The 56,183-nt window shown below is 67.2% G+C and carries 56 protein-coding genes and 5 pseudogenes (1 of these 61 running past the window's edge); 30 read left to right on the forward strand and 31 right to left on the reverse strand.

Going from position 1 to position 56,183, the window contains the following annotated elements; translation table 11 throughout:
- Nucleotides 1-869 precede the first annotated feature (869 nt).
- The 3 genes and pseudogenes from G7043_RS39925 to ctaD form a co-directional block, all read right to left on the reverse strand.
- Nucleotides 870-1,364, reverse strand: coding sequence for a methyltransferase family protein (locus G7043_RS39925; protein ID WP_166053927.1), 495 nt, complete (start codon nt 1,362-1,364; stop codon nt 870-872).
- Nucleotides 1,365-1,456: 92 nt separating this feature from the next.
- A pseudogene (locus G7043_RS39930) lies at nt 1,457-1,981 on the reverse strand (transposase family protein); the annotation flags it as partial.
- Nucleotides 1,982-2,066: 85 nt separating this feature from the next.
- A complete protein-coding gene (gene ctaD / locus G7043_RS39935) occupies nt 2,067-3,839 on the reverse strand; it encodes an aa3-type cytochrome oxidase subunit I (RefSeq protein WP_166053928.1) in 1,773 nt (590 codons plus the stop codon).
- Nucleotides 3,840-3,999: 160 nt separating this feature from the next.
- Here ctaD and G7043_RS39940 point away from each other — a divergent pair, with 160 nt between their 5' ends.
- Nucleotides 4,000-5,172 (forward strand): TerC family protein, encoded by a 1,173-nt coding sequence (locus G7043_RS39940; RefSeq protein WP_166053929.1) that lies wholly within the window; start codon nt 4,000-4,002, stop codon nt 5,170-5,172.
- A 40-nt stretch (nt 5,173-5,212) separates the two neighbouring features.
- Nucleotides 5,213-6,601 carry a glucose-6-phosphate dehydrogenase gene (locus tag G7043_RS39945; protein WP_313888312.1) on the forward strand — a complete coding sequence of 463 codons (1,389 nt, stop codon included), beginning with the start codon at nt 5,213-5,215 and terminating at the stop codon, nt 6,599-6,601.
- 118 nt (nt 6,602-6,719) lie between these two features.
- Here the strand turns inward: G7043_RS39945 and G7043_RS39950 are convergent, their stop codons facing one another.
- The 3 genes from G7043_RS39950 to G7043_RS39960 form a co-directional block, all read right to left on the reverse strand.
- Complete coding sequence (locus G7043_RS39950) at nt 6,720-6,995, reverse strand: hypothetical protein (RefSeq protein ID WP_166053931.1); 276 nt, start codon at nt 6,993-6,995, stop codon at nt 6,720-6,722.
- Between the two features lie 71 nt (nt 6,996-7,066).
- Complete coding sequence (locus tag G7043_RS39955; RefSeq protein WP_166053932.1) at nt 7,067-7,468, reverse strand: DUF3040 domain-containing protein; 402 nt, start codon at nt 7,466-7,468, stop codon at nt 7,067-7,069.
- Nucleotides 7,465-8,172 carry a baeRF3 domain-containing protein gene (locus G7043_RS39960; protein ID WP_166053933.1) on the reverse strand — a complete coding sequence of 236 codons (708 nt, stop codon included), beginning with the start codon at nt 8,170-8,172 and terminating at the stop codon, nt 7,465-7,467. Before G7043_RS39960 ends, G7043_RS39955 begins: the two co-directional genes overlap by 4 nt.
- A 1,038-nt stretch (nt 8,173-9,210) precedes the next feature.
- Here G7043_RS39960 and G7043_RS39965 point away from each other — a divergent pair.
- On the forward strand, nt 9,211-10,302 hold the full coding sequence (locus G7043_RS39965) for an NAD(P)/FAD-dependent oxidoreductase (protein WP_313888313.1): 1,092 nt from the start codon (nt 9,211-9,213) through the stop codon (nt 10,300-10,302).
- Entirely contained in the window at nt 10,284-10,442 is a 159-nt protein-coding gene (locus G7043_RS50165; RefSeq protein WP_313888314.1) for a hypothetical protein, read from the forward strand. The genes G7043_RS39965 and G7043_RS50165 overlap by 19 nt, the downstream gene beginning before the upstream one ends.
- A gap of 344 nt (nt 10,443-10,786) precedes the next feature.
- Here the strand turns inward: G7043_RS50165 and G7043_RS39975 are convergent, their stop codons facing one another.
- The 5 genes and pseudogenes from G7043_RS39975 to G7043_RS39995 all read right to left on the reverse strand — a co-directional run bounded on the left by G7043_RS39975 (nt 10,787) and on the right by G7043_RS39995 (nt 16,762).
- Nucleotides 10,787-12,742: an aconitate hydratase gene (locus G7043_RS39975; protein WP_166053934.1), complete on the reverse strand. Its 1,956-nt coding sequence runs from the start codon at nt 12,740-12,742 to the stop codon at nt 10,787-10,789.
- A pseudogene (aceE, locus tag G7043_RS39980) lies at nt 12,739-15,303 on the reverse strand (pyruvate dehydrogenase (acetyl-transferring), homodimeric type); the annotation flags it as partial. The pseudogene aceE and the gene G7043_RS39975, both read right to left, overlap by 4 nt.
- Before the next feature lie 38 nt (nt 15,304-15,341).
- The gene (locus G7043_RS39985; protein WP_166053935.1) at nt 15,342-15,731 is read right to left on the reverse strand and encodes a DUF6292 family protein; all 390 of its coding nucleotides are present in this window, start codon (nt 15,729-15,731) and stop codon (nt 15,342-15,344) included.
- Nucleotides 15,728-16,375 carry a transaldolase family protein gene (locus G7043_RS39990; RefSeq protein WP_166053936.1) on the reverse strand — a complete coding sequence of 216 codons (648 nt, stop codon included), beginning with the start codon at nt 16,373-16,375 and terminating at the stop codon, nt 15,728-15,730. The genes G7043_RS39985 and G7043_RS39990 overlap by 4 nt, the downstream gene beginning before the upstream one ends.
- A gap of 87 nt (nt 16,376-16,462) precedes the next feature.
- Nucleotides 16,463-16,762: a DUF3040 domain-containing protein gene (locus G7043_RS39995; protein WP_166053937.1), complete on the reverse strand. Its 300-nt coding sequence runs from the start codon at nt 16,760-16,762 to the stop codon at nt 16,463-16,465.
- Between the two features lie 89 nt (nt 16,763-16,851).
- On the opposite strand from G7043_RS39995, the gene G7043_RS40000 reads away from it, so the two are divergent.
- From G7043_RS40000 to G7043_RS40040, 9 genes and pseudogenes are all read left to right on the forward strand, one after another.
- Nucleotides 16,852-17,277, forward strand: a complete 426-nt coding sequence (locus G7043_RS40000; protein WP_166053938.1) for a MarR family winged helix-turn-helix transcriptional regulator — start codon at nt 16,852-16,854, stop codon at nt 17,275-17,277.
- 37 nt (nt 17,278-17,314) lie between these two features.
- On the forward strand, nt 17,315-17,680 hold the full coding sequence (locus G7043_RS40005) for a DUF488 domain-containing protein (RefSeq protein WP_166053939.1): 366 nt from the start codon (nt 17,315-17,317) through the stop codon (nt 17,678-17,680).
- Nucleotides 17,677-18,909 carry a PucR family transcriptional regulator gene (locus tag G7043_RS40010; protein WP_166053940.1) on the forward strand — a complete coding sequence of 411 codons (1,233 nt, stop codon included), beginning with the start codon at nt 17,677-17,679 and terminating at the stop codon, nt 18,907-18,909. Before G7043_RS40005 ends, G7043_RS40010 begins: the two co-directional genes overlap by 4 nt.
- 446 nt (nt 18,910-19,355) lie before the next feature.
- On the forward strand, nt 19,356-19,913 hold the full coding sequence (locus G7043_RS40015) for a baeRF3 domain-containing protein (protein WP_166053941.1): 558 nt from the start codon (nt 19,356-19,358) through the stop codon (nt 19,911-19,913).
- 7 nt (nt 19,914-19,920) lie between these two features.
- Nucleotides 19,921-20,091 (forward strand): annotated as a pseudogene (locus tag G7043_RS48905) (TraR/DksA family transcriptional regulator); the annotation flags it as partial.
- Nucleotides 20,092-20,125: 34 nt separating this feature from the next.
- Entirely contained in the window at nt 20,126-20,635 is a 510-nt protein-coding gene (locus G7043_RS40025; protein WP_242643275.1) for a hypothetical protein, read from the forward strand.
- Between the two features lie 100 nt (nt 20,636-20,735).
- Nucleotides 20,736-20,990 (forward strand): DUF3040 domain-containing protein, encoded by a 255-nt coding sequence (locus G7043_RS40030; protein ID WP_166053944.1) that lies wholly within the window; start codon nt 20,736-20,738, stop codon nt 20,988-20,990.
- Nucleotides 20,987-21,862 (forward strand): slipin family protein, encoded by an 876-nt coding sequence (locus tag G7043_RS40035; protein ID WP_166053945.1) that lies wholly within the window; start codon nt 20,987-20,989, stop codon nt 21,860-21,862. Before G7043_RS40030 ends, G7043_RS40035 begins: the two co-directional genes overlap by 4 nt.
- Nucleotides 21,863-21,936: 74 nt before the next feature.
- A complete protein-coding gene (locus G7043_RS40040) occupies nt 21,937-22,779 on the forward strand; it encodes a universal stress protein (protein ID WP_166053946.1) in 843 nt (280 codons plus the stop codon).
- Nucleotides 22,780-22,938: 159 nt separating this feature from the next.
- On the opposite strand, the gene G7043_RS40045 is transcribed toward G7043_RS40040, so the two are convergent.
- Entirely contained in the window at nt 22,939-23,766 is an 828-nt protein-coding gene (locus tag G7043_RS40045) for an AraC family transcriptional regulator (RefSeq protein ID WP_242643209.1), read from the reverse strand.
- Nucleotides 23,767-23,804: 38 nt separating this feature from the next.
- Here G7043_RS40045 and G7043_RS40050 point away from each other — a divergent pair, with 38 nt between their 5' ends.
- From G7043_RS40050 to G7043_RS40060, 3 genes are read left to right on the forward strand one after another with little or no spacing between them, the layout of a single operon-like run.
- A complete protein-coding gene (locus tag G7043_RS40050) occupies nt 23,805-24,032 on the forward strand; it encodes a Na+/H+ antiporter subunit E (RefSeq protein ID WP_166053948.1) in 228 nt (75 codons plus the stop codon).
- 6 nt (nt 24,033-24,038) lie between these two features.
- Nucleotides 24,039-24,308 carry a monovalent cation/H+ antiporter complex subunit F gene (locus tag G7043_RS40055; RefSeq protein ID WP_166053949.1) on the forward strand — a complete coding sequence of 90 codons (270 nt, stop codon included), beginning with the start codon at nt 24,039-24,041 and terminating at the stop codon, nt 24,306-24,308.
- The gene (locus tag G7043_RS40060) at nt 24,305-24,622 is read left to right on the forward strand and encodes a monovalent cation/H(+) antiporter subunit G (RefSeq protein WP_166053950.1); all 318 of its coding nucleotides are present in this window, start codon (nt 24,305-24,307) and stop codon (nt 24,620-24,622) included. The genes G7043_RS40055 and G7043_RS40060 overlap by 4 nt, the downstream gene beginning before the upstream one ends.
- Here G7043_RS40060 and G7043_RS40065 read toward each other — a convergent pair.
- Nucleotides 24,619-25,134, reverse strand: coding sequence for a MarR family winged helix-turn-helix transcriptional regulator (locus tag G7043_RS40065; RefSeq protein WP_313888315.1), 516 nt, complete (start codon nt 25,132-25,134; stop codon nt 24,619-24,621). The two genes, G7043_RS40060 and G7043_RS40065, sit on opposite strands and share 4 nt — an antisense overlap.
- A gap of 75 nt (nt 25,135-25,209) precedes the next feature.
- Here G7043_RS40065 and G7043_RS40070 point away from each other — a divergent pair, with 75 nt between their 5' ends.
- From G7043_RS40070 to G7043_RS40115, 9 genes are all read left to right on the forward strand, one after another.
- Complete coding sequence (locus G7043_RS40070; protein ID WP_166053951.1) at nt 25,210-25,836, forward strand: NADPH-dependent F420 reductase; 627 nt, start codon at nt 25,210-25,212, stop codon at nt 25,834-25,836.
- A gap of 33 nt (nt 25,837-25,869) precedes the next feature.
- The gene (locus G7043_RS40075; RefSeq protein WP_166053952.1) at nt 25,870-26,376 is read left to right on the forward strand and encodes a VOC family protein; all 507 of its coding nucleotides are present in this window, start codon (nt 25,870-25,872) and stop codon (nt 26,374-26,376) included.
- Nucleotides 26,377-26,433: 57 nt separating this feature from the next.
- Nucleotides 26,434-27,336 carry a universal stress protein gene (locus tag G7043_RS40080; RefSeq protein WP_166053953.1) on the forward strand — a complete coding sequence of 301 codons (903 nt, stop codon included), beginning with the start codon at nt 26,434-26,436 and terminating at the stop codon, nt 27,334-27,336.
- A 39-nt stretch (nt 27,337-27,375) separates the two neighbouring features.
- A complete protein-coding gene (locus G7043_RS40085) occupies nt 27,376-27,750 on the forward strand; it encodes a hypothetical protein (RefSeq protein WP_166053954.1) in 375 nt (124 codons plus the stop codon).
- Between the two features lie 28 nt (nt 27,751-27,778).
- The gene (locus tag G7043_RS40090; RefSeq protein ID WP_207312378.1) at nt 27,779-28,153 is read left to right on the forward strand and encodes a cellulase family glycosylhydrolase; all 375 of its coding nucleotides are present in this window, start codon (nt 27,779-27,781) and stop codon (nt 28,151-28,153) included.
- Between the two features lie 372 nt (nt 28,154-28,525).
- Nucleotides 28,526-29,146 carry a (2Fe-2S)-binding protein gene (locus G7043_RS40100; RefSeq protein ID WP_166053955.1) on the forward strand — a complete coding sequence of 207 codons (621 nt, stop codon included), beginning with the start codon at nt 28,526-28,528 and terminating at the stop codon, nt 29,144-29,146.
- Nucleotides 29,147-29,155: 9 nt separating this feature from the next.
- A complete protein-coding gene (locus tag G7043_RS40105; RefSeq protein ID WP_166053957.1) occupies nt 29,156-30,136 on the forward strand; it encodes an FAD binding domain-containing protein in 981 nt (326 codons plus the stop codon).
- Complete coding sequence (locus tag G7043_RS40110; RefSeq protein ID WP_166053958.1) at nt 30,133-32,322, forward strand: xanthine dehydrogenase family protein molybdopterin-binding subunit; 2,190 nt, start codon at nt 30,133-30,135, stop codon at nt 32,320-32,322. Before G7043_RS40105 ends, G7043_RS40110 begins: the two co-directional genes overlap by 4 nt.
- Before the next feature lie 130 nt (nt 32,323-32,452).
- Nucleotides 32,453-33,568 (forward strand): XdhC family protein, encoded by a 1,116-nt coding sequence (locus tag G7043_RS40115; protein ID WP_166054154.1) that lies wholly within the window; start codon nt 32,453-32,455, stop codon nt 33,566-33,568.
- Here G7043_RS40115 and G7043_RS40120 read toward each other — a convergent pair.
- The 3 genes from G7043_RS40120 to G7043_RS40130 form a co-directional block, all read right to left on the reverse strand.
- Entirely contained in the window at nt 33,515-34,435 is a 921-nt protein-coding gene (locus G7043_RS40120; RefSeq protein ID WP_166053959.1) for a helix-turn-helix domain-containing protein, read from the reverse strand. The two genes, G7043_RS40115 and G7043_RS40120, sit on opposite strands and share 54 nt — an antisense overlap.
- A 334-nt stretch (nt 34,436-34,769) precedes the next feature.
- Nucleotides 34,770-35,690: an alpha/beta fold hydrolase gene (locus G7043_RS40125; protein WP_166053960.1), complete on the reverse strand. Its 921-nt coding sequence runs from the start codon at nt 35,688-35,690 to the stop codon at nt 34,770-34,772.
- The gene (locus G7043_RS40130; RefSeq protein ID WP_166053961.1) at nt 35,687-37,285 is read right to left on the reverse strand and encodes a phytoene desaturase family protein; all 1,599 of its coding nucleotides are present in this window, start codon (nt 37,283-37,285) and stop codon (nt 35,687-35,689) included. The genes G7043_RS40125 and G7043_RS40130 overlap by 4 nt, the downstream gene beginning before the upstream one ends.
- A gap of 561 nt (nt 37,286-37,846) precedes the next feature.
- Between G7043_RS40130 and G7043_RS40135 the strand changes: the two genes are divergently transcribed.
- Together G7043_RS40135 and G7043_RS47840 are read left to right on the forward strand one after the other, a co-directional pair.
- Nucleotides 37,847-38,572, forward strand: a complete 726-nt coding sequence (locus tag G7043_RS40135) for a GH12 family glycosyl hydrolase domain-containing protein (protein ID WP_166053962.1) — start codon at nt 37,847-37,849, stop codon at nt 38,570-38,572.
- Nucleotides 38,573-38,913: 341 nt separating this feature from the next.
- Nucleotides 38,914-39,272: pseudogene (locus G7043_RS47840) on the forward strand (transposase); the annotation flags it as partial.
- A 144-nt stretch (nt 39,273-39,416) separates the two neighbouring features.
- Here the strand turns inward: G7043_RS47840 and G7043_RS40145 are convergent.
- The 5 genes from G7043_RS40145 to G7043_RS40165 form a co-directional block, all read right to left on the reverse strand.
- Nucleotides 39,417-40,097: a haloacid dehalogenase type II gene (locus G7043_RS40145; RefSeq protein ID WP_166053963.1), complete on the reverse strand. Its 681-nt coding sequence runs from the start codon at nt 40,095-40,097 to the stop codon at nt 39,417-39,419.
- A gap of 68 nt (nt 40,098-40,165) precedes the next feature.
- Nucleotides 40,166-41,302, reverse strand: a complete 1,137-nt coding sequence (gene solA, locus G7043_RS40150; RefSeq protein WP_166053964.1) for an N-methyl-L-tryptophan oxidase — start codon at nt 41,300-41,302, stop codon at nt 40,166-40,168.
- A 66-nt stretch (nt 41,303-41,368) separates the two neighbouring features.
- Nucleotides 41,369-42,424 (reverse strand): tartrate dehydrogenase, encoded by a 1,056-nt coding sequence (locus G7043_RS40155; RefSeq protein WP_166053965.1) that lies wholly within the window; start codon nt 42,422-42,424, stop codon nt 41,369-41,371.
- Nucleotides 42,425-42,497: 73 nt separating this feature from the next.
- Entirely contained in the window at nt 42,498-43,382 is an 885-nt protein-coding gene (locus tag G7043_RS40160) for a LysR family transcriptional regulator (RefSeq protein ID WP_166053966.1), read from the reverse strand.
- A 637-nt stretch (nt 43,383-44,019) separates the two neighbouring features.
- Entirely contained in the window at nt 44,020-45,270 is a 1,251-nt protein-coding gene (locus G7043_RS40165; RefSeq protein ID WP_207312379.1) for a DUF4303 domain-containing protein, read from the reverse strand.
- 462 nt (nt 45,271-45,732) lie between these two features.
- Here G7043_RS40165 and G7043_RS40170 point away from each other — a divergent pair, with 462 nt between their 5' ends.
- Nucleotides 45,733-46,701: a hypothetical protein gene (locus G7043_RS40170; RefSeq protein ID WP_166053967.1), complete on the forward strand. Its 969-nt coding sequence runs from the start codon at nt 45,733-45,735 to the stop codon at nt 46,699-46,701.
- A 141-nt stretch (nt 46,702-46,842) separates the two neighbouring features.
- Here G7043_RS40170 and G7043_RS50170 read toward each other — a convergent pair whose 3' ends face one another.
- From G7043_RS50170 to G7043_RS40195, 5 genes are all read right to left on the reverse strand, one after another.
- Nucleotides 46,843-47,325 carry a DDE-type integrase/transposase/recombinase gene (locus G7043_RS50170; RefSeq protein WP_313888339.1) on the reverse strand — a complete coding sequence of 161 codons (483 nt, stop codon included), beginning with the start codon at nt 47,323-47,325 and terminating at the stop codon, nt 46,843-46,845.
- Between the two features lie 9 nt (nt 47,326-47,334).
- Nucleotides 47,335-47,700: an IS3 family transposase gene (locus G7043_RS48920; protein ID WP_166053969.1), complete on the reverse strand. Its 366-nt coding sequence runs from the start codon at nt 47,698-47,700 to the stop codon at nt 47,335-47,337.
- 320 nt (nt 47,701-48,020) lie between these two features.
- Complete coding sequence (locus G7043_RS40185; protein ID WP_166053970.1) at nt 48,021-48,752, reverse strand: MerR family transcriptional regulator; 732 nt, start codon at nt 48,750-48,752, stop codon at nt 48,021-48,023.
- Nucleotides 48,753-49,042: 290 nt separating this feature from the next.
- The gene (locus G7043_RS40190; protein ID WP_166053971.1) at nt 49,043-49,858 is read right to left on the reverse strand and encodes a hypothetical protein; all 816 of its coding nucleotides are present in this window, start codon (nt 49,856-49,858) and stop codon (nt 49,043-49,045) included.
- 174 nt (nt 49,859-50,032) lie between these two features.
- Nucleotides 50,033-50,689 (reverse strand): tyrosine-type recombinase/integrase, encoded by a 657-nt coding sequence (locus tag G7043_RS40195; protein ID WP_242643210.1) that lies wholly within the window; start codon nt 50,687-50,689, stop codon nt 50,033-50,035.
- Nucleotides 50,690-51,324: 635 nt separating this feature from the next.
- Here G7043_RS40195 and G7043_RS40200 point away from each other — a divergent pair.
- A complete protein-coding gene (locus tag G7043_RS40200; protein WP_313888317.1) occupies nt 51,325-52,098 on the forward strand; it encodes a class I SAM-dependent methyltransferase in 774 nt (257 codons plus the stop codon).
- 60 nt (nt 52,099-52,158) lie between these two features.
- Here the strand turns inward: G7043_RS40200 and G7043_RS40205 are convergent, their stop codons facing one another.
- Nucleotides 52,159-52,650 (reverse strand): hypothetical protein, encoded by a 492-nt coding sequence (locus G7043_RS40205; protein WP_166053972.1) that lies wholly within the window; start codon nt 52,648-52,650, stop codon nt 52,159-52,161.
- A gap of 157 nt (nt 52,651-52,807) precedes the next feature.
- Nucleotides 52,808-53,332 (reverse strand): hypothetical protein, encoded by a 525-nt coding sequence (locus tag G7043_RS40210; RefSeq protein WP_166053973.1) that lies wholly within the window; start codon nt 53,330-53,332, stop codon nt 52,808-52,810.
- 92 nt (nt 53,333-53,424) lie between these two features.
- Here G7043_RS40210 and G7043_RS40215 point away from each other — a divergent pair, with 92 nt between their 5' ends.
- Nucleotides 53,425-53,754: a hypothetical protein gene (locus tag G7043_RS40215; RefSeq protein ID WP_166053974.1), complete on the forward strand. Its 330-nt coding sequence runs from the start codon at nt 53,425-53,427 to the stop codon at nt 53,752-53,754.
- Between the two features lie 216 nt (nt 53,755-53,970).
- On the opposite strand, the gene G7043_RS40220 is transcribed toward G7043_RS40215, so the two are convergent.
- From G7043_RS40220 to G7043_RS40230, 3 genes and pseudogenes are all read right to left on the reverse strand, one after another.
- Nucleotides 53,971-55,212 carry a PQQ-dependent sugar dehydrogenase gene (locus tag G7043_RS40220; protein ID WP_166053975.1) on the reverse strand — a complete coding sequence of 414 codons (1,242 nt, stop codon included), beginning with the start codon at nt 55,210-55,212 and terminating at the stop codon, nt 53,971-53,973.
- Nucleotides 55,213-55,421: 209 nt separating this feature from the next.
- Nucleotides 55,422-55,979, reverse strand: a pseudogene (locus G7043_RS40225) (methyltransferase domain-containing protein); the annotation flags it as partial.
- Nucleotides 55,980-56,029: 50 nt separating this feature from the next.
- Nucleotides 56,030-56,183 carry the 3' end of an extracellular catalytic domain type 1 short-chain-length polyhydroxyalkanoate depolymerase gene (locus G7043_RS40230; protein WP_166053977.1) on the reverse strand. The gene runs 1,118 nt beyond the window's last position, so only the last 154 of its 1,272 coding nucleotides appear in the window; the start codon falls outside the window, past its right edge; it ends in the stop codon at nt 56,030-56,032.

Genomic DNA, 56,183 nt, shown 5'->3' on the forward strand with positions numbered 1-56,183 from the left:
TGTTCCTCGGCGGGGCAGACCCGTCGGACCCGGTGGTCGACGGCGCGGGACGGCTGCAGGGCCTGCTGGTGGAGTGGTTCACCGCGATTGGGCCGGTGCCGTTCGTCGTCGTGCTGATCCTGCTCACAGCCGGTGGAGTCCTGCTGGTCCGCCGGCGCGCTCGGGCGCGGTGATCAGCCCACGGACGCTCTCCCGGCGCTGCGGAGGTTGCCCAGAATGGAAGCCGTGTCCTATCTGCTGAGTGCGGCCAGCAGCAAGGCTGTGGACGAACCGCGGCGGTCCCTTGCGAACTCCCTACGATCCACGTGACGTGCCGCCGTCTCGTTTGGTCGGGGCAAAGATTGCTGTGTGCGTGAAGAACAACGCCGTCGATCGTGAGATCTCGTCGAAAGGGCCTCGCAAGATCGCACTGTGCGGATTTCCGGCGGACTGTCGACGGCGGACGCGAACCGGTCGGGCGAGCGTCCGCGCCAAACCACCACGGGGAGATCCGGGTACGGGCCGGAAGGAACGGCGGTCGGTGCCCGGCCGCGCACGGTGAAGGAACGTTGGATGCGCTCACACGCCGTGGCGGGTGAGGAGTGGCGCCTGGACGTGTTGTGGTTGGCCGGTGTGCACAACTTGCTGAGCTGCACGTCGGTGGGCGACTGATAGGACCTGCGGCTGCACAATCCTCGTCGCATCGGGTGCGGAAGCCCGGATCCTGGTGCCCTCGCTGACCTACCTCTGCACAACGGCGTCCCAGATACCCCTATGCGGGGCCACCGGCGCATGACGGCGACGCTCTCCGTCATCCTCAGGGAAGAGATGCGGTGATGAACCTGACGACTCCCCGATGACGGCATCAGTCCAAAGTCGGCCTGTGCAGATCAGCTGTGGCGCCACGGGCGCAGCCGCGGCCACCAACCGGGCACTGCGGCTCGGTAGGTGTCGTACTGGGCACCGAAGTCGCGGCGCAGCACGGGTTCCTCGTGCCAGTGGACCATCGCGGCGAACGCCAGGCTCACGACTGCGGCGTAGGGCAGCAGTATCCACTGTCCGAACAGGAGTGCCTGTCCGAGGATCAGCGAGAGCACTGCGAGGTACATCGGGTTGCGCACGTGTCGGTACAGCCCACCGACCACCAGCCGGTCGGGCGGGGCCACCGGTGCGGGCGTGCCGAAGCCCTCGGTGACGAACCTGGCGAAGGCGGAGATCAGCACGGCAAGTGCGATCACCAGCACGACCACGCCGAGAATCCGCAAGGGCAGCCAGAACGGTTGCATCTGCCAGCGGGTGAGCAGCCAGGGGATGAGGCCGGCAACGCCACCCGGTGCCAGCACGAAGAACGCGGTGGAGCCGAGTGCTGCGTTCCTGGTCTGCATGGCGCAAAGGCATACCTGCCGAGAACCATAAGCGGTAGCTCTTGTCCGCGTTCTGGCACGGTTTCTCACCCGGATGGACTACCTGGCGACGTGGCCGCGTCGCGACCGGGCAGGACGACGACACGTCGGCCGGTCTCGGCATCGATGATGATCGTGGCGCAGCGCTGGCGGCGGCGCAGGGCGAAGTCGTCCACGCCGATCACCCGCGGAATCGTCAACCGGGGCAGCGGCAGGCACCGCAGACGGCGCACCGCGGTGCTACGGGACACGGGCACAGCGAGCAAGCCGGCCAGGCGTGCCGCCGCCCGACCACATAACTCCCGCGCCACAAGGGAAATCTGCCGGACAAGCCGCACCGTGCGGCGCTGATGGCGTTCCAGCAATCCGGGAATCTGTTCCCGGAACGTCTGCCGCGGGCAACCCCGAGCCGGGCAGACCAGCCGCCGTACGCGCAGACGGACGACGACCTGGCGGCCATCGACCGGCACGTCCTTCATCGTCCGCCGGTGATACCCGTGCACCTTCGCTGTCGCTGTGTTGCCGCCCTCCGTCACGTCCTCGACAACCAACGCTGACAGTCCGGAGAACACTGTCCCCACAAGGGAATCGACAGTCATCACCAGATCATGATCGCGAACAGCTACCCGCCGTCACCACCGACTACGAGCCAGAGCCGCTCGTTTGACAGACCCTGCACAACGCCTACTCGGGTTCGTCTGCTCGATGTTTGTCCTCGCGGTGGGTGGAGGCGAGCGTTTGCTCGGTGGGCTCGTCCGGCGGAGTGGAGCCTCGGTGCAGGAGGGAGAAGTGCGCCTCGTCGCGCATGCGGTCGACCATGTGGGGGTAGTGCAGCTCGAACGCGGGGCGTTCGGACCTGATTTTCGGCAGTTCCTTGAAGTTGTGCCGAGGTGGAGGTGACGTGGTTGCCCATTCCAGCGAGTTGCCGAAGCCCCAAGGGTCGTCGCCCGATGCCGGGTCGCCGTAGCGGTAACTGCGGAACACGTTGTAGAGGAAGGGAAGCACCGACAGCCCGAGCACGAACGAGCTGATCGTGGAGATCATGTTCAGCGTCGTGAATCCGTCGGTGGGCAGGTAGTCGGCGTAGCGGCGGGGCATGCCCTGGTTGCCGAGCCAGTGCTGGACGAGGAACGTGCCGTGGAAGCCGAGGAACGTGGTCCAGAAGTGCAGCTTGCCCAGGGGTTCGTTGAGCATCCGGCCGGTCATTTTGGGGAACCAGAAGTAGATGCCGGCGTAGGTGGCGAAGACGATGGTGCCGAACAGCACGTAGTGGAAGTGCGCGACGACGAAGTAGGTGTCGGTGACGTGGAAGTCGATCGGGGGAGAGGCCAGCAGCACTCCGGTCAGCCCTCCCAGGAGGAAGGTGACGAGGAACCCGATGCTGAACAGCATCGGTGTCTCGAACGTGAGCTGGCCCTTCCACATGGTGCCGGCCCAGTTGAAGAACTTGATGCCGGTCGGCACGGAGATCAGGAAGGTGGTCAGTGCGAAGAACGGCAGCAGTACCGCACCAGTGGCGTACATGTGGTGCGCCCACACCACGACCGAGAGCATGGCGATCGCGAACGTGGCGAAGACGAGGCCTTTGTAGCCGAAGAGCGGTTTTCGGCTGAACACCGGCAGGACCTCGGTGACGATGCCGAAGAACGGCAGGGCGACGATGTAGACCTCGGGATGGCCGAAGAACCAGAACAGGTGCTGCCAGAGGATCACGCCGCCGTTGGCCGGGTCGAACACGTGCGCACCGAGGTGTCGATCCGCCGCCAGACCTAGCAGAGCTGCGGTGAGGATCGGGAACGCCAGCAGGATCAGCACCGAGGTGACGAGGATGTTCCAGGTGAAGATCGGCATCCGGAACATCGTCATACCGGGCGCGCGCAGGCAGACCACGGTGGTGATCATGTTGACCGCGCCCAGGATCGTGCCCAGACCGGACACCGCCAGCCCCATGATCCACAGGTCCGCGCCGACACCGGGTGAGTGGATCGCGCTCGACAGCGGCGTGTACCCCGTCCAGCCGAAGTCCGGCGCACCGGCCGGTGTGACGAAGCTGGACAGCACGGTGAGGCCGCCGAACAGGAACAGCCAGTAGGAGAACGCGTTCAACCGCGGAAACGCGACGTCCGGGGAGCCGATCTGCAACGGCAGGACGTAGTTCGCGAACCCGAACAGGATCGGCGTCGCATACAACAGCAACATGATCGTGCCGTGCATGGTGAACAGCTGGTTGTACTGCTCGTTCGACAGGAACTGCATCCCTGGCCGGGCCAGCTCGCCACGAATCAGCAGCGCCATCACGCCGCCGATCATGAAGAAGCTGAACGACGTGACGAGGTACAGGATGCCGATCTGCTTGGGATCGGTGGTCCGGAACAGGCCGAGCAGCACGGCGCCCTTCGGACGCCTGCGGACCGCCCCGGGATGTACGACAACGGCCGTTGGCTTGACTGCGGTCATGACTGCCTCTCAACAGATCGGCTGTCGCGCGCTTAAGACCCATCCTGGACCCACTGGGGAGATTTGCCAAACGCAGCAACGGTGAACCGGAGCGGTTGCGGGTCTCGGCGCGCTGTGGTGGTGTGAGGTAGCAGCGACTTCGCGGAGAGGCGGGCATCGAGTGGATGTACCGCAGATCGTCTGGTGGCTCACGATCGCCGGAATCATGGGCCTGCTGCTGTTCGACTTCATGGTGCACGTGCGCAAAGCCCACGTGCCGACTCTGCGTGAGGCGGGGCTGTGGTCGGCGATCTACGTCGGCATCGCGATCGTCTTCGGCCTCGGCGTGCTGGTCGCCGGCGGAACGACGATGGGGGCGGAGTACTTCGCCGGGTACGTGACGGAGAAGGCGTTGTCCGTCGACAACCTGTTCGTCTTCCTCATCATCATGTCCAGCTTCAAGGTCCCCCGCGCCGACCAGCAGAAAGTACTGCTGTTCGGGATCGTCTTCTCGCTGATCGCTCGGACCGGGTTCATCATGCTGGGCGCCGCCCTCATCAACCTGTTCGCGTGGGTCTTCTACATCTTTGGCGTGATCCTGCTGGTCACGGCGGGCAACCTGCTCAAGCCGTCGGGTGAGGACAGCCACTCGGCCGACAACATCATGATCCGGCTCGCCAGGAAGCTCTTCCACACCACCGACACCTACGACGGCGACAAGCTGTTCACCGTCGACGATGGCCGGCGAGCCATGACGCCGATGCTCCTGGTCATGGTGGCCATCGCGGGTACCGACGTCCTGTTCGCGCTGGATTCCATTCCGGCCATCTTCGGGCTGACGCAGAACGTCTACCTGGTGTTCACCGCCACGGCCTTCTCGCTGATGGGCCTGCGCCAGCTGTACTTCCTGATCGACGGGCTGCTCAACCGACTCGTCTATCTGGCCTATGGGTTGGCCGTGATCCTGGCGTTCATCGGCGTGAAGCTCATCCTGCACGCGTTGCACGAGAACAACCTGCCGTTCATCAACAATGGACAACCGGTCGACGTGGTGGAGATCAGCACAGGGCTTTCCCTGAGTGTGATCATCGGTGTCCTCCTTGTCACCGTCATCGCGTCCATGACCAGCGCTTGGGGCCGGGCGCAGAACGTGATCGCCTCCGCCCGGCGCCACGCGATCGAGTACGTGGACATCGAAACCGACCCCGCACGAGGCGCGGAGGTCTTCGCCGCGTTGCTCGCCGAAGAGGCGACTCTCAAGCAGCTTCCGGAGAAGTACCGGGCCAGGATCCGCGAGGAGGAGAAGTTGATGGCCCTGCTCAAACGGGCTCACGACAAACAGGCCCGGACCTAGCTGTTCGAGATCTTCCGCCGGTCGGCGCCGGTGAGCCGGCGTGCACGCTGGGGATGAGGAGCGGGACATGACTTCGCTGGTGATCTTCGGTGCGACCGGTGACCTCGCCGGCCGGTACCTGCTGCCCTCGTTGGCGCGGTTGACGGCAGCACGTTCGTGGCCACCGGCCTTCCGCGTCCGCGGCGTGGGCAGGGAGCCCCTCGACAACGAGCAGTTCCGCAAGCACGCCGGCGAACGCCTCGACCGGCACGCGGCCGACGTACCGATCGACGCCCGGCACGAGGTGCTCAACCAGATCGACTACGTCGTCGCCGACGTCACAGATCCAGCCGCGGTCGCGGCATCGATCCGCGATCTACCCACTCCCATCGCGTTCTATCTCGCTCTGCCGCCAAGCCTTTTCGCGACAACCGTCACGGCCCTGGCCCAGGCTGGAATCCCGCCCAAGAGCCGCATAGTGCTGGAGAAACCATTCGGCAGCAACGAGAACAGTGCGCAAGAGCTCAACCGACTGCTCGCTGAAGTCGCCACCGAGGACAGCATCTTCCGGGTCGACCACTTCCTCGCCAAGCAGACGGTGCAAAACGTCCTCGGACTCCGCTTCGCCAACCGGATCTTCGAGCCGCTCTGGAACGCGCAGCACGTCCATTCGGTCGACATCGTCTGGGACGAGCCTCTCACGCTGGAGGGGCGGGCCAGCTACTACGACCGTGCCGGCGCCCTGCGTGACATGCTGCAGAACCACCTGCTGCAACTGCTGTGCCTTGTCGCGATGGAACCTCCGCGCACGCTGACCTCGCGAGACCTGCATGACCGCAAGGTGGATGTCCTTCGTGCGGTTCGTGCTCTCACTCCCGAGGAGGTGAGCCGCCACACCACTCGCGCCCGTTACACCGCCGGCCGCATCGGCGATCGGGTGGTTCCCGACTACACCGCTGAGCCTGGGGTCGATCCCACCCGGGAAACCGAAACCTTCGCCGCCATGACCTGCTGGATCGACAACTGGCGCTGGACCGGTGTGCCGTTCAAACTGCGCTCCGGCAAGGCGCTCGGCGCCCGGCGCAGCCACATCGCCGTCCGCTTCCGCGACGTACCGCACCTGGTCTTCGGGCAGCACGAAGAGCCTGCACCCAACGTCCTTCGGTTCATGATCGACCCCGATCGAATCGAGCTGTCGATGAACCTCAACGGCGCCGGCGACCCGTTCGACCTCGAACCGGCCTGCCTCGACACCGACCTGGCCCCGCAGACCCTTCCGGCCTACAGCCGCCTCCTGCTCGACATCTTGGAGGGAGACGCCACGCTGTCGATCCGTGGCGACGAAGCAGAGGAGGCGTGGCGGATCATGGACCCTGTGCTCGCCGCGTGGGCTGCCGGAGCTGCACCTTTGCGCGAGTATCCTGCCGGGTCGCTTGCGAACGACTTCTGAGCAGCGTCTGCTCAGCGGCTTCGGGCCGCAGCGCCTTCTGCGACAACGAAGGGATCGGCGATCGTCACCCGACGAAGCACCGGTCGGCAACGACGGCGCGTGAGAGCCGGAGTCGCCGCTAGCGGTTCCGTGATGCGTCCTTGCTTGGTGCAGGTGAGGTGCAATGCGCGATGATCCCGATGAGGAACATGACAACGCCGAGGATCCAGTACACCGTGCCCGAGAGCAGTCCGATGAGGAGGAACGCGACGCCCGACGCCATGATCACAGCCAGGTACTTGGCCGGTGAGCCAGGTGTCAGACTGAGCGCGATGATCCGTTCTGAATGCCATGGATTGCTGTGCTCGAGCGGCGTCCTGCTGTCAGACAACGGCGTGTTCTTGGTGCTGTCCATTGCAGTGAGTACGTCCTTTCGATTGTGTGGCATGTTCGGATGACGCGCATGCCCGGGGTTTCCAACGGTCGTCAGGTTCGAGTTCGCCAGGTGTGCCAACCGGTGGCCACGGGGACGGCCGCTGTCAGCAGAGCGCCCAGCACGATCACCAGGACGGATGAGACCTGCACGCCTGCGATGATCAGGGTCAACCCGGCCACGTACATGGCGGTCATGACGACGCTCGATTTGATGCTGTGTCGTGTGCCGGCCTCGGCAGTGCCCAGGGCAGCCAGCTTCTGGGCGAGTTCTGGGGATTCGTCGGCGAGGTGTTGCTCGATCTCGGCGAGTTGCCGTTTTTCGAAGTCTTGTATGGCCATGATCCGGTCCGGTCCCTCCTCGAGGTGTGATAGTTCGTTCCTGGAACGGTTGCGACACCGGTGTCCACATGCGACAGCGTCGCGCGTCTTGGTCTCTGACTGCGTGACGGTCACTTCCGCAGCAGTGCGGCGGCCATTGTGTCCTTCGACATGCGTTGCGCGGGGACGGTGAACACCGATCCCGCGTGGTTGAGCACGGCCACCGCGGCGGTGCCGAGCCGCTCGTGCAAAGTTGGCTCGTCGGGCAGGCGGATGGCCACGGGTTCATCCGGATGCTGTCCCCACCACGTGGACTCGGTGGCCACGATGAGGGTCTGGATGTGACCGTGTTCCGCTGCGGTGACGATCTGGGTCGGCTCGTGGAGGGTTCGGCTTGTGCCGCGCAGTGCCTGCACTGCGTCGACCGTGGCGAAGTCGCGTGCTCGCAACTCGGGTTCGACGATCGGCCAGGTGCGACGGTGCATTGTTTCCGGGCTGATCCGGTCCGCGGTGTCCGTGATCGTGGGCGTCATCAGGCTTGGCCAGGAACTGATCCGGCGGTAGGTCGCTTGCAGGTGGGGTTCGCCGACTACCACCAGCGGTGCTTTGGTCTGGCCCGCCGCGTCGCGAATGACGGCCTCGATCAACTCGAAGTGTTGGTGGGCAAGCGGTGTGCGGACGTCGAGAGAGCCGAGTGACGTGAGCTCGTCGAAACCGGAGCGGGTGCCCGCGAACAGGCGGGTCTCGGCCTCTCCCAGTTGGAGCACCAGGAACCTGCCACCCGCGTTGAGGGCGGGCAGTAGCGGTGTGAGGGTGAACCTGTCGCCCACGGTCGCCATCTCTGGAAGCGTTGTCGGAACCCAGTACGTCCGTGTAGCACCGGAGCTTGCGAACAAGGCGATTCCGTTGGCGGGGCGTTCCCACAACCACATGTCTTCCACGAGGTCCCAGGCCCCGCACATGACGGCAGCGATGTCGGTAGTGCTCATCCCGTCGGTCCGCAGAACGTGTTCCGCTCGCCGCACGAGGTTCCAGAAACGAACACGGGCCGGAAGCGCTGAATGGCCGGTACGCCGGGTCGGAAGGAACATCGACACCCGGCGACCGCCGCGATCCGCGGCGAGGCGGGTGAACTCGTCCACGTGCGGCACAGTGCAGCCGGACACAGCCGTTCGCACACCAGCCTCCTACGACTCGGGTTCGCTCATCTACCTCCACAGTGCCTGCAAGCGCGGCGGATGGCAGGAGCGTTCGTCGGTTGATTGAGGCGAGATCAGTTTGCCGACGGTCGGCAAAGTCCGAGCGGCATCGTCCGAGAGCTCGGGCACTCATCCAATGTCGAGCGAGTCTCTCCTGTCAGGTTGCCGGGCATCGGCAACAGAAACCCTCGGAGTCTTCCAGCGACAACCATGACCGTCCGTCCGGCACTGCGGCACGATCGAGTTAGCCGGTTCGTGCAGGGCGAACCGCCGGTGAGGCCGGGCCAGAAGCATCTCTCCCTTGCTTCTGGCCGGGGCTGACCGCCTTCCGCTCGGCGCAGTTCGACGCAGCACTGTCCGGTGCGTGGGTCCAGCACAGCCTCGACGGTCGATGCCCAGACGAGTTCGGAGGCGCCGATGTGTTCGCCGTGTTCGCGGGCGACCGTGAGCGCGGCATCCTGGGCATCGCCGGAGCCGACGAGTACCGCGCCACGAGGATCGCATGTCCATGTCGGACGGTTTCTGCACATTGGAACGCGGCGAGCTCGTGGGAGATTCCGGCAGCCTCCGCCGCCTTGTCGCTGGTGACCGGTCGGCGCGCCGACCAACAAGACCAGTATTTGTTGATGAACTAGCGCCCGTCCTTCCGACGCTTCTCGCACTCACTGGAGTCAACGCATGAACACTCACGTGATCGTCGGCGCGGGCCTGGCCGGCGCCAAGACCGCAGAGGCACTGCGCACCAAGGGCTTTGCTGGGCGGATCGTGCTCGTCGGTGACGAGCCGCATCGGCCGTACGAACGTCCGCCGCTGTCCAAGAACGTGCTGATCGGCAAAGCCGCAGCCGACAGTGCCTACATCCACGACGAAAGCTGGTACACCGCACATGAGGTGGACCTGCGTCTCGGTGTCCCGGTCGCGAGGATTGATCGCGGTGCACATCGGGTCGACCTCGCTGACGGCACGCAGATCAGCTACGACAAGCTGCTGCTGGCCACCGGCGCCCGGCCCCGCACGCTACGGGTACCCGGTGCGACCGCCGAGGGCGTACATCACCTGCGGCGGATCGAGGACTCTCAGCGCCTGCGCGAGACGTTCGTGCCCGGATCGCGCCTGGTGGTCGTCGGCGCCGGCTGGATCGGCCTGGAAGCCACCGCGGCAGCGCGGCAGGCCGGCGTGGAGGTGACCGTGCTCGAATCAGCCGAACTGCCACTGTTGAAGGCGCTGGGCCCCGAGGTGACGCCGGTGTTCGTGGATCTGCATCGCCAACACGGAGTGGACCTGCAGTTCGGGGTCTCCGTCCACGAACTCACCGCCGCCGAAGGCAAGGTCACCAGCGTGCGGCTCGTCGACGGCGCGGTCGTCCCGGCTGACGCCGTGCTTGTTGGTGTCGGTGCCATTCCCAACACCTACCTCGCGGAGAAGAGCGGCCTCGCCGTCGACAACGGGATTCTGGTGGACGCATCGCCGATCCGGACGTCTTCGCGGCCGGTGACGTCGCGAACGCCTGGCTCCCGACGCTGGGTGACCGGATCAGGGTCGAGCACTGGGCCAACGCGCTCAAGCAGCCCGCCGTCGCCGCCGCCGGAATGCTGGGTGAGCACGCCGAGTACGACGAGCTGCCCTACTTCTACACCGACCAGTACGACCTGGGCATGGAGCACATCGGCCACACCTCTGACTACGACTAGGTCGTGTTCCGCGGTGACGTCACCGGCCGGGAGTTCATCGCCTTCTGGCTCAAGGGCGACGTGGTGGTGGCGGACATGAACGTGAACGTCTGGGACGTCACCGACGCCGTCAAGGGCTTGATCCGCTCGGCCGCCCAGATCGATCCGGCGCTGTTGACCGACCCCTCTGTGCCGCTGGAGAGCCTCGTCACGTCACGGGTACAACAGGCAACCTGTTGACCGTCGACGAACTCGCGGTCGCCCTGCGGGTGCCGCGAAGCCGCCTGGCCAAGGTGGTCCAGCGCCCGCAGCGCAACGGCTTCGCGACCACCGTCCGGGGCCGGACGGGAGGCGTGCAGGTCGCCGGATCGATGCGTCGTAGGCCGCGCCATTGGGGACGCCAGCGAACTGGTGACCATCAAGCCGATGCCCGAAGAACGACCTCAGTGGGCCTCGACGGCCAGTGCATCGCCAGCCACGGCTGTAGATTGGCGATCTCTTTCGTTCGCACCCGGTATCGGCCGGTGTCGGGGTGCGCCCGAGTAGTGCTTTCGCATCGCACACCACTGCGCAGACACCGTGACCTATACCCCTGCGGTCGCTTTGACCAGTGGAATCTGTCCGCCGGCGAGCACCATGGCGACCTGTCGAGGGGAGAGGCGGTGGCGGACGAGGAACTGGGCGCCAGTGGTCTCGTTGTGCACCAGGATTTCGTTGCCTGCCTCGGTTTCCACTCGCAGCTCAGGCAGGAACAGCCGATCTCCGGCACTGACCCGGTCGTAGTCCTGCGGGTCGGTGAACTCCAGTGCCAGCACACCGAAGTTGGCGAGGTTCTGCCAGTGGATGCGGGCATAGGACTTCGCGATGACCGCGCGCAGGCCGAGGTAGCGAGGTGCGATCACGGCGTGCTCGCGGGATGAGCCCTGCCCGTAGTTGGCGCCGCCGACGATGATGTGTTGCCTCGCCTCACGTGCCCGCTCGGCGTAGCGTTCGTCGATCTGTGCGAAGGTGAACTCGGCCAGCCTTGCGATGTCGCTGCGGAACGGGAGCACGCGGCTCCCTGCGGGCAGGATCTCGTCGGTGGACACGTTGTCGCCGACCTTGATCATCACTGGGGCGTTCAACACGTCGGGCAGGGGATCGAACTCGGGCAGTGCACCGATGCTGGTCGCCTTCACCAGTTCGATCTGCCTCGCGTCGGCAGGGGAGAGCGGCGGTTCGAACACGGCCTCGGTCACCGTGGACCGGTCGGGCAACGACAGCACCGGGTGGTCGATGCCCAGCAGTTCGGGCAGTGTCCTCGGGTCGGTGATGGTGCCGGTGAGCGCGGCGGCCGCAGCTGTCTCCGGAGAGCACAGCCACACCGAGTCCTCCTTGGTGCCGGACCGGCCGGGGAAGTTGCGCGGCACGGTGCGCAGACTGTTGCGGCCGACTGCCGGCGCCTGGCCCATGCCGATGCATCCCATGCAGCCGGTCTGGTGCAGCCGTGCGCCTGCTTTGATCAGGTCGAGGGTGGCGCCCATGCCGGTGAGATCGGCCAGGATCTGCCGGGAGGTCGGGTTGACGTCCACGGACACCTGGGGATGTGCCTGGCGTCCGGCCAGAATCGCCGCGACCACCGCGAAATCCCGCAATCCGGGGTTGGCGGAGGAGCCTATGACCACCTGATGGACCTCCTTGCCCGCGACCTCGCGCACCGGCACGACGTTGCCCGGTGAGCTGGGTGTGACGATCAGCGGCTCCAGGCGTGCGAGGTCGATCTCGTCCTCGACGTCGTAGCCCGCGTCTGGATCGGCGAGCAGCTCTACGAAGTCGTCGGCTCTTCCTTCGGTGGTGAGGAAGGCCAGCACCTGGTCGTCGGCGGGAAACACGGTCGTGGTGGCGCCGAGTTCCGCGCCCATGTTCGCGATGACGTGCCTGTCCATCGCCGACAGCGCGGCCAGGCCCGGTCCGTGGTACTCGATGATCCGGCCTCTGCCCCCGCTCACTCCGTGGCGGCGCAGCATCTCGAGGATGACGTCCTTCGCCGACACCCACGGTGGCAGCGCGCCGGTCAACCGCACGCCCCACACTTCGGGCATCGTCAGGTTCAGCGGTTGACCGGCCATCGCCATGGCCACCTCCAGGCCACCCACGCCGACCGCGAGCATGCCCAGCGATCCAGCGGCGCAGGTGTGCGAGTCGGAACCGAGCAAGGAGGCACCCGGTACGCCGAATCGCTGCATGTGCACCGGGTGTGCAACACCGTTGCCCGGCTTGGAGAACCAGACGCCGAAACGGTGGCACGCCGAGCGCAGGAACAGGTGGTCGGCCATGTTCCGCTCGTCGGTCTGCAGCAGGTTGTGGTCGACGTACTGCACCGAGGTGTGGGTACGGACCCGGTTCAGTCCGAGCGCTTCGAGTTCGAGCATGACCATGGTCCCAGTGGCGTCCTGGGTCAGCGTCTGGTCGATGCGCAACGCGATCTCCTGGCCCGCTGTCATGGAGCCGCCGACGAGGTGGGAGCCGATCAGTTTCTGGGTGACGTTGAGTCGGGTCACGGATGCCTCCGTTGATCTCTATCTTGGCTGGCTTTCTGGCCGCGGTAGGCCTGTGCCGCCTTGCTCAGCACCGAACCGGGCATTTCGCCGGAAGCGACCAGTCGCTCCAGCACCTGGAGCACGATCGACGGAGCGTCGACCCGGAAGTAGCTGCGCAGGGCACGGCGGGTGTCGGACCGGCCGAACCCGTCGGTGCCGAGTGAGGACCAGTTGCCCCACACGAACGGCGCGATCTGATCGGGCACCGCACGCATCCAGTCCGACACCGCCACCACTGGCCCGGCCTGCTCCATGAGTTGAGAGGTGACGTGGGGAACGCGCCGAGGCCCCTCTGGGTGCGCGAAGTTCCACTCGTCGACCGCGAGGGCTTCACGTCGAAGCTCAGTCCACGACGTCACCGACCACACGTCGGCGCGCACGTCCCAGTCCTCATGCAAGATGCGCTGCGCTTCCAGTGCCCACTGCACGGCGATCCCCGAGGCGAGGAGCTGCGCACGTGGCTCGTCTCCCTGACCGCCGTCGGCGTAGAGGTACATCCCGGCCAGGATGCCGTCGACGTCGACGTTGTCGGGCTACGCGGGCTGGACGGTCGGTTCGTTGTAGACGGTGAGGTAGTAGAAGACGTTCGGGTCCTGGCCTTCTCGGACGTCGCCGTACATCCGCCGCAGACCGTCCCGCACGATGTGGCCGAGCTCGAACGCGAACGCGGCGTCGTACGTGACACACGCCGGGTTAGTCGACGCGAGCAGCAGCGAGTGGCCGTCCCCGTGTTGCAGCCCTTCGCCATTGAGTGTCGTCCGGCCCGCCGTGGCGCCGATGAGAAATCCGCGGGCCATCTGGTCCGCAGCGGCCCACAACCCGTCTCCGGTGCGCTGGAAGCCGAACATGGAGTAGAAGATGTAGACAGGGATCATGGGTTCGCCGTGGGTGGAGTACGAGGTGCCCGCAGCGGTCCACGACGCGACAGAGCCGGCCTCGGTGATGCCCTCGTGCAGGAGGACTCCCTTGGTGTCCTCCTGGTAGCTCAGCATCAGCTCCCGGTCCACCGAGAGGTACTTCTGCCCGTGGGGCGAGTAGATCTTCTTGGACGGGAACAGCGAGTCCAGTCCGAAGGTGCGGGCCTCGTCGGGGATGATCGGCACGAACCGGTGCCCGATCTGCTCGTCCTTCATGAGTTCCTTGAGCAGCCGGACGAACGCCATGGTCGTGGCGACCTCGCGCGTGCCCGAGCCACGTTGCGCGATCTCGTACGCCGCGTCACGGGGGAGGAGTAAGGCTTGGCTGCGTGCCGTGCGGGAAGGCAGGGATCCGCCCAGGGCACGGCGCCGCTCACGCAGGTACTCCAGGTCCTCTGAGTTCTCCCGTGGCCGGTGGTACGGCGGCAGCGTGTCGTCGAGTTCCGAGTCGGGGATGTCGAGATAGAGCCGGTCGCGGAAACCCTTGAGGTCCTCAAGGGTGAGCTTCTTCATCTGGTGAGTGGAGTTGCGGCTCTCGAAGTGCGAGCCGAGTGAGTAGCCCTTGAGGGTTTTGGCCAGAATGACGGTCGGCGTGCCGGTGTGCTCCACCGCGGCGCGGTAAGCGGCGTAGATCTTGCGGTAGTCGTGGCCGCCGCGCTTGAGTCCCCAGATCTGTCCGTCGGACAGGTGGTGGACCATCGCCAGGGCGCGCGGGTCACGGCCGAAGAAGTGATCGCGGACGAAGCCGCCCGATTCCGCTTTGCAAGTCTGGAAATCGCCGTCCGGAGTGGAGTTCATGAGGTTCACCAGGACGCCGTCGCCGTCGGCCGCGAGCAGCGGATCCCATTCACGGCCCCAGATCACCTTGATGACGTTCCAGCCGGCGCCGCGGAAGTACGACTCAAGCTCCTGGATGATCTTTCCATTGCCGCGGACAGGACCGTCGAGGCGCTGCAGGTTGCAGTTGACGACGAAGGTCAGGTTGTCCAGTTCCTCTCTGGCGGCGACACCGATCGCGCCGAGTGACTCGGGTTCGTCGACCTCGCCGTCGCCCAGGAACGCCCACACTCGCTGGTGGCTCGTGTCCGCGATGCCGCGCGCGTGCAGGTAGCGGTTGAACCTGGCCTGGTAGATCGCGTTGAGCGGGCCGAGTCCCATCGACACGGTCGGGAACTGCCAGAAGTCCGGCATCAGCCGCGGATGCGGGTACGCCGGCAGGCCGCCTCCACGCGAGCGGTGGGAGATCTCCTGGCGGAATCCGTCGAGCTGTTCCGCCCTCAGCCTGCCCTCGAGGAATGCGCGGGCGTAGACGCCGGGGGAGGCGTGGCCCTGGAAGTAGATCTGGTCGCCGCCGCCGTCAGCGTCAGGGCCGCGGAAGAAGTGGTTGAACCCGACTTCGTACAGTGCTGCGGTCGAGGCGTAGGTGGAGATGTGACCGCCGACCTCGATGCCACGCCGCTGCGCGCGGTGTACCAGAATCGCGGCGTTCCAACGGTTGTACGCCCGGATCCGGCGTTCGATGTGTTCGTCGCCGGGATACGGCGGTTCGGCGTCCAGCGGGATCGTGTTTACGTAGTCGGTGTTGAGCAGGCTCGACACGCCCATCCTCCACAGTCCGGGCGGCTGGCGCTGACGGATGTCCGTCATGGCCGTTCCCCTCTTTCGGGTCGTGGCACGTTGCCGTGCCGTTCGGCGGTCAGGGTGCGTGTCACAAAGCGCGCCACCTGCGATGGTGAGGGGCGTACCTCAGCCGTCAAGCGGGCCAGCACTCGCGGTTGCTGGGCGGGGGATGCTGGTTCGGTGGCCAGCGCCCACCCGCTGTTGCCTGACCAGGTCAGCATCAGATCGCGGTCGGGGAACGCGGGACTGCGAGCGGTCAAGGCGATGTAGCCGGTCGCGGTGTCGGCGAGTTCGGAGGCGACGCCGTCGGCCGGTTGCCCGACGGCGAGGGCGACCGCTTCGACGTAGCGACGCAGGCTGTGCTCGGCGTACCAGGCGGTGTGGTCGGCTCGATCGGCTACCCACGTCGTCATGGCGTTCTTCCTCTGCTGTGCAAGGCTTTGCCGAGTTCAAGGTCGAGTTGGTACCAGGCGGTGTTGACCACGGCGACGCTGTCGTCTTCGACCTGTTGTGCCTCGTCGTGCTCAGGCAGCACATCGGCGTAGCGAGTCCGCGAGCAGATCTGGGTGGCGTTGACGCTGATGCCCTCGGCCAGACAAGCCGTGATCGCGGACAGCCCTGGCCGCGTCGCGGCGATGCCGACCACCAAGTTCGGCCGGTCCACCAGCCACCACAGGGCTTTCGCCTCGGCGACGATGCGATCGGTGTCGTGGGCGCTGCGCGGGTCCAGGTCGACGCAAATACGACCGTCCACACCGGAGCTTCTCACGTAGACCTCCTGCAGGACATCGCAAGCCCACCGCGCGTCGTAAGCGATCAACGCGCGAAGAGCCTCGTCCGCGCTGACCTCGCGCAGCGCCAGCTCCTGTATCTGCGGCAGGTAGACGTCGCTGTCGACGAGGGTCTTGGCGAAGGCTGCCAGGCTGAGTGTCGCGCCCCTCACGTGACGATCCCGGACCAGAGCGGCGAAGCTGCCGTCGGACAGTTGCCGTCGGCTGAGGTCGTCCAACCAGTTCGAGGATTCGGTGCGCGCGGGAGTTACGTGCTGGCAGCTCATGACACCTCCTTGGTGTGTCCACTCCAGACGAACCCTGGTGCGATCCGTGCCCGGCATCGACGGCGGAGATGCCGGACACGGACGCGGTCATGAGCGGCGACGGCCTCGGTCGATGCGGCGGCGCCGCGCCACCCACGCCCAGCCGGCCACCGCGGCGAACAGCAGCGCGCTGGCCGGCAGCCCTACTGCCAGCATGAACAAGCTCAGAGGAGCGGCCACGGCGATCGTGATCGCGTAGACATACCGGCGAAGGTCGCGGACCAGGCGGCGTTCGGCGGCCTCGAGACCATGAGCGACGTTCGGATCCTCGTCCCAGAACTGGCGCTCGATCTCGTGGAGCGTCTCGCGTTCGCGGTCACTGAGCACGACGCACCTCCTGCGGATCATGGCAGGACCTACCTGAGTATCGTATCACGATATAAACTCGTTGGCGGGTCGGAGAGCCGAAGGTCGGAAAGACGTGGTGTCATAGGATCATGACGACGGAGGGCGAGCCGCTGACCAAGCGGGACTTCGAGGCGCTGGCACGGTTCCGCTTCGGCATCCGCAGCTATCTCCGGTTCAGCGAGGAGACCGTGCGCAGCCACGGGCTCACCCCGCAGCAGTACCAGCTGTTGCTGGCGCTCAAAGGTTTTCCGGAGCGCGACTGGGCCAGCGTGCGCGAGCTCGCGGACCGGCTGCAGCTGCGCCACAACAGCGTCGTCGAACTGATCAACAGAGCCCAGGGCCAGGGCCTCGTGACACGGGCCGCGCATCCGACCGACGCGCGGGCCGTGCGGGTGCTGCTGACCAAACAAGGCGAGAAGGTTCTCTCGCAGTTGAGCGCGCTGCACCGTGACGAACTGCAGCGGATGGGATCGGTTCTCATGCCACCCGTGTGGTCCGAGTTTCCGCCCGCGTGACAAGTATGGTCGAGTCCGGTACAGGTCGGAGGTTCCGATGACGCAGCAGACGGTCCACGTCCGCCGGGTGTACGACGAGGCTGACGCCGGCGAGTCCGTTCGGCTGCTGGTGGACCGGGTGTGGCCTCGCGGCATGCGCAAGGACACCGGCGCCTTCGACGAGTGGGTCAAGGACGTCGCGCCGTCCGCCGAGCTGCGCACCTGGTATGCCCATGAGGTCCGCAGGTTCGCCGAGTTCCGCCGCCGCTACCGCGCGGAGCTCGACACGCCGGTGGGACGGCGCAACGTGCAGGAGCTGCGAGACCGGTCGGAGGGTCGTCCGCTGACCCTGCTCACCGCGACCAGGGACGTCGAGCACAGCCACGCCGCAGTCCTCGCCGAGGTGCTCCGGAGGGCTCGATGACGCCCAAGGCCGGCAGCAGACGCCGCAAGGCGGGCCCGAGCGTGAACGAGCCCGGTGAGGCCTGGCTGACCGGCGTCGCCGAGGACGCCAGCGCGGCGGCGGGCGGCGTGCCGGTCGAGCTGCTGGGTGACTACCTGCCGTTGCTGGCCGACGCCGCCGCGAACGGGCGCAAGCCCCGGCGCTCGGAACTGGAGGCGGTGGAGGCGCTGGGCCGCCGCGCCGCGGAACTGGGTGTCTCGGCCGGCAGCGCCGTGCAGCTGTACCTGTCGGCGTCCTGGCGGCTGTGGCGGGAGCTTCCTGTGGTGGTCCGTTCCAGCGACAGCGAGGTCGTGCGCGCCGCCGCCGAGACCGTGTTGCACGTGGTCGCCGACGCGGTCGCGATCCTGGCCGACGGATACAACTCCGCCCGCCGTCAGATGGTCAGGCGCGAGGAGACGTTGCGGCGGGAACTGATCGACGACCTGCTGCGCGGTGATTCCGACGTCGGTGGGATCGTGGAGCGTGCCGAGCCGTTCGGCCTGGACCTCGCGCGGCCGCATCAGGTCGCGCTGGCCGCACCACATCGGCGGCTCCCCGACGTCGACGCGGCGACCAGTTCGCTGGAGCGGATCGTGCTGGACCGGCTCGGTGACCGTGATGTCCTCGTCGCGACGAAGGACGGACTGGTGGTCGTTCTCGCGCCAGGCGAGTCCGAATCTCCGGGGCGAACGCGGACGGACCTCGGCTCGCTGATGCTCGCCGAGCTCGATCGACTGCCGCGCGGCAGGCCGTGGCAGGTGGCGGTCGGCCGAGCCTACCCAGGCTCGTACGGCATCGCCCGTTCCTACGAGGAGGCGCGCGAGGCGTTGACGATGGCGTCGAGGCTGCACCTGGACACCCCGGTGATCCGGGCCGAGCAACTGCTCGTCTACCGCGTGCTGGTGCGTGACCAGCCGGCGATCGTCGACTTGGTCAACGCCGTGCTCGGTCCGCTCGAGAAGGCCCGTGGCGGGGCGGAACCGTTGCTGGCCACCCTGGAGACCTATTTCGCCACAGGTGACGTGGCCACCGAGACCGCCCGGCAGCTGCACCTGTCTGTGCGCGCGGTCACCTACCGGCTCGGCCGGATCAAAACCCTGACCGGCTACGACCCCACCGATCCGGCCCACAGATTCACCCTCCACGCCACCGTGCTGGGAGCGAGACTGCTCGGCTGGCCCAAGAACGAGCCAGCCAACGCCCACAGCTAACTCAGCCTTGCCGCTGGTCCCATGGCGGGAGCAGACCGACAACCACGATCCTGCCCTGAGTTCCGTCGCCACGGCCACGGTCGGCACCGGAACCGCATCCGACCGCGCTGTTGCCGGTGCTCGGCAACGACTGTGCGCCCCGCACCTGCGAACTTCAAGCGATCTCGTCGATCTCGGCCACCCATCACGGAGATGTTGCCGATGACCGGCAAGTTGATCGCGGGCTAGTTGACCGGTCGGAGCCGCTGCCGAACGTCGGCCGCAGAAGACAGAGTTGAAGTCAACCGGCTCGAACCCCTTGACCACAAAGGAGGTTGAAGTGCGTCCTGCTCACCTTGTCGCGGAACCAGGCTCCTCTCACACAACCAAAAGTCGTCAATCAGGAGCGCAGGCAACGGTCTTGCGGGGTTCACGAGTCCGGAGCCGACGCTCCGTTCCTGGTCCTCGTGCTGATCGGTGACGAGACGCGGCTTTACCGCGGAACCAGGTTCCAAGTGGACGAAGTTGCCTCGAAGAGCCTTCTGACTGATTGCGAAACGCTGATGCGCCAACACTTCCATCAGGTCGACGCGGCCGTGCGAGAGGCGGCAGGCGAGAAGAAGATGCCGCTGGTCGTGCTCGGTGCCCGTCACCTCCAGGACACCTATCGCGATGTGAGCACCTTTCCCGATCTGCTTCTCCCGACCATCATCGGAGGCCTGGTGGATCTGGCCCCCGAGGCGATCCATCGGTGTGCGTGGAGCATCGTGGAACCGGAACTGCAGGCGCACGAGTACGCCGCGGCAGACGAACACCACGCCCAGCAGGGCACCGGCCGAACAGTGCTATCGCTCAACCCTGGAGACCATCATGCACAGTGTGCCGGTCATGGAGACCGCGCCACCGAGTCGGCTCACCGGCAATCTACCCGCGCTGAAGATCCGGCTGGAGCGAGAACGCGCGTTCCGGCTAGAGCAGCTCGCGGAGCTCGACGGGGCGTCCGGCGCGACCACCCAGCCTGGTGACCAAGCGATGCGCCAGGTGGCGGAGCAGGTGGCCGCCGCTGCCACGGTCGCACTCAACGACATCGACATCGCTCTCCTGCGCATCGACATCGGCTCCTACGGCCGCTGTCAGACCTGTCATGCGGACATTCCGATCCGTCTGCTGGAGGCGATTCCGCAGCTGCGACTGTGCCTGGCATGTCAGCACACCGACACGAGGAAGGGATCCCGTCATGGTGAACCAGTCAGCCGGCAGCGTCAGCGAGCACCCGCTGTCCGTGCGCAGACTCCTGCGAGGCAACGTGTTCGGCGCGGAACGTCAACAGCTGGGCGACGTGACCGACATAGCCGTTCGCCTACGTGACGGGCAATACCCGCTGGTGATCGGCGCAGAGGCCCTTGTCGGTGGCAGTGAGGAGTTCCTGCCCAACGCGAGTCTGGCGCGATGGCACTCCGATGGGGTGCAGGTGCTCGACGAACCGGACCGACGTCCCCCTCCAGAACGCGACGGCACCGTGCTGATGTGCTCAGAGCTGCTGGGACAGCAGCTGAGCGACCTGCAGCGTGGCCGGCAGGTCCGCGTGTACGACCTCCTGCTGTCTCACTCGGCCGAGGGATGGGTGCTCTCCAGGGTCGATACCAGAGGCTGGGCCAGTCGCACTTTCGGGAAACGCTTCCTGAGCGATGGCCGCCTTGACTGGAAGATGCTCCATTCGAGGGAAGGCTACGAGTTGGACCACTGACGAGGCAGACATTCGTTTGCGCAGCACTGTCTCCCTGAGCGCCCGACGCAGATATATCGTGATACGATACTAGCATCTGCGAGACACCAGGAGGTGTGTCGTGCTCAGTGAGTCCGAACGCGAGACGCTGCATGAGATACAACGCAAGCTCTCCGGCGATGATCCCGACTTCGCACGGTACTTCCACGGCGTCGGCCCGCCCGCGCCCGTCGTGCACCGCCAGTCGGCTCGGGCCAGCTTCGTCGTCGTGACGGAGATGGTCATCGCGCTGGCGGTCGTTGGTCCCAACATCCTCACGGACACCCAGATCTCCGCTCTCACGGTGCCTCCGGCGCCGCGAAGGAGGACGAAATGAACGTTGTGTACGTGCTGCTGCTCACCGCCGCAGGCATTGGCCTGTTCGGGCTGATGTCGAGCGTTCGGGTCATCACCCAGTACGAGCGAGGCGTCCTCTTCCGCTTCGGTCGCGTCCGCTCGGGGATTCGCGGCCCAGGGCTGGTGTTGCTCATGCCGATCGCCGACCGCCTGCGCAAGGTCAGCATGCAGATCATCACGATGCCGGTCCCGGCCCAGGACGGCATCACCCGCGACAACGTGACCGTGCGCGTCGACGCCGTGGTCTTCTACAAGGTCTCCGATCCCGTCCGCGCGATCGTGGACGTGGAGGACTACAACGCCGCAGTCGGCCAGGTCGCACAGACCTCGCTGCGCTCGATCATCGGCAAGAGTGATCTGGACGACCTGTTGTCGAACAGGGAACGGCTGAACCAGGGCCTGGAACTGATGATCGACAGCCCGGCGCTCGACTGGGGTGTGCACATCGACCGCGTGGAGATCAAGGACGTGGTACTGCCGGAGTCCATGAAGCGATCGATGTCGCGTCAGGCCGAGGCTGAACGCGAGCGGCGAGCTCGCATCATCACCGCGGACGGTGAATTGCAGGCGTCGACCAAGCTTGCCAGCGCTGCGGAGACCATGACCGAGCATCCCGCCGCGTTGCAACTGAGGCTGCTGCAGACCGTGGTCGAGGTAGCGGCGGAGAAGAACTCCACGCTCGTGTTGCCGTTCCCGGTCGAGCTGCTCCGTTTCCTGGAGCGGGCGACACCGCCGGAAGGCCCGCGCACACCTTCGGTGAGCAACGGCCGGACGGGTTCTCGTCCGGCGCCCGCCCCCGGCATCCTCGACGTCGACCAAGTGGCGCCGGTCGGCGCCCGCGCTTCCTGTTAGCCCCGAGTGTCACCATCCACTTCGGACCGTCGCGAGCCGGCCACGACCTGGGCCATGGAGGAGTCATGACTGGATTGCCCCGCATCGTGGCCGGCTTCGACGGTTCCCCGGACAGCGCTCTGGCGTTGGAGTGGGCGCTGGCGGAAGCACACCTGCGAGGTGCAAGGATCGACCTGTGTCACGTCCGCAAGGGGCCTCGAACGGAGGCCGGCGACGACCACGCGGGTGCCAGGGATCTCGGGGGAGACGTACTTACCCGCGGCCTTGAACACGCCGACCACTGGACACCACCTGTTCCGGTGGCTGCGCGGCTGCTGGCAGGGAACCCGGTGCAGCAGTTGCTGGCCATCGCCACGGACGCGCTGTTCCTCGTTGTGGGCGCGCGCGGCACCGGTGGGTTTCGCGGGCTGCGGCTGGGGTCGGTCAGCGACCAGGTCGCGCGACATGCCCGATGTCCAGTCGTTGTTGTTCCCGATCCTGGAGAGCATCGCGACGGTACGCGTGATCGGAAGGTTGTGGTCGGAGTCGACGGCTCCGCGGGCTCCGATGCGGCTCTTGCCTTCGCGTTCGACGAGGCGGCCCGCCGCCAGGCGGAACTGTGCGCGATCCACGTGTTCGACCCGTCCGCCGTGCAGATCATGGCCAACCTTCCACAAGCAGACGTGCGGCGACTCCACCTGGAGGCGTCGAACACACTGAGCAATTTGCTCGCAACCCACACGAGCCAGCATCCATGCGTACACGCGTGCGCAGAGGTCTTGTCAGGTTCGCCGGCCGCGACACTGACCGCCGCGGCGTCCAACGCCGAATTGCTGGTACTCGGTTCACGAGGGCATGGCGGCTTCGTCACCCTGGTTCTGGGTTCGACCAGCCACAGCGTTCTGCACCACGCCAGTTGCCCGGTCGTCGTCGTCTGAAAGCAGGGCGGCTGCCACCAGAGGAGTGGTCTGCGAGGCGGACGTCAGGTGGAGTGGATAGGGACGAGTCGTCAGGTGGATAGTGCCAGGTGGGCAATGACGCTTCACTGAAGCCGTGGATCTTGTGCAGGGCAGGAGGGATCGGCGCGCTGGCGTCCGTCAGCGTCGTCGGTTTCGTCCAAGGGTCTCGGACGGCGACTCTCCGAACCGCTGGCGGTATGAGCCCGCGAACCGTCCCAAGTGGACGAATCCCCAGGACACCGCGATATCGGTGACGGTCAAGCCCGGCACTGCGGCCGTGAGTTCCTCGTGCACCCGGCTCAGCCGTACGTTGCGCAGGTACGTTGTTGGTGAAACCCCGGCATACCGCCGGAACCCGGCCTGCAATGCTCGAACCGAAACTGCGACCGCCGCGGCCAGAGTGGTGGTCGTCCACGGTTCGCCCGGCCGTTCCTCCAGCATTTCGACTGCTCGGCGCACCGGTCCCGGCGGGATGTGGTGGTGTGTCTCGACTTCCTCGCGGAAGTCGTGCTGCAGGGTGAGAAGCAGGCCATCGAGCAGGAGTTGCTCCAGTGTGCTCGCCGCGAGGGGATGGCGGCGGAGCAGGCCTGGCCCCTCGAACTCGTGCAGGAACGGCGCGAGTATCTCCAGCACACCCCGTTGCGGCGCCGTCACGAACCCGATCCGGTCCACTCGGCGCGCAAGCATGGCTGAGAGCCGTTGTTCCAATGGCCGCCGCTCCACCATGAGGCAGAGCTGCGCGCAGTCGGTGCTCCAGGTGATCGATGCGGGTTCGCCCGGCAGGTACGGGACCACCTCCCCGGTTTCGGCGTCCACCGATCTCCGTCCGAATGAGGATCTGGAGTGCCCGGCGACCGGGAGGTCGAAGTGGTAGTCGGCCAGGTCGTTCGTGCGCATGTCGAGTGTCTGCCCGTACGTGAGGTACGCGGCGGTGATGGCACCCAGCCGCGCTGCGTTCAGCCGCATGTCGAGTGGTGCCTCGGTATCGGCGGGTGTGATCCGGTGTGGCAGGAACACACGTCCTCGTCGAGGTGCCGATCCCTCCCAGCGGACCAGCCACCGCGGCGGCCTGGGGCATCAGGGTCGGCTTCGTACCGGACACCGTCGTCGTCGAGATCGACGAGCAAAAGGGTTCGATGCTGCTGCACGTGCTCGACGCGCGCGATCCCGACGCCGTGATCGCCGCGCAGACCGACTCCTACGAGCGGCGCCAGCGCCGGGTCTTCCCCTGACCGCCCATGCCCGCCTTCATCATCGTCCCCGCGCTGATCTGGGCCACGCTCCTGCTGGTCGCCGGCGGCCTGGTGTTGGTCCGCGCCCGCGACGTGTTCCAGCGGATCGTCGCACTGGACCTCCTCGCGGTGATCGTCATCGCGCTGCTGGCCTTGCTGAGCTACGTGAGGGGACAGCCGTACTGCTTCGACGCCGCGGTGGCGCTCGCCCTGATGTCCTTCGTCGCCACCGTGGCCACGGCCCGGTACCTCGACAAAGGAGGACCGTTCGGATGATCTCGGTTCTGCTCGACGTGATCGGTGGCGTGCTGCTCCTTCTCGGCCTGGTGCTGCTCACGATCAGCCTCGTCGGCATCTTGCGGCTGCCCGGCACCTACGGCCAGCTGCACGCCCAGGGACTGGCCACCGGGCCTGGTGTGATCGCGATCCTGGCGTCCTCGATCGCCACCGAGAACGCCGCGACCATCACCTTCGCCGTGCTCGCGATCGTGTTCATCGCACTCGCCTCGCCGGTGTCCAGCCACGCGATCGCCAGGGCCGCCCACCGCCGTGGTCGACGGCGAGGCAGCGAGGGCGAGCCGGGAGATTAGGTGTCGATCCAGTCCGGGCGGGTGGCACCGCCGGGATCGAGGCGCTCGAGGATCTGTTGGTGAGCGGCGTGCATCTGGTTGAGCTGCACCGGATCGAGCACGTCCACCACCAGTTCGCGCACGAGGGCGACGTGACCGGACGATGCCCGTTCGACCGCGGCCATGCCAGCCGCGGTGAGCACCGCGCGAGAGGCACGGCCGTCGTCAGGGTCAGGTTCGCGACGGAGGAGACCACCGGCTTCGAGGCGCTTCACCACGTTCGACAGCCGGGACAACGAGGAACTGGTGAGCTGGGCGAGCTTGCTCATCCGCAGCGCCCGTCCCGGCAGTTCGGACAGCATCGACAGCACGTGGTACTCGAAGAAGTCGAGTCCAGCGTCGCGTTCGAGCTGCGCGTCGAGGGTCGTGCGCAGCTTGGTGAACACGCGCACCATGTCGAGCCACGCCAGGCGTTGCTCGGCGGTGAGCCAACGGGCACCCGCGCCGCGCTCGGCGGCTGAGTCTGTAGTCACACCCTTACTTTAGTTCAATCTTGAACAAAATGCGCTATGATTAGTTCAAGGTTGAAGTTTTGAGAGGAGATCAGGATGCGAATCGCGATCATCGGTGCGGGCAACGTGGGCGGCGGACTGGCCGCGGCTGCTGCCTCCGTCGGGCACGAGGTCACCGTCGCCGCGGCCCACGAGGAGAACGCGGTGAAGACGGCCGAGAGCATCGCCGGCGCCAAGGCTGCTTCCACCGCCGCGGCGGCCGCACAGGGCGCCGACGTGGTCGTGCTGGCCGTTCCGGCCGCTGTCGCCACCGGCGTGCTGGCCAGTCTCGGTGACGTCGACGCCGTCGTGGTGGACGCCACCAACCCGCTCAACGACACCTTCAGCGACCTGACGACGGACGGCACGAGCCACGCCGAGCAGCTGGCCGCCGCGGCACCTGGGGTAAGGCTCGTGAAGGCGTTCAACACCGTCTTCGCGTCCCGGCTGGGCAACTCGAGCCAGGACGGTCAGCCGTTGGACGGCTTCTACGCCGGTGACGACGAGACGGCCAAGGCCGTCGTGGCGCGGCTGCTGACCTCGCTGGGCTTCCGCCCGATCGACGCGGGTGGTCTGCGCATGGCCCGCGCGCTGGAGGAGATGGCGTTCCTGAACATCACCCTCAACGTCCGCAACGGCTGGTCCTGGCAGAGCGGCTGGAAGCTCGCCGAACCCTCCGCCTGACCGATCGCGTCCACGAGAAAGGAACTCCACGCCATGATGGCCCCGGTACGTCTCAACCACGCCGTGTTGTTCGTCGCCGACCTGGAACGGGCCGAGCAGTTCTACACCGAGGTGTTCGGCATGGAACTCGTCGCTCGTGAGGCCGGGGTCGGCGCCGTGTTCCTGAGGCTGCCCCGCTCCGGAAACCACCACGACCTCGGACTGTTCGCCAGTGACCAGGCAGCCGGACCTCGTCAGCGCCGTGTGGGCCTCTACCACCTCGCCTGGCAGGTGGACACCATCGACGAACTCGCCGAGTTCCGCCAGCGGCTGACCGAAGCCGGCGCCCGCACCGGCGAATCCAGTCACGGAGCCACCAAGAGCGTCTACGGCATGGATCCGGACGGCAACCTGTTCGAGGTCATGTGGATGCTCCCGCAGGCCGAATGGGGCCGCTACGCCAACGCCGGCGTCGTGGAGTTCCTCGACCTCCCCGCAGAGGTCCTCAGGTGGTCCGGCGTGCGCACCGCGGGCCGCATCGTCCAAGAAACCGGTGTGTGAGCAGTACCCCGAGCCTTGCGCCGCAGGCGTTTCCCAACGGACACAAAGGAGTGACCGATGACAGACGCAACCGCGAACAAGCCGATCGTCGTAGGAGTGGACGGATCCGCCTCGGCGATCCACGCGGCACGCTGGGCCGCCGCAGAGGCTGCCCGCCGTGGCACGCAGCTGGTGCTCGTGCACAGCAACCCACCTGTTCCTGTCCACTCGCCACAGGTAGCGGTGTCGACCGCGGAGTTCGCCGAAGCGGTCCGAGACCAGGGCCGCCACTGGCTGGCCACGGCGAAGGCCTCGGCCGAAGTCGTGGCGCCACAGGTCGAGATCAGCACCGAACTGGTGACCGGCGGCGCCGCCGAGCAACTCGTTGGACGGTCAGCTTCCGCGCAGCTCGTGGTCCTGGGCTCACGGGGACTGGGCGGATTCACCGGACTCCTGGTGGGATCGATCGCGGTAGCGGTCAGCACCCACGCCCTCTGTCCCGTGGTCGTGGTGCGCGAAGCGCAACCCCAAACCGACCGCGCTGAGAACGCGCCGATCGTGGTCGGCGTCGATGGTTCCGCTGCCAGTGACGCGGCGCTGAAGTTCGCGTTCGAAACCGCCGCACGCCGCGGAGCGCCTGTGCTCGCCGTGCGAGCCTGGCACGACGCCTTGGTCGACGCGACGCGGCTCACCGTGTTGATCGCGGCGAGCGTCGAGGCGATCGAGGCCGACGAACGACGGTTGCTGGCCGAGCAGGTGGCTGCCTGCGCTCAGGCCTGTCCCGACGTGCCGGTGCGACGACTGCTCAGCCGCGACGGCCCGGCGCCCGCCCTGATCGGACAGTCCGCGTCGGCACAGCTGGTGGTGGTCGGTACGCGCGGACGGGGAGGCTTCCGCGGCCTGCTGCTCGGATCGACGAGCCAGTCCCTGATCTACCACGCGGAATGCCCCGTCGCCGTCATCCCGCCGGCGCACCAGTGACGTCGCAGAACCCCGCGAAACAGGGCAAGGAGGCATGAAGTGACGGAGTCGTTCAGCGGTGTTCACAACCCGCCGCGGGGCACCTATCGACTGCGACTCACCCCGGACGAGGTCCGCGAACTGGGCAAGTACCTGTCGGTCATCGTGGCCAAGGTGCGAGCGGCGATGACGGACGATCCCGATGAACCAGATCTTCACTCGATCAAGAAGCTCACGGTAGATCTCGCCGGCGCTCCCACCGCCCCTGGTGCGCAGCTGGTCCTGCTCGTCAAGCTGTTGCGCCGCACCCTCGGGAACGGTGTTCTCATTGAACTGTCAGGGGTGAGACCGACGATTCTCGCGTCGCTCGTCGCCTTCGGCATTCCTCGGGACGTGACCGTGATCGACCCGCGGGGCCGCCCGTGGACCAGCTGAACCTGGTGTCAGATCACCACGGCCGCTGTTGTCCGGGCCGTTCTTCACCGACCTCGCCCGGCGCAACGGCCACCTGCCCAACGTCATCTGGGAGCCGTGGAACGAACCCCTCCAGGTGAGCTGGAACGACGTGATGAAGCCGTACGACCAGGCCGTGGTCAACGCGATCCGGTCCGTCGACCCGGACAACGGCGTCGTGCTCGGTACACCCACCTGGTCACAGGATGTGGACCGACTGGAAGCGAGCGAACAGCATCTCCTGGACGGCGTGGAAGCTCGACGTCGGAACCGACACCACGAACCTGTTGTCGCGAGGTGCGCCCGTGACAGGCGCAGCACTTCGTGGTGGACGCCCGAGTCTTCGAACCGCAAGCTGTTCCTGCACGGCCGGCAGACCGTCTAAGACATCGTGGTAGTTCGTTCCTGTCGAACGGTGTTGTCGAGAACTGGACCACGCTGATGGGCACCGTGGCGTTCAACCCGCTGAGCGCCCTGATCCACGCGACGATGGCGGAGATCTGCGAGCACGCGGAGCGCCGCGACCTGGTGGCCAGATGATGGTCGAGCCCCTGACTGTGGCACGTGCCGCGGGCGGGGCACCACAAGACTTCGATGGTGCAGGACCTCGAGGCGGGCAAGCGGCAGGAGATCGACCTGATTTCGCGCACGTCAACGGTGTTATAGCTCTCAAACGACTACTGCTGGTCGTACGAACGCCAGTCGTACGGAAGACGCCCGCTTCCCACGTGGTGCTCGTGTGCCCAAAGTGGACGCCATGCCCACTGATCCTCCCGCAGCGGAATCGTCCGCCCTGTCGCGGCGCACGTTCGTCACGACCACGGTCGCCGTAGGTGGCGCGGTCGCCGTCGGCGACCTGGTCGCGGCGCCGCTCGCGCTCGGTGCCGCGCCCGCGGCGGCGACCGAAGCGGTCCTCAGCACCCGTGTTTCGCTCGTCGTCAACGGAAAACAGGTCACCGCGACCGTCGACAACCGGACCTCGTTGCTGGACCTGCTGCGCGAGCACCTCGGGCTCACCGGCTCGAAGAAGGGGTGCAACGCCGGTGCCTGCGGTGCCTGCACCGTGCTGGTCGACGGACGCCGCGTCAACGGATGCCTGACGCTCGCCGTTCGCCTGGAAGGCGCCAAGGTCACCACGATCGAGGGGCTGGAGAACGGAGATCGGCTGCACCCGTTGCAGCAGGCGTTCATCGACCAGGACGCCTTCCAATGCGGCTTCTGCACGCCCGGCCAGATCATGTCCGGCATCGGCTGCCTCCAGGAAGGGCACACCGGGTCCGCCGATGAGATCCGGGAGTGGATGAGCGGCAACCTGTGCCGTTGCGGCTGTTACGTCAAGATCACGCGCGCGGTGGAGCAAGCCGCGCGCTGGAAATGAGGTACGGCCATGTACCCGTTCTCCTACACCAAAGTTTCCGACGTGCCTGCGGCTGTCAAAGCGGGCAGTGACGGCGGACGTTACATCGCGGGCGGGACGACGCTGGTCGACCTGATGCGCGAGACCGTCGAACGTCCCGGCGCGCTGGTCGACATCAGCGCGCTGCCACTGCGCGACATCGCGGCCACCAAGGGCGGAGGGCTGCGCATCGGCGCACTGGCGCGGATGGCGGAGGTCGCCGCCCACCCGACGGTGCGCGCGTTGTACCCGGTGATCTCGCAGGCGCTGGAGCTCAGTGCTTCCCCGCAGTTGCGGAACATGGCCTCCATCGGCGGCAACATCATGCAGCGTCCCCGGTGCACCTACTTCCGCGACGTGACCGCGGCCTGCAACAGACGCGAGCCCGGCTCCGGCTGCGCGGCTCGTGAGGGCTTCAACCGCACTCACGCCATCCTGGGCACCTCCGATCATTGCGTGGCAACGCATCCCTCCGACGCGGCGGTGGCGTTCGCCGCGCTGGAAGCGACCGTGCACCTGCTGGGTCCGGGCGGGGAGCGCACGGTGGGTTTCGCCGACTTCCTGCTGCGGCCCGGCGCCACGCCGCAACGCGAACAGAACCTCCGCCCCGGCGAGCTGATCACCGCGGTGGAGATCCCGTCCCACCCGCGGCCGTTGCGGTCGGGGTACCTGAAGGTGCGGGACCGGCAGTCCTACGAGTTCGCGCTCATCTCGGCGGCCGTCGCGCTGCACGTGCGGGGCGGGGTGATCCAGACGGCGAAGGTGGCGGCCGGTGGCGTTGGCACGGTGTCCTGGAAGCTGTCCGCCGTCGAACGGCGACTGATCGGTCAGCGGCCGTCGGAAGCCTTGTGGACGCAGGCGGCCGAAGTGGCGGCGGAGGGTGCGCAACCCCTGACGCACAACGGTTTCAAGGTCGAGTTGCTCAAGCGCACGGTGGAACGCCAGCTGCGCGTCGTGGGAGGTACCAGGTGAGCCCGCAACCGCAGAAGGCCGTCGGTTCGCCGCTGTCCCGTGTGGAGGGACGGCTCAAGGTCACCGGCCGGGCCGACTACGCGGTCGATCACGACATCCCTGGAGCGGTGCACGCCGTCGTGGTCGACAGCAGCATCGCGCTCGGCCGGATCACCGGCATGGACACCAGTGCCGCCGAGTCGTATCCCGGTGTGCTGAAGGTGATCACCCATCTCAACGCGCCGAGGCTGGTGTACCGCGACTACCCCGGGACGAACCCGCGGGGCCGGAGGCTGAGGGCCTTCCAGGACGACCAGGTCCTGTTCTTCGGTCAGCCGGTGGCCGTCGTCGTGGCCACCACGATCGAGGCCGCCCAGCACGCCGCCTCGCTGGTCGAGGTCTCCTACGAGTCCCGGCAGTCCACGACCGATCTCACGGGCCGTCCGGGCAACGTGATCGGGAACTACGCGCGGGGTGATGCGGAGGCGGCGTTCGCGGCCGCGGACGTCCGGCTGGAGAGGCGGTTCGACCTCGCCCGCAACCACCACAACCCGCTGGAGCCGCACGCCACCACGGCCCGCTGGGACGGCGAGAAGCTCACGCTGTGGGACAAGACCCAGGGTGTGAACCTGACGCGGAACGAGGTCTGCGCCGTGTTCGACATCCCGCCGGAGAACGTGCGGGTGATCTCGCCGTTCGTCGGTGGCGGGTTCGGCAGTGGTCTGCGGACCTGGCCGCACGTCATCATCGCCGCACTGGCCGCACGCGAGGTGGGCCTCCCGGTGAAGCTCGCGCTGAGCCGCAGGCAGATGTACTTCACGGTCGGCCACCGGCCCCGGTACGACTACCGGTTGCGGCTCGGTGCGGACCGCGGCGGCCGGGTCACCGCGATGCTGCACGAGCCCTCGTACGAGACCTCGAACCACGAGAGCTTCTGGGAGGCGACGCTGGCGCTCGGGCAGATGCTTTACAACGTGCCCAACGTCAGCCAGGTGCTGCGCAACGTCCCACTCGACATCAACACTCCACTGTGGATGCGAGGCCCCGGCTACAGCAGTACCGCGTTCTGCATCGAAGTCGCGATGGACGAGCTCGCGCACGAGCTAGGCGTCGACCCGGTGGAGCTGCGGCTGCGCAACGAACCCACGAGAGACCCGTCTACCGGGCAGGCCTTCTCCACCAGGAGGCTCACCGAGTGCTTCCGCACTGGCGCCAGGGAGTTCGGCTGGAGCCGGCGCAACCCGAAGCCGCGATCGACCCGTGACGGTGACTGGCTCATCGGCACCGGCGTCGCCACCGGCTGCTACGACACGTGGCTCGGCCAGGCTCAGGCCCACGCCCGGCTCGACGCGAACGGCACCGCGGCGGTCCAGTCCGCGACGAGCGATGCGGGACCGGGCACCTACACGTCGATGACGCAGCTGGCGGCGGACGCACTGGGGCTCGCGGTGCGTGAGGTCGAGTTCCGGCTGGGTGACACGACCATGCCCGTGGCGCCGCCGCAGGGCAGCTCGCAGACCATGGCCAGTGTGGGCTCCGCGGTGCAGGACACCTGCGACAAGCTGCGCCAGCAGGCGATCAGGCTCGCGGTCGGTGACCAGCGCTCGCCGCTGCACGGCGTCAACCCCGACGACGTCGTGGTCATCGGCGGACGGCTGCAGGTGAAGGACAAACCCGCGCGGGGTGAGACCTACCGGCAGCTCTTCGCCCGCAACAACCTGACCCACCTCGAAGCCAACGGCTCCTACACCCCGCAAGCCGACAGCCCGTACTCGATGTACGGCTACAGCGCGGTGTTCGCCGAGGTCGGCGTCGACGCCCGGCTCGGTCTGGTGCGGGTGCGGCGGATCCTCAGCGTCTTCGACGTGGGCCGGGTGATCAGCCCCAAGCTCGCCGACAGCCAGGCGCTCGGCGGCATGATCGGCGGCATCGGCATGGCCCTGCTGGAGCACACGGTCACCGACCACCGCGACGGCAGGATCGTCAACGCCAACCTCGCGGACTACCTCGTGCCGGTCAACGCCGACATCCGTGACCTGCGGGCGATCTACCTCGACGGGGACGACCGCCGGGCCGATCCCATCGGCGTCAAGGGACTCGCCGAGCTCGTCAAGGTCGGTGTCGCGCCGGCCATCGCCAACGCGGTCTTCCACGCCACCGGGCGCCGGGTGCACGAGCTGCCCATCACCGCGGAAGCCCTGCTCTGAGACCGGACGGCCGAGTTCGCCCCTCGTGCAGATCCACGGAACCCGGCTGTCCAGCCCGCCGCCGCCCGGCCCCACCCGGAGAACTCCGGAGCGGCGGCGGGCACCCCGACTGTCCACAGGAGATTCACCGTTGCTGAACATCGCGGACACACTCCACCTCTGGTTCCGCAAGGCCCGCCCGTTCGCGCTCGCCACCGTCGTCCGGGTCAGCGGCAGCGCACCGCTGCCACCCGGCACCTCGCTGGCGGTCGCCGCCGACGGCGCGGTGGTCGGCAGCATCTCCGGCGGCTGCGTGGAAGGTGCTGTCTACGAACTGTGCCAACAGGTTCTGGAGTCGGACGGCCCGCCGGTGCTGACCCGGTTCGGCTACTCCGACGACGACGCCTTCGCCGTCGGCCTGACCTGCGGCGGCGAACTCGAAGTCCTCGTGCAGCTCATCGACGCCGGCGACCGGGTCCCTCTCGTGCTCGCACTGGAGCAGGTGCTGGCCGGACGGCCCGTCGCGGTGACGCAGATCGTGGACGGCCCGCAAAGCCTGATCGGGCGTGTCATGTCCGTGTTCGGAAACGGCAACGCGCACTACGGGTCACTGGGCAGTGCGCGGGAGGACCAGGTGGTGGTGAGCCGAGCCGGCGCGTTGCTGCGAGCGGGGCGGACCGCCCGCGTCGAAGTGGGAGGGGACGATGCCACCTGTCCCGAGCGGCTAACGCTGCTGGTCCACACGCACGCCGCCCCGCCCCGGATGCTGATCTTCGGTGCCGTGGACTTCGCCGCCGCGCTGAGCCGGGCGGGTTCCTTCCTCGGCTACCACGTCACGGTCGTCGACGCCCGCCCCGTCTTCGCCACCCGCGCCCGGTTCCCGCACGCCGACGAGGTGGTCGTCGACTGGCCCCACCGCTACCTCGCGACCGCCGACGTCGACGCCAGGACCGCCGTCTGCGTGCTCACGCACGACGCCAAGTTCGACATTCCGCTGTTGCGCCTGGCCCTCGGTCAACCGGTCGGGTACGTGGGCGCGATGGGCTCCCGGCGCACCCACGACCACCGCCTGGACCTGCTGCGCGAGGCCGGCGTTCCCGAAGAGCACCTCGCGCGCCTGCGTTCACCGATCGGGCTCGACCTCGGAGCAGGCACCCCGGAACAGACGGCGATCTCGATCGTCGCCGAGATCGTCGCCGACGCCAACGAGGGCTCAGGTCTGCGGCTGTCCGAGGTCTCGGGGTCCATCCACCGCCGGGCCGCCTGACGGATCACTCCACTCCGCCAGGACCCGCAGGGCTTTTTCCGACGCCGAGCCCGGCTCGGCGTGATAGGTCTGCAGCCGCTGGTCGGGGTCGTTCGGCAGCATCAGGAGTTCTGTCTTGAGGTCGAACTCCCCCACCAGGGGGTGCCGCATCCGGAGGGGGCCCGTGTTGCCGCAGCCGACGTCGTGGCGTACCCACAGCTGCCGGAACCGCTCGCTCTTCCGCGACAACTCCGTCACCAGGCAGGCGAGCCGGGGATCGCCGGGGTAGAGGCCGTGGTGCGTGCGCAGAATCCTGACGGTGTTCTGCTCCCGGCGTTCCAGGTCCACGAAGCGCTCACGCGTGGTGCTGGAGAAGAACATCAGCAGGGGCCAGTTGCGCTCCTCCGGCGGCAGGTCGCCGAGGTCTCCGAAGATCGTGGCGGCGAGCCGGTTCCAGCCCAGGATGTCCATGCACCGGCCGGTGACGAAGGCGGGGACGCCGAGTGCGTCGAGCAGGTTCTGGATCTCGGGCCGCAGTTGCTGGGCCGTGGCCGGGGGAGCCGTCGGACGCTCCGGCTGGGCCAGCCGGAGAAAGTGGGAGCGTTCGTCCTCGGTGAGCTTCAGCGCGCGTGCGACGGAGTCGAGGACCGAGGTGGACACGCCGTCGCTGTATCCCTGTTCGAGCTGTGCGTAGTAGGCGAACGACACACCTGCCAGCTGGGCCAGCTCCTCACGCCGCAGTCCCGGGACACGGCGATGCCCGCTCGACTGCAGGCCGACGTCCTCGGGTTTGATGCGGGCCCGGCGTGACCGCAGGAACTCCTTGAGCGCGGTCTGGCGGTCCGGTGTGGACGCTTCGTGGTCGCGTAGCGCTGCGTCCGATGACATCTGCACTCCCCGGTTGGTGGTCGGGCACCTGGAAAACGCGGACGCCGACCCTGACCACCCGGTGATCACGCAGGTGAGCCGAGGTCGGCGCAGTGCAGCCTAGAGGTCCGCCCGTGAGTTCGGGGTTGTAGCGCTCCGGCGGCGTCTCGTTTGGGGATCCGCCGAGCGGCTGGTCTTCGCGCAGGCCCGTCAGGTGAGGGCGGCCGCGTCGACCGCCTCGAAGTGGACCTCGATGGTGGAGACCACAGGTCCCTCCGCATCACCGAATTGACGGCCGGACGTTGATGGTTCCGTGCCGGTGGGCAGGGCAGGACGCGTGAGCATCCCGCCCGGCTCACAGGTTCTCGATGAAGTCCAGCAACGCGGCGTTCACCTCGGCCGGGCACTCCTGCGGCAGCCAGTGCCCGGCTCCGGGAACGTCGACGACCCCGCGGAGGTCCTGGCTGATCCGTTTGATCGCACCGGGATCGGTGAACTGCCGGACGACGTCGCGTTCACCGCTGAGGAAGAGCGCGGGCGGCGTGATCCGGGCGTTGTGCCAGGGTGCGGTCAGTTCCCAGTTGCGGTCGATGTTGCGGTACCAGTTCAAGCCACCGCGGAAGCCGGACCGGGTGAACGCCTCGACAGCCACGTCGACGTCCTCGTCGTCCAGCCACGGCGGCAGTGCCTGAGGCGCGGTGAACTGGTCGAGGAAACCTCCGCCCTCCGGCACACCGGGCGCGATCATGTCGCCGCCGAGCACCTTCCGGAAGGTGGTGCGCACGTCCGCTTCGAACTCCGCCTCCGCGACTCCCGGATGCTGGAAGTAGATCTGGTAGAAGCCCTCGCCCAGGTGTTCCCGCAGCAGGCTCAGCGGAGGAGCAGGCGACCTCGGTGCCGGCGGCACGCTGATGCCGGCGACACCGCGCACGAGGTCCGGGCGCAGCAACGCGGTCTGCCACGCGACCACGGCACCCCAGTCGTGCCCGATCACGACGGCCTGCTTCTCGCCCAGCGCGTCGATCAGCCCCACCACGTCCCCCACGAGGTGCAGAATGCCGTACTGCTCAACACCTTCGGGGCTGTCGGTGCGCCCGTAGCCGCGCTGGTCGGGAGCGACGACGCGGTAGCCGGCGTCCACGAGCGGCTGGAACTGGTGGCGCCACGAGTGCCACGTCTCCGGCCACCCGTGCAGGAGCAGGACGAGCGGGCCTTCGCCCTGTTCGGCGATGTGGACGGACAGTCCGTTGACAGACAACTGCCGGTGTGAGGTCATCGGCTGGTCACCAGGTCCTCGAAGACGTTGCGCCTGAGCACCGCCGCCGCTGCAGTGGCGCCGCCGACCATGGCACCGCTGACTCCGGCGCACGCGACGTCCTGGCCGCTGAGGTACAGGCCCGGCACCGGGGTGTGGGCGCTGATCCACTGCTGCCGGAACCGTTCGGGGGTGTGTGCCAGGGACATGAAGTCGCCCGTGGTGCGTCCCAGGAAGTGGTTGAAGCTCAGCGGAGTGGCGAGTTCGACGTGGTCGATCTTCCAGGCGAGCTGCGGGCAGAGCCGCAGCACCTGGCCGAGCAGCTCCTCGGTCAGGCGATCCTTGAGCCGGTCGTACTCCTCGCCGCGCCGCATCCATCGGGTCCCGGCGAACGGTTCGAAGAGCGACCAGTTGGTGAGCCCGCAGACGTCGATCGTGGTGCGGCCGGGGTAGCGCTGTTCCCAGCTCGGGTGCTTCGCGGAGGGGAACGACAGGAAGTACACCGGCATGGGTTCGTTGTGCGGGTCGGCGTGGTGAGCGGCCACGTGAGCCTTCTGGTCCGCGCCGCCGTGGGCCCAGATGTTCGTCCCGTCGAGGCCGAGGTCCGAAGTGGACTCCTTGATGCCGATGTTGAGCACGACCCAGCCGAGTGACGGTTCCATCGCGTGGCATCGTTCGGCGAGACCGGTCTCCTGTGTGACCTCGGCCGGCAGCAGCTGGTTGACCGTCGTGGCGAGACCGGCGTCGCTGATCACCACCGGGGCCGTGAACTGCCGTCCGTCCGTCATCGTCACGCCCTGGGCGGTACCGTCGGCCCCGATGACGATGGACGCCACCTCGGCGCCGATGAGCACCGCACCGCCGGACTCCCGGATGACCTCGGCGACAGTTTCCGCGATCCGGCCGGAGCCGCCGACGGGGAAGTTGGCCCCGTCGAGGTAGTGCCGGACGAGCATGGCGTGCATGCCGAACGACGCCCGCCACGGTTCCAGCGAGTAGTCGCCGAAGTGACCGCAGAGCACCGCGATGAGTTCCTCGTTCTCGGTCAGCTCGGACAGCACGTCGGTGACGGTGCGATCCGCCCTGGCGAGGAACGGCTCGCACATCTGCTCGTAGGCGGCCTCGGCCATCGCGGGCGGAAGCGCGCGGTGGGCGAAGAACGTCTTGGCATCCCGTGAGGTCTCGAACACGAGGTCCAGGTAGGCGTCGATGGCCTGGCTCTCCTGCGGGAAGTACCCCTTCAGGCTCTCGGCGAACTTGGACGCTCCGGCAGGGATCTCGTACGCGCGGTCGCCGACGACGATCCGGTTGTAGATCTCCGGCATCGGCGCCCACTCGAGCTGTCCGTTCGTGATGTGGTCGAAGATGTGGCGCAGCCTGCTGTCGGACCGGTGGACCTCGCCCATGTAATGCAGGCCGGCGTCCCACTCGTACCCGGCGCGGCGGAACACCTGGGTGCAGCCGCCTGCCGTGGTGTGCTTTTCGAGCATCAGCACCCGGTGACCGTCGCGGGCGAGGAAGCCCGCGGTGGTGAGGCCGCCGATCCCCGAACCGATCACGATCGCGTCCCAGGTGTCTCCCACCTGGCTTCGGACGTAGCTCTCTCCTGCGGACATCCGGCTCTCCTCCACTACCTGACTTCATAAACCTGAATCCAGGCATTGGCAGATCATCCCGGTGAACTGATCCGCGCCTTTCCGATGTGAGCGGTGAAGGCGTCGGCCCGCGCTCAACGGCCGACGGCTGGTCTCGAACAAATCTGCGAAAGACCTGATTGCGTCGAACGAGCTGTCGAATGACATCGGGGGAGTATCGAATATCCCCGGATTCGATGACCGCATGGCAAATTGCCTCAGGCAGTCCGGGGATATGTTGGTTTTCAGCTTGTTGCCCGGTCGCAACCGGTGTATATCTCAAGAGTGCAAAGGCGTGCGCGAAGATTCTTCGTGCAGTTCTGAAGCATGCGGAGCCTTCCGCCGGGTTCCGGACGGGGAGACCGTTCCATTTGGGCGGTCGTTGATCCACCGCAACAATGTCCCGAAAGGAAGGCTCGAATGCAGCCAACAGGAAAGCCGACTGCCGGCGCTGCGTCCCTGGCACAGGGGAAGTTCGTTCGAAGGGGTTTTGCCCGCAGGTTCCGTGTCGCTCTCGCCACGGCTGCCCTCGCACTCGCCGGCGTGGCCGTTCACACGGCGCCCGCTCAGGCCGCCAGCACGTGCAACTCGGGCGGGTCGTACGACATGGGCAAGTACTGGATCACCAACAACCTGTGGGGCGCGGGTTCCGGCTCCGGCTGGCAGTGCATCTGGACCAACTCGCAGTCCGGCAACAACATCAGCTGGGGCACGAACTACAGCTGGTCCGGCGCGAGCAACTCGGTCAAGTCCTACGACGCGGCCATTCTCGGGTGGCACTGGGGCTGGCGCCGGTCCGGCACCGGTCTGCCGGTGCAGCTGTCGGCCAACCGCAGCGTCAACACCGGCTTCAGCTACAACGTGCGGCACAGCGGCGGCGCCATGAACGTCGCCTACGACCTGTGGCTGCACCCGATGTCCAACCCCGGCAGCAACAACAACCCGAGCGACGAGGTGATGATCTGGACGTACAAGGCCGGTGGCGCCGGCCCGGCGGGCACCCTCCAGGCCACCGTCACCGTCGCGGGCACCAACTGGGACCTGTACCGCGGTCGAATCGGCGGCTCGACGGGCTGGAACGTCTACTCGTTCGTGCGCAAGTCCAACACCAACTCGGCCGCGTTCAACGCGCGCGATTTCCTGAACCACCTCGTCGGGCGCGGCTGGATGAGCAGTTCGAAGTATCTCACCAGCGTGCAGGCGGGGACGGAGATCTTCACCGGTAGCGGGCAGGTGGACGTCACGAACTTCTACGCCAACGTGGGTTGAGCACCTGGCGGGATCTCCTGACCAGGCGAACATGCAGATGGGGCTGTTCCCGGAAGAAGTTCCGCAAACGGCCCCATCGTGACGTGCCAGCTCTGATCGTGTGCCGCCTGGAAAGGCATCGCTGCTCTGAGCGGTGAGGTTCTGTCGGCTGCGAGCATGTCTGGGTGATCGGTTCGCTGTTGTACCAGGTGTTGCGCAAGCTGCTGTCTGCTCCGGCGGTGCTGCTTCGCTGTGAGGCGGCCAAGGACGCGGAGCTTCTTGTTCTGCGGCACGAGAATGTTGTGCTTCGTCGGCAGTTGACCTGGCCGGTTCGTTACGAGCCCGCGGACCGGTTTTGGTTCGCCGCCCGCGAACGGTTCGCCGAGTTCACCGCGGCCTGGGGCGGCCGGTATCCGGCGATCGTGCGGTTGTGGGACAACGCCTGGGCGGAGTTCGTGCCGTTCCTGGCGTTCGATCCGGAGATCCGGCGGGTGATCTGCTCGACCAACGCGATCGAGAGCGTCAACGCCGCATCCGCCGCGCGGTCAAAGCCCGCGGGCACTTCCCCAACGAGCAAGCAGCGCTCAAATGCGTCTACATGGCCATCATGAGCCTGGACCCGACCGGCACCGGCCGCAAACGCTGGACCATGCGGTGGAAACCCGCGCTGAACGCGTTCGAGATCGCCTTCGACGGCCGCCTGGCCGCCGGACGCAAGTAGTTGTTTCCTTCAACCCGAGTTACACCGCTCGCGCGTTTGACAGACCCGGCTTGAGCTGCAGCGATGAATTTTCGAGCGGTACAGGATACGGACACTCCGTGATGCGGGGACGACGTAGGGGCCTGACAGGTCCTGCGTCGCGCGTCAGATGCCGAGCATGGTGTTGAGCTCGTCCAGGGACTTCACCGTCACGTAGTCGTAGCCGTGGGTGACGGGGTCGCAGCCGCGGTCCAGGAGGACGAGGTTGCGGAAGCCCATGTCGTGCATCGGCATCAGGTCGTAGCGGGTGTGCGAGGAGACGTGCACGAAGTCCTCGGGGGACGCGTCGAGCTGGTCGAGCATGTACTCGAACGCCGCGTACCGGGGCTTGTAGTAGCCGGCCTGCTCCGCGGTGTAGACCGCGTGGAAGTCCGCTCCGAGCCTGGGCACGCTCTCCTTGAGGAAGGAGTCGTCGGCGTTGGAGAGGATCACCAACTTGTAGTTCTCACCCATCTTCTTCAGCGGTTCCGGCACGTCGGCGTGCGGGCCCCAGCTGCGCACGCCGTCGGCGAACCGCATGCCCGCGTCCGGGGCGGCCTTCACGCCCCACTTGCGGCAGACCCCCTCGAAGGCGTCCTGCAGCGTCTGCTCGTAGGGGTAGTACTTGCCGAGGACCGAGTCGTAGCGGTAGCCGCGGAACTCCTTGACGAACTGGTCCCAGTGCTCGGCCGGGATCTGGTCGCCGACGAGCTCACGCGTGATGGGGGTCATCGGCCACTCGATCAACGTGCCGTAGCAGTCGAACGAGACGTACTTCGGGCGGAACTGGAACGAGGGAATGGGCATGGTGGAGCTCCCTTTTCAGGCATGGCTGTGACAGAGATGCCGAGGTGAGGTGAGTGATGCCGCCAGGGTCAGGCGGCGCCGGTTCCTGCCGGAGCGAGGAAGTCGACGGGGTGATCGGTGTGGCCGTCGAGCGCCAGGTCGGCGGCGATCTCTCCCATCGCGGGCGAGAGCTTGAAGCCGCTGCCGGAGAATCCGGTCATGACGATGATGTCGTCCTCGCCGGGGAGATGGCCGACGAGCGGGTTTCCGGAGTTCGTGTAGCCCTCCATGTAGGCCGACATCCTGATGGGGTCGGGGTTCAGGTCGGGCATGAGTTCACGGATGAGCTCGTGGAAGGTGCCGAGTTCGTCGGGGCGGACAGTCCGGTCGAGCCGTTCGGGCTCAGGCACCGGTAGGTGGCGTGCGAAGGAGAGGCCGAGCTTGACGGAGATGCCGTCGGGCGACGGGATCCCGAAGCAGTCGTGGGGTGTGCTGCGCACGAAGGAAGGGGCCCCGCCCGCGAACCAGTCGTGGCGGGTGGGCAGGTGCCAGGAGCAGACCACCCGGCGGACGTCGACGGTCCGTGGAAGATCCGGGAGCAGTGTGTTGACCCAGGGGCCCACGGTCACCACGGCGGCGTCCACGTGGTCCGTTCCGTGGTCGGTGACGATCTGCACGCCGCCGCCCGCCGCGGGGACGACTTCCCGCACCGGGGTGTAGCGGCGCAGCTGGGCTCCCAGCTGTTCGGCGCGGGTGGCGGCCGCCTGGACCGACGCCTCGGGCCTGATGACGGCTCCCAGCCGGTCGAGTACGGCGGTGTGTCCGTCCGGGAGAAGGTGCTGCGGGTAGCGACGGGCGAGGGCGTCCCGGTCGAGTACTTCGTGGTCCAGGCCGTGGGCCGCGCTGGTGGAGAGGAGCAGACGCATGGCCGGCGAGTCGGCCTCTCCCATCACGAGGCTGCCGCCGTGGCGTCGCAGTGACCGGCCCGTCTCCGCTTCGAGCTGCCCCCACAGCTCGTCCGCGAGCCGCAGCAGCGGAATGTACCCGGGCTCGCCGAGGTGGGCGGCTCGGAAGATGCGGCTCTCGCCCCCGGCCGCGCCGCGGTCGTGACCCGGCGCGTACCGGTCGTAGCCGACGACCTCGGCTCCGTGGGCGGCCAGTCGCCACATGGCCTGGCTGCCCATGCTGCCGGCGCCGATCACGGCGACGCGCTTCGGAATGCTCATGAGGTCGCTCCTTTCTTCCGATTCGGTCCCACTGGGACGGTGTTCGCTTCCCGGCCCGAAGATGACTCAGAGATGCTCGATCAGCTCGTCGGTGAACTCGGCGGTGGTCGCGGTACCGCCCAGGTCACGAGTGCGGACGTCGGTCTTGGCCAGGACCGAGACGATCGCGTCCGTGATGTCCCTGGCCGCGTCGGGATGGCCGAGGTGGTCGAGCATCATGGCCGCGGACCAGATCGCGCCCAACGGGTTGGCGATGCCCTGGCCCGCGATGTCGGGTGCGGAGCCGTGCACCGGCTCGAACATCGAGGGGAAGTCCCGCTCGGGGTTGAGGTTGGCCGACGGGGCGATGCCGATGGATCCGGCGACGGCGGCCGCGAGATCGCTGAGGATGTCGCCGAAGAGGTTGGAGGCGACGACGACGTCGAAGCGTGCTGGTTCGAGGACGAACTTGGCCGCGAGCGCGTCGATGTGCTCCTGGTCCCACTCGACCTGCGGGAACGACGCGGACCGCTCGGTGACGAGCTGGTCCCAGAACGGCATGGTGTGCACGATGCCGTTCGACTTGGTAGCGGAGGTCAGGCGTCCGCCGCGCTCGGAGGCGAGCCGGAAGGCGTAGTCCACCACGCGTGTGACGCCTGCCCGCGTGAACACGGCCTCCTGCACGGCGATCTCGTCCGGGAAGCCGCTGTTGAGCCGGCCGCCGACCTCGCCGTACTCGCCTTCCACGTTCTCCCGCACGACGACGAAATCGACCTCGTCCGGCCGCGCGCCACGCACCGGACTGTCAATGCCTTCGAAGACGCGGATGGGCCGGAGGTTGACGTACTGGCGGAAGCCGCGCCGGATCGGGATCAGCAATCCCCACAGCGAGACGTGGTCGGGCACCCCGGGGTATCCCACCGCACCCAGCAGGATCGCGTCCTTGTCGCGCAGCTGGTCGAGCCCGTCGGCGGGCATCATGGAGCCCTCCCGCACGTACCGCTCGCACGACCAGTCGTACGACGTGTAGGACAGGCTGAAACCGTGGCGGCGACCCAGCACGTCGAGGACCTGCTGTGCCGGGGGCAGTACCTCGGTGCCGATGCCGTCGCCTGGGATCAGGGCGATGCGGTGGTTCGTCATGGCGAAGATTGCAGCAAGGCGGTCCGTGAAGCGTCCAAGACGCAAAGCGGATCACCCTTATAACCGGTGCCTATCAGCGGTCGGGGGCCGCGGTTGCAGCCCTCACAAACGCGGCGGCCGCGGGCGACAGGATGCCGCGGCGGCTGACGAGCGCGATGTCCAAAGTGGCCTCCGGCTCGATGTCCAGGACGCGCGCGCCCAGTCGCCGGACGACGTCCCGCCACGCATCCGTGACCACCGCGAGCCCGACCCCGGCCAGTACCAGGGGCATGAGCGACACGCGGTGCTCGGTCTCGGCGGCGACGGTGAGCTCGATGCCCTGTTCCTGCAGCACGTCGACGTAGGCGCGCATGCCAGTTCCCGACTGCCCGACGATCAGCCGCTGTCCCGCGAGTTCCCGGCAGTGCACCGACGTCCGGCCGGCGAACGGGCCATCGGCCGGCACCGCCAGCACAAAACGCTGACGCCCCAACGGATGCGAGGCCACCTCCTTGTCGGAGACCGGGCCTGAGGATGCCAAAAGCCCCAGCTCCACAGCACCCGTGCGCACCATGTCGATCACATCACGCGAGGTGAACGCGGCCTTGATGACCACGGAGACGCCGGGATACCGGCGGCTGAAGCCACTCACCAAACTCGTCAGCGGCTCCACCGCCTGCGACGGCATCGACGCCACATCCAGGCGCCCCTCACGCAGCTCGTGCACCGCCGCGACACTCGCCCGCGCCGTCTCCAGACTCCGCACGGCCTCCCGGGCAGGCTCGATCAGCGCCCTTCCGGCTTCCGTCAGCACTGCCCTGCGCCCGATGCGGTGGAACAGCTCGGAGCCGAGATCACGCTCCAGCGCCCGCACAGCCTGCGACAGCGAAGGCTGCGACACGTACAGAGCCGAGGACGCTCGGTTGAACCCCCCACGATCAACGATCGCGAGGAAGTACTCCAGCTGCCGAATGTCCATACGCCTCACTGCCCTCGAGAAATCAGCCGACGACTCGATCGGTCCCCACCGCGGTGGCGTGCAGGACCGCCTCGACGAAGTACGGACGCCGATGCATTGGCCCGTAATCGTCACCGACGCGGGGACACAGAGCTAACCGAGGCGCTGGACGCGTGTGATGGAGCGGCCGCACAGCCGCTCTGACGTGGATGAACGCGTGGTTGGTCACGGCACCGAGCCCTGGGCTCATCGTGACGCGCACCGTCGAAACAAGTGCCTATATAGAGCAATTACCCCCGCGGAGACAATTGCTCCCGTGGGGTAATTCCGTGTCCGAGTCGCACACTGTTCACCCCGTAGCACTCCCTGGCGCTGAGTAGCTCCACCTGGCCTGTTGGACACATCAGGCCCGTCCCGCGGATGGTCACGCGAGACGGGCCTGGCCTTCGCGCTCATGGGTCGTACCAGCAAGTGCCTCGCAGTGGGACAGAGGACGACCGTCGTTCAGGCGTGTCCCTTCGCAGGAAGACGCGTCCAGGGCATGTCGGTGAGAGGCGTGCCGACGGGACGGCTGCGGCGGCCTGCGGATAACTTGGCGTGCGGCGGTTTGCGGACGATACGTGAGGCTCCGCCGCCCGTCATCCCGACAACATGCTGCTCAAGCGAGTTGCTGTTCGCGCAACCAGTACGCCGCAGCCTCACGTACCGCGGCGTCCGGGTCGCTCAACGCCTCACGGACCAGACCAGCGAGGTGGCGGGAGTCCCGGCCCCAGCACAACAGCGAGAAGATCGCGAGACGGCGAATCGACGCGTCTGGGTCGTACCGCATCGCCCGGCACAGCAACGGCAGCACCCGCTGCCCGGCCTGACTGCCGAGCGGGCGCTCGCCGAGCACGCTCACGGCGTGCCGGCGAATGATCATGTGCGGCGAGCTCAGACCGTGCAGGGCTGTGTCGACCTCCGCAGCGGTGATGCGGCAGTACCCGCTGCCCGGGGTCAGGCTCTCCGTCAACGCCGGCAGATAGCCGGGCCAGTGCTCGATGACCCACGCCAAGGGCCGGTAGTCCAGTGGCAGCGTGACGACAGCGTGGTCGCGGAAGGAGGTGTACGGCCCGGCGACCGCGCTGGCCACCGCACCCTCGGAGAGGCTGTCGGCGCGTGCGAGAACGAGGTCCAGCCGACCGAGGCGAGACAGCGCGATCGCGGCCCAGTGGTCCGCGTCGGCATGGCCCAGCGCGAGGTACAGCGCGTGGATGACGCTTTCGGTGGGCCTGCCGATGTCCGCGAGGATCTTCGCGGCCTGCCACGCGCCGTCCGCGCTGCCGAGCAGGTCGATCAGCGCGGGGAACGCCGCCGGCCCGAGATCGCGAAGCGCCTCTTCGGCGTCCTCCGAGTCGACGGGACCCCCGAACGTGCCCAGCAGGTCAACCAGTCGCACGGCGCGCTCGCCGGGCGGGAGCGCCGCGAGCTCGGCCAGGGCGACCGCCCGCTCGTCCAGCTCTGGAAAGTGGCGGCTCACCTCAGCGGCGGTCAGTACCTGCTTGATCAGCGACTCGTAGTCGTCGAGATCGATCAGCACCACCACGAAGTCCTTGTCGGTGACGCCGTTCGCACGCAGCGTCTTGCGCGCTCGTCGGCAGACGCGGACGAGCGTCGCCAGAAACCTCTTGAAGGTCTCGTTCCAGTGGTCGGTCGTGCCGGCGCACGCCTCCGCCGTCAGCGCCCGCTGCCAGTGTTCGGCGACCTCGGGCGGGAGCCAGTCGTCGGCGTAGTCGTCCCAGTCCGGGGCGTTCCAGCGCACCTCGTCCTGGAGTTCGGCGGGTTTGCGCGCCAACGCCTCGACGCTGTTGATCCCGAAGACGGGCAGTGCGATCACGCCGTCCTGTTCGCGGTAGATGTGGTCCAGCACGGCCGCGTAAACCGCTCGCCGGTGCGATCGCGCACCGCCGCCGTGACAGTCCGCACCACGCCGTCGTGGAGGATCCGCTCGAACTCCGCCCAGTCCAGGCCCGCAGCCATTCCAGCATGCTACCGAGGGGAATGCGTCCGATGTGGATGATCCCGTCGAGCCAGTGATCCGGGGGCAGGGCATAGCGGTGCGCTATGGAGCCAAGCGACGCGCCTCGTCGCTGATCATCCTGGGCCCGAGTGAGAAACTCTGGCGGGGGCGATCCAGTTGACCGAGCCCAACGCACTGACCACATTCATGTCCGCTTTTCCTTTGATAACACCGGCCTGGTGGCGTGTGCGGGTCTACTCTCGCGACCCGAGAGGGCAAGGTTCGTCCTCTGCACCCAGGAGTGCTGCAGTGTCCTGGGCCAACAGCTCGGCCGGGTTGTTCTGCACAGAGCAGTGGCCGTGGGGGGCGGACGTGAGCGAAAACCCTGAACGCACGCATGGCCGATCGAAGCCGCGCGCCGCGGCGTACTTCTGCTGCGTCGTCGCCGGTTGCGTGCTGATCCTCGCGGTCGTGGTGGCGTTGGCGATCACGGCCGACCGGCTGGGCGGTGGTGCCCTTTACTTCGTCGGCCTCGTCGCGGCCCACCTGATCTGCCAGCCGGTCGGCAGGCATGCCGTCGTCAGGTGCTGGGTCGGGTTCAAGCGGAACACCTCGGCAGACGGATGGTCCGCGCTCCGGGCCGATCCCCGTCGTCCCGTGCTCTACCTGCGCTCGTTCCTGGTCGACGATCTGCTGGCGCGCACCGGTGAGACCGCGATGGACTACTTCCGGACCGAGGAGGAGCGGCTCGCCCGTGCGTTCGCCCGGATCGGACCACTGGTGGCGATCGGGCGGCCCGGCGAGCCACTTCCACCGGCCGGTGCGTCCCGTGTCTACGTCGGCGACGACTGGCGGGAGACGGTGCGTGAGCTCCTCGACCGCTCCCAGCTGGTCCTCATCGGTGCGGGACGGGGTGAGGGACTGCGCTGGGAGCTCGACCAGGTCAGAGCAACCGTCGACCCGCGCCGCGTCGTGGTCCTGCTCCCGTTCGGGAACTGGGAGTACGACAACTTCCGCTCCGACGTGGCCGACCTGTTCCCGCACCCGCTGCCCGACCTCGCACCCCTGCCCGACGCCGACGACCACACGGTCCGAGCAGCACTGCACTTCCGCGAGGACTGGACCGCGGAACCGGTCCGCCTCAGCACCGATCGCGCCACTAGCCTCGAGATGGCGCTGCTGCAGCAGCTCGCACCCGTCTTCGCCCACCTGGACGACACCCGTGCACCGACCAGGCTGCAACGGCAACGCGACCTGAGGTGGCTGGCGCTGAGCTTGGCGGGTCTCGTCCTCCTGCTGTCCGCGGTGTGGGGACTCCTGCGCGTCTTCGTGCTGCGCTGAGACCAGGATCAAGACAGTCCCGTCACTTCGGACGAACCTGCTCAGGTTCAGCTGGTTCGCCGACCGCTCGACCGGACCCCACGACGTGGTGGCGTGGATGATCCTGTCCGTGTTGGCGGAGTCGGGTAACTGGAGTTCAGACTACTGGAGCGATCTTGGCGTGCTGGAGTTCGTGGAGTTCGTGCTCGATCGGCGTGAGCGTGCCAGAGCCGTGTGGCGTCGGCGGCGGTTATGGAACATCTCGAGATACTCGAACAGGGCGTTGGCCAACTCGATACGAGTGCGCCATCGTCGGCGGTCGAGCAACTCCGTTTGCACACGTCCCCAGAACGATTCGATCATGGCATTGTCATAGCGGTCGCCGATCGACCCCATCGACGGCAGGAGCCCGGATTCCTTGGCACGCTTTGTGAAGCTCCAGGATGTGAACTGCACTCCGTGGTCGGAGTGGATCACTGTGCCGGCGGGGAGTGGGGACCGGTTCGAGATCGCCATGCCGAGCGCGTTGGTCGCCAGGGCGGCGGTCTGGCCGGAGTCGATCGACCACCCGACGACGCGGCGGGAGTGCACGTCGAGCACGACCGCGCGATACACCTTGCCCTCGCGGGTCGGGTTTTCGGTGATGTCGGTGACTCACAACGTGTTTGGCGCCGCACGGGCGAAATCGCGGTCGACCAGGTCCACGGCGGTGGGTGTGTCGTGTTTCGGTCGCGGCCGGCGTCGGTTGGGCAGGCCCTTGATCCCGTTGCGGCGCATGAGAAGTCCGACTGTGTTGTGCCCGACGGTGATCCCGCGTCCGAGGGTGAGCTCGGCGTGCACCCGAGGGGCGCCGTAGACCTGGAACGACTCGATGTGGATCTCGCGGATCAGGTCGGTGAGCCAGGCCTGGCGGATCGCGCGCGGTGAGGGAGCCCGGTCTCGCCAGTCGTAGTAGCCGGACTCGGACACCCCGAGGACACGGCAGGCGAGTTGGACTGATCGTCCTTCCGAGGCGATCACCGTGACCGCTTCGTACCTTCTTTTGGGGCGCTGTTGACCTGCGGTTCAGGGCATTTGGGCGCAGTCCAGGTCGATCCGAGGACTCCTTCTGTGCGAACTATGGCACCGACACCGCGCTGACCTGCGGAAACGAGCCTCTTGCAGGTCGGCGCGGGTCCGTTCAGGTCCATTGAGGACCGTTATGGCATGTTCAACCTGCGGAGTTGTTCCCAATCTGCTCCCACGCCGTGCTCCCAAGGCTCATCGGCTCTGTCTGTCCGGGGCCGGCCGTGCACGCTCGGCGGCATGAGCGGATGTTCAGCAGGTGGCTGTCGGCGGACTCATCCCTGGTACAGCCAGATCCAGTTCCCGCTGGGATCCTTGACCGCTGAGCTGCGCGGCATTCCCGTCCGGTCACGTGGTGCCACGACCTCGATGCCCCCTGCCGCGAGCGCCTGGGAGTGACGGGTGTCCAGGTCGTCGACCAGCAGTCCGAAGGTCGTCGGTCCAGGGCGATCGGTGTCGGTCCGGTCGTTGATCAAATGAAGCAGGAAGAAGCCGTCCTGGCCGTACTCGCCGAACAGGAACGACGAGTGGTCCTGCTCATCTGAGCGCCGGGTCACGTCGTAGCGCAGGTCGAAAGCGGACTGGTAGAAGGCGATCGACGCCGGTGTGTCGTCCACGGCGATCTTGATCTGGACCGGCCGACAGCCGGACAGCGGAGCGGACATGGAGATCCCTTTCGTCGTAACACGGTCGATGTCGTCGATTCGAGCGCTGATCAGGCTGCGCTGGCGCTCCAGCCGACGCCGGTGGGCGGCGAGCACGTCACCCGCCTTGCCGTCGTCTGCCAGGATCTGGCGGATCTCCTCGATGGGCAGGTCGATCCACCGCAGTTCGCCGATCAAGCGGGCGAGCCGGACCTGGTCACGCCTGTAGCGGCGGTAACCAGACACCGGGTCGACCTCGCTCGGGGTCAGCAGGCCGACGTCGTCGTAGTGCCGTAGGGCATGGATCGACAGTCCAGTGAGGTGAGCGAACCGCCCGATCGCCACCAGTTCCGAATCAGCCACCCGTCCACCATGCCGTCTCGGGTAACCCGAGGGTCAAGAGGACATGGACACCTCCATGCACTGCTCGATGTTGGTACGGTTGTGCATCGCCAACGCTCGACCGCGGCACGAGCGGACACCGGCCAAGATGCCATCGACCAGCGGAGGGAGCGCCTCGATGTGACTGGCATCCTCACATCGGCACGTGAGTGCGTTGCGCTCGCTGGGCCAGCGCCTCGCTTCGGCGTGAGCGTGCGTTGGAATGCGGATCCAGTGGCTGCGAGGTCCGCGGGCGTTGGACTGGTCGGTGTTCAGCGGTTCCTGAGTCGGGTGAGTTCGAGACGTACAGGTGAGGCGTTGTCGTCGAAGGTTCCGATGATCACCAGGCGATCGCCGGTCAGCTCATAGACACCGTTGAACAACAGGGGTGTGTCTTTGCGGAGCCATTGTTCCCATATCCGCAGCTCTCGCCGCGTGGGGTCGACCTCGAAATGGTGCTCGATCCATTGGTTGCCGAAGCGGAAGACCGCCAGGTGGGCGCGGTTGTACTCGAAGTACAGGCGCTCGACAGGTTGAACGGTGCCGGCCGGCTGGTGGGTCCCGGTACGGACCTGCCAGGCGCCATCCAGCGGCGTGGGCGCACGGTTGTTCTCATTGGCGATCCAGTGTGTGCCGGCGAACGCGGCGACCAACACCGCCGCCTGGATGATCACCCTCACGATGACCGCACGCTTACTTCGGGTGTCGGTGGAGTGCTGGTCGGTCCAGAAAACACGCACCAAGTCAGCGCGATGCTGGGCCACCACGGCACCCAGGCACGCGGAGGTGACCGCCGCCATCACGGTACCGCTCGCGTCGACGCCATAGGTCAGGTCGATCAGCGTGATCGTGGTAAGCAGGCCCAGCCCGCCGCACGCGGCCATCAATGTGGTCTTGCGCCAGCACAGCAGCACGCCGAGGGTGATCTGGACCAGTGCAACCAAGGTGCCGAAGATCGGCGAAAAGCCGAAATAATGCCAGGTCAGCCAGAAACCGGAGACATCGCCCAATGGCTTGTCTAATTCGGATGACAGAACCGTGAACTGCGCCCCTGTGAGCTTCGCGAACCCATAGACGACCAGCACCAACGCGGCCGCGTATCGACAGAACGCGTACAACCCCCACCCCCATCACGCCAAACGATAACCGTGATCCCCGGACACCTGACTGAAGTAAGGCAAGGGTGCCTCCAGCCATGCCGTCAGCAGCATCTCACCGCTTGCGGCAAACACACCCAAATCGGCAGAACAGGGCGTGGCGTGTCAGGTTGCGGATGCCATGTATGCCGCCAGGACGTAGTTCGGGTGTCGATCAAGGTTCTTGCGGGCTCGGTCGTAGCGCATGGTCGTGCGCGGGTCGGCATGCCGACCCGCGATCTGCACGTCCCGCAGGTCGACGCCCGCGTCGAGCATCGTGGTCACGAAGGTGTGGCGCAGCATGTGTGGATGCATCCGCGGCAGCCGTACCACCGATACCTCGGACAGCCTGCGCAGCCGTCGAGTTGCGCAATGCCGGTCCATGCGCGCGCCTCGCCGGTTGAGCAGGATCGGCCCGTGGTCGCGTTCGGCGACGGCCCGGTCGATCGCCCGCCCGACCGCCGGCGGCAACGGCACGACCTTGCCGCCTTTCCCGACTACGCGCAGAACCCGGTGCCCATGTTCCTCACCGACATCGCTGATGTCTGCGGCGCAGGCTTCGAACACCCGTAATCCCAGCAGGCCCAGCATCGCCACCAACGCGAAGTCGAACAGGTTGGCCGATTCCCGCGCGGCGCTCAGCAGCGCCTCGAACTGGAGATGAGAAAGGCCGAGGGTCGGCGATTCGCTGGGCACGACCGGGCGCCGCACGTACTCCGCTGGCGAGTGCTCGAGCACGGTGTCGATGACGCAGGTGCGGTAGAAGCCGATGACGACCGACATCCTGCGCGACACCGTGGAGGGCTTGAACCGCCGGACTTCCTGCATCCACCGCACGTACAGCTCGATCTGTGCCCGTCCCGCTGCTAGCGGTGCGAGCTCGCGCTCCTGGCACCAGGCGAAGAAGATCCGCAGATCTGACTCCGAGTGTGTCCGCGAGATACCGGTGTAGCGGCCAAGGTAAGCCAGTGCCGCCAGTCGTAACACCGTGTCGCTCAGGTCGGTGTCGGCGACGCGTGAAAACTGACCCCCTACCGACGGGTGAAAACGGACCCCCGTCGATAGCAGGGAGTGCTCAACGTGGAGGACTGGGCGGAGATCCGCCGACCAGCCAGGCTCGCCGGCATGACGGACACAGACCGACTACAGGGCATGATCGACGAACTCCGGCGTATGCGGGGAGGACTGCGAGCCCAAGTCGAACCAGAACCCGAGGTACCTGCGGTATTCGAACGCAGTAAGCGCCTTGCGATGGCTCATCGACGACCTGGCCAAAGAAGACCGAACGGCCTGATCCCATCCGAGGCGACGCTCTCTCCCACCGCTTAGCGGCATGAGCGGACGGGTTGCCCCTGCGAAACCATTGGTGAACCGACTTGCTCCGCTGATGTACTGATGTGCCACCGCGAGTGGGCCGCGTGACGGAGGTAGTAGTTGTGACGGGTTATGACGCGCTTGCCGAGGTGTACGAGTGGCTCATCTCCGATGCGAAGCTGGCTCCGGCCGAGTTCGCTGCGTCGTTCGATGACGTCCTCAGTCTCCTGCCGTCGAACGCCTACGTCCTCGATTGTTCGTGCGGAACCGGACAGTTGGCGGTGGGCCTCGCCGGTCTTGGCATCCAGGTTGTCGCAACTGACGCCAGCGAAGCGATGGTTCGTCGGACTGCGGAGTTGTCAGAGGAGTTCGGGGCATCTGTTCGGACAGTGCGGGCAGACTGGGAAGAGTTGCCCGACCATTTCGATGACGTCACCTTCGACATGGTGTTCTGCGTTGGCAACTCGCTGCACCATGCCGTCGGCGCGATAGGCAGGGTTGCTGCTCTGGAGTCGATGTCACGGCTTCTGCGCCGTGGCGGGCGCTTGGTGCTCACCTCCCGCACGTGGGAACTCGTGAGGGCCAAAGGTTCCCGACTGGACATCAGTGACCGACTCGTCCGCCGGAACGGTCGCGATGCCGTCGTGGTCTACCGCTGGGAGATTGCACCGCGTTGGGAGGAGGAGCACCACATCGAGATTGCGGTCGCGCAAGTTGATGCGGCTGGGTCGGTTCTTGTCCGCTCGGAACTGCTGTCGTGCTGGCCCTACCGGTACGACGAACTCGAAGTCGAGTTGCACCGGGTCGGACTTCGGACGGAAATGAGCACGTTCAACCCTGAGGCCGAGAACTACATGGTGGTGGCGAGCAAGGTATAGACAACGGCCTCACGGTCCCTGGCCGGACAGCGCGGTTGCTCGCAGGAGGCTTGCGCTCTCTCATCGGCATGGGCGTGCGTTCTGGGGCTGATCGTGGGCAAACGACGCCTGTGCCGAGCGCGGCTGGTGAGGCCTATGAGAGGCAGCGCAACCACACCACACGCGGCCCGCCGTTCCCTTCCTCGCCGGGCTCCACATCCACGATGCCCAACGCACGCGGGTCTTCGTGGCGGTGTCGGTACCGATGCAAGTGGGCCCATCCGCGCCGTCGTGCCACAGGCCGTCCCGGCCGGCCCACGACGCGCCGGTGACGATGTAGCCGTCACCGGCGCGGGTGTCGTTGCTGTCGTGCAACGAGATCGCTGTCCCGTGCGCGTTCGGCATCGCCCAGCCCTCGACGACATCGGGAGTCGCCGAGTGCCGCGTGGTGAACTCCCAGGCCCCGAACACGATCGCGACGACAACACCCACTGCCACCGGCGCGACACGTGGCCAGCTGGGCTTGGCGACCGCTCCGCGGCATGTGCGGATGTTCGTCAACCTGTTGGCCATGATCCTGGCCTTCTACGTGATGCCACCCGATGTCGCATGCAGCTAGGCGGAGCTGAGCGGGCGCAGGACATGCTTGACGTGCAGCGGTGACTTTCACAGCGGCACGGGTTGATTCCGAGGTTGGTCCTGGCGCCTGCGAGGCGACAGGGGCATGTCGCTACACCGTGAGCACGGCGGCGATCACCGCGCTCACCAGAAGGCTCGTGCCCATGATCGGCGCGGCCAGGCGGCTGCTCGGCGTGGTGGCGACACGCAGGCGGGGAACGACTGCCCCGAGTGCTACCAGCTGAACGACGCCAACGACCGCCACACCGACGTCGCTGAGCAACAGCGCGAGCGGCAGGAAATGCGCGGCCACGACGATCGCGACCCACCATGCCATCCACCGGGAGGCTCCGCGCCTCGCGAGCACGAGACACCCAACCCCCGCGACGACGACCTCGGCCGCGACCAACACGCCGAACCAGGCGTACTTGCCTTCCAATGCGGTCGGGTGGTCCCAGTTCATCGAGGTCAGCACCCCGAAGGCCACGGCGAGCCCGATACCGAGCGCGGAGCCCGCACCCAGCCAGACTCGCCACCGCCGGGGCGGGTCCTCCTGCGCCCAGCCGAACCACACGAACGACATCAGGCCGAACCACGCCGTCGTGAAGAACTGATCACGCAGGAACTCGGTCAGCATGAATGCTCTTTCGTGGTAGTTGGCCATTTCCTACCACAGGTGATCTTCAGGCTGACTGTGCCGGTAAGTGGTCGATGGTCAACGTACGCCGAATGGCGGTGGTGCCGTGCTCCATCGGTGCCGCCAGGTCGTCGGCACGCTCATGCCGTGCCCGGAGGAGGAACCGGCCGAAGGCCCACGGCCTGATCGGAGGGCTGAGCGGCGGTGAGGTCTGCCATGAACTCGGCCAGCCGAGCAACGAGCGGTTCCGGTACTTCTTGGTGACTGAGGCCGGACGGGTGCTCGTGCGCAACTCGTGGCATGACCGGTTCCTGCCGTGGGACGAGATCAGGGGCGTCGACCGCGAGCAGGGGCGCATCCAGCGCGTGTCGTTCCTGATGGGCGACGGCAGGGTCGTGTCGTGCGACGCGATGCGTGGGTAGACCTCCCGTGACGAGCCGCACGCGACGGCGCTCGTTCAGGCCGTCAACGCTCGCCTTGTGGCGCAGGGACAACAGGCCGGCTAGTTGCGGGCTTCGACCACAACGGGGGAGCGTTCGACGAGCCCTGCGAGGCCCGCATCGGGATGGGCAGGGGACAGCCACTCGGACGGTGGCCGTCCCCGAAGACCGTGCGATGCGGGAGATCGCTCTGGGGTTTCAGCGGTTCGCGAGCCCGCCGCCAACCGCTGGCGGGACCCGCTCGAACCGCACTCGGTTCAGCCATCCCGGGAGATCGCTGAGCACGTACAGCTCGCCGTGCACGTCGGTGCCGATCGCGGTCGGCTGGGTGGGGAAGTTGCCGATCGTGGCGGTGTCGTAGCCGCCCTCGGGCTTGGGACGCACGGCGAACACACGCGTCGAGCAGTAGTCGCTCGCGACGTAGGTCCCCCATGCCGCCGGGGTCCGGGACCCCCGGTACACCACGCCGCCGGTCACCGAGCAATTGTCGTTCAAGTGGTCGTACTCGAAGACCGGGTCGGTGTACCGCACGCCCGGCCGGCATTGCTGCGGGTCGAACACCGGGGTGCCTTCCTTGCAGGACCAGCCGAGGTTCGCCCCGCCCTGCCACGGGCGGATGTGGTTGATCTCCTCCACCAGTCCCTGGCCGACGTCACCGATCCACAACGAGCCGTCGACCTGGTCGACGGAGAACCGCCAAGGGTTGCGCAGCCCGTAGAGCCAGATCTCGGGCCGCGCGCCCGGCACGCGGACGAACGGATTGCCGCGAGGCACGCAGTAAGGCAGCGCCCCGCACGTGCGGTTGACGTCGATCCGCACGATCTTGCCGAGCAGGGTGCCGAGGTCCTGACCGGTTTTGAACGGGTCGTTGGCGTGGCCGCCGTCGCCCGTCGACCAGTAGAGGTACCCGTCGCGGCCGAAGGCGACCTGTCCGCCGTTGTGGTTGCCGTACTCGGCGTGATCCTGGGTGAGCAGCACTTGCAGCCGGTCCGGAGCGCCGAGGGGCACGCGCGCCAGGGTGAGCGCGCCCGCCGGCAGGCTCGTGTAGGCCACGTAGAGGATCCCGGTCCGCGCGAAGTTCGGCGCGGGCGTGATGCCGAGGAGGCCGCGCTCGTTGTCCGACGTGTCGATCCGGGCGGTCAGGTCGAGCACTGGCTGGCTCGCCAAGCCGGTGTCGGGGTGGTAGGCGCGGACGGTGCCGTCCTTCTCGGCGATCAGCATCCGTCCGTCCGGCAGCCCGGTGAGCGCGATCGGACGCCGCAGACCGAACGCGACCCGTTCTGACACCACGGTCAACTCGGTGAGTGGCACCGCGCGAGTGTGGGACGTGTCGGCCGCGGCGGTGCTGCCAGCCAACAACGAAGGTGACGGGAACGCGGACAGGACGAGAACGAGCAGACCGGCCAGCAGGGCGGCCGGGCGACAACGCCGTCGCGACATGGTTCGGCTCCTCGAGCAGGGGTGAAAGACACGTTCTGGGAGCGCTCCCAACGTACCCCGACTTCCCAACCGCATCCAGCCGCCGTCCTGCCTCCTCTGGCCGCAGAAGGAGTACGGGATCGACAGCGCGGCAAGGACACGACCGTGATCCCGGGGCTCACCCGTTGGATCCAGTCGGCTGGGCCGACAGCCGGGGGACAACTGGAGGGTCAGTGCGGTTGCCGCCGGCCGCACCGGGCGACCAGTCCCCAGAACCGGTGCGGCACCGTGAGCGGTTCCTGCGGGAACCGTTGACGAAGCAGGCGCGCGAGGTCGGAGTCGAATGCGGCTACCGCGGCGGCGGGCAGGCTTGCCGCGACCCCCGTTCGAACTGCGCATGCGTCCCCGCCACTGCTCGTGCGTGAATTCCACCGTGATGCCGAAGGCGAACGTCTCCACGTGGTCGAACCCGCCGTGCCGAGGTCGTGGATCCGTTCCGGGTGGCTGTCGATGCCCTTGGCCAACGGCCAGCCAGGGTGATGGGCCGGCACCAGTTCCTCGCTGGCCGCGGCGACCGAGCCCGGTGTGGTCACGTAGTCGCGGTAGCAGATGGCCAACACGCCGTCCTCCGCCAGCAGCCGACGGGCCTCGGCGGCTGCCCGCGGCCGGTCGAACCAGTGCCAGCACTGCCCGGCGGACACCACGTCCCAGGCGTGGGCCGGCAGACCGGTGTCCTCGGCCGCGGCGAGCCAGTAGGTCACCGCCGGCCCGGCGCCGGTCTCCTGCTCGCGAGCCCTGCGAGAGCATCTCCGGTGCGACGTCGACCCCGGTCACTCGCTCACGGCGTGGCCGTGCAGGTGGTTCCGTTGAGGCGGAACGACGTGGCCGCGCCCGGGTTGCCGTTGTGGGTGGCCTGAAGTCCGATTTGGACGGATGACCCGGCCGCGATCCTGGCTGTGTAGTCAACGTTGCGTGCTGTCACCGTGCCGCTG

This window comes from Lentzea alba (assembly GCF_011067745.1).
In the GTDB taxonomy this organism is placed as follows: domain Bacteria; phylum Actinomycetota; class Actinomycetes; order Mycobacteriales; family Pseudonocardiaceae; genus Lentzea; species Lentzea alba.

Bases quoted from the DNA above. Each gene is read 5' to 3' on its own strand.
- G7043_RS40055 (WP_166053949.1), top strand. From the start codon at position 24,039: ATGCCCGCCTTCATCATCGTCCCCGCGCTGATCTGGGCCACGCTCCTG.
- G7043_RS39925 (WP_166053927.1), bottom strand. From the start codon at position 1,364: ATGCAGACCAGGAACGCAGCACTCGGCTCCACCGCGTTCTTCGTGCTG.
- G7043_RS40120 (WP_166053959.1), bottom strand. From the start codon at position 34,435: ATGTCATCGGACGCAGCGCTACGCGACCACGAAGCGTCCACACCGGAC.
- ctaD (WP_166053928.1), bottom strand. From the start codon at position 3,839: ATGACCGCAGTCAAGCCAACGGCCGTTGTCGTACATCCCGGGGCGGTC.
- G7043_RS40220 (WP_166053975.1), bottom strand. From the start codon at position 55,212: ATGTCGCGACGGCGTTGTCGCCCGGCCGCCCTGCTGGCCGGTCTGCTC.
- G7043_RS40070 (WP_166053951.1), top strand. From the start codon at position 25,210: ATGCGAATCGCGATCATCGGTGCGGGCAACGTGGGCGGCGGACTGGCC.
- G7043_RS40210 (WP_166053973.1), bottom strand. From the start codon at position 53,332: ATGCTGACCGAGTTCCTGCGTGATCAGTTCTTCACGACGGCGTGGTTC.
- G7043_RS40025 (WP_242643275.1), top strand. From the start codon at position 20,126: ATGGTGAACCAGTCAGCCGGCAGCGTCAGCGAGCACCCGCTGTCCGTG.
- G7043_RS39960 (WP_166053933.1), bottom strand. From the start codon at position 8,172: ATGGCGACCGTGGGCGACAGGTTCACCCTCACACCGCTACTGCCCGCC.
- solA (WP_166053964.1), bottom strand. From the start codon at position 41,302: ATGAGCATTCCGAAGCGCGTCGCCGTGATCGGCGCCGGCAGCATGGGC.
- G7043_RS39985 (WP_166053935.1), bottom strand. From the start codon at position 15,731: ATGACGACGTGGGTAGCCGATCGAGCCGACCACACCGCCTGGTACGCC.
- G7043_RS40215 (WP_166053974.1), top strand. From the start codon at position 53,425: ATGGCGGTGGTGCCGTGCTCCATCGGTGCCGCCAGGTCGTCGGCACGC.
- G7043_RS40160 (WP_166053966.1), bottom strand. From the start codon at position 43,382: ATGGACATTCGGCAGCTGGAGTACTTCCTCGCGATCGTTGATCGTGGG.
- G7043_RS40075 (WP_166053952.1), top strand. From the start codon at position 25,870: ATGATGGCCCCGGTACGTCTCAACCACGCCGTGTTGTTCGTCGCCGAC.
- G7043_RS39995 (WP_166053937.1), bottom strand. From the start codon at position 16,762: ATGATCCGCAGGAGGTGCGTCGTGCTCAGTGACCGCGAACGCGAGACG.
- G7043_RS40000 (WP_166053938.1), top strand. From the start codon at position 16,852: ATGACGACGGAGGGCGAGCCGCTGACCAAGCGGGACTTCGAGGCGCTG.
- G7043_RS39990 (WP_166053936.1), bottom strand. From the start codon at position 16,375: ATGAGCTGCCAGCACGTAACTCCCGCGCGCACCGAATCCTCGAACTGG.
- G7043_RS39950 (WP_166053931.1), bottom strand. From the start codon at position 6,995: ATGGACAGCACCAAGAACACGCCGTTGTCTGACAGCAGGACGCCGCTC.
- G7043_RS40205 (WP_166053972.1), bottom strand. From the start codon at position 52,650: ATGGCCAACAGGTTGACGAACATCCGCACATGCCGCGGAGCGGTCGCC.
- G7043_RS40125 (WP_166053960.1), bottom strand. From the start codon at position 35,690: ATGACCTCACACCGGCAGTTGTCTGTCAACGGACTGTCCGTCCACATC.
- G7043_RS40045 (WP_242643209.1), bottom strand. From the start codon at position 23,766: ATGCGGCTGAACGCAGCGCGGCTGGGTGCCATCACCGCCGCGTACCTC.
- G7043_RS40100 (WP_166053955.1), top strand. From the start codon at position 28,526: ATGCCCACTGATCCTCCCGCAGCGGAATCGTCCGCCCTGTCGCGGCGC.
- G7043_RS40155 (WP_166053965.1), bottom strand. From the start codon at position 42,424: ATGACGAACCACCGCATCGCCCTGATCCCAGGCGACGGCATCGGCACC.
- G7043_RS40035 (WP_166053945.1), top strand. From the start codon at position 20,987: ATGAACGTTGTGTACGTGCTGCTGCTCACCGCCGCAGGCATTGGCCTG.
- G7043_RS39965 (WP_313888313.1), top strand. From the start codon at position 9,211: ATGAACACTCACGTGATCGTCGGCGCGGGCCTGGCCGGCGCCAAGACC.
- G7043_RS40130 (WP_166053961.1), bottom strand. From the start codon at position 37,285: ATGTCCGCAGGAGAGAGCTACGTCCGAAGCCAGGTGGGAGACACCTGG.
- G7043_RS40010 (WP_166053940.1), top strand. From the start codon at position 17,677: ATGACGCCCAAGGCCGGCAGCAGACGCCGCAAGGCGGGCCCGAGCGTG.
- G7043_RS40060 (WP_166053950.1), top strand. From the start codon at position 24,305: ATGATCTCGGTTCTGCTCGACGTGATCGGTGGCGTGCTGCTCCTTCTC.
- G7043_RS40145 (WP_166053963.1), bottom strand. From the start codon at position 40,097: ATGCCCATTCCCTCGTTCCAGTTCCGCCCGAAGTACGTCTCGTTCGAC.
- G7043_RS40195 (WP_242643210.1), bottom strand. From the start codon at position 50,689: ATGTCGGTCGTCATCGGCTTCTACCGCACCTGCGTCATCGACACCGTG.
- G7043_RS40105 (WP_166053957.1), top strand. From the start codon at position 29,156: ATGTACCCGTTCTCCTACACCAAAGTTTCCGACGTGCCTGCGGCTGTC.
- G7043_RS40080 (WP_166053953.1), top strand. From the start codon at position 26,434: ATGACAGACGCAACCGCGAACAAGCCGATCGTCGTAGGAGTGGACGGA.
- G7043_RS40005 (WP_166053939.1), top strand. From the start codon at position 17,315: ATGACGCAGCAGACGGTCCACGTCCGCCGGGTGTACGACGAGGCTGAC.